The sequence below is a fragment of the Streptomyces microflavus genome (assembly GCF_014650075.1).
Classification (GTDB): Bacteria; Actinomycetota; Actinomycetes; order Streptomycetales; family Streptomycetaceae; genus Streptomyces; species Streptomyces microflavus.
Window position 1 is genome coordinate 1 of record NZ_BMUG01000017.1, and the last position, 56210, is coordinate 56210.

The 56210-nt window shown below is 71.8% G+C and carries 54 protein-coding genes (1 of these 54 running past the window's edge); 37 read left to right on the forward strand and 17 right to left on the reverse strand.

Features of this window, described 5'->3' with window-relative positions:
• From IE264_RS34650 to IE264_RS34710, 13 genes are all read left to right on the forward strand, one after another.
• A partial coding sequence (locus IE264_RS34650; protein ID WP_268247737.1) for a helix-hairpin-helix domain-containing protein occupies positions 1 to 595 on the forward strand: 595 nt, incomplete at its 5' end.
• Positions 592 to 1599: an RNase adapter RapZ gene (gene rapZ, locus IE264_RS34655; RefSeq protein ID WP_015607852.1), complete on the forward strand. Its 1008-nt coding sequence runs from the start codon at positions 592 to 594 to the stop codon at positions 1597 to 1599. The genes IE264_RS34650 and rapZ, both read left to right, overlap by 4 nt.
• On the forward strand, positions 1596 to 2630 hold the full coding sequence (locus IE264_RS34660; RefSeq protein WP_015607851.1) for a gluconeogenesis factor YvcK family protein: 1035 nt from the start codon (positions 1596 to 1598) through the stop codon (positions 2628 to 2630). The genes rapZ and IE264_RS34660 overlap by 4 nt, the downstream gene beginning before the upstream one ends.
• A complete protein-coding gene (gene whiA / locus IE264_RS34665; RefSeq protein WP_015607850.1) occupies positions 2621 to 3610 on the forward strand; it encodes a DNA-binding protein WhiA in 990 nt (329 codons plus the stop codon). Before IE264_RS34660 ends, whiA begins: the two co-directional genes overlap by 10 nt.
• A 262-nt stretch (positions 3611 to 3872) precedes the next feature.
• The gene (gene gap / locus IE264_RS34670) at positions 3873 to 4883 is read left to right on the forward strand and encodes a type I glyceraldehyde-3-phosphate dehydrogenase (RefSeq protein ID WP_015607849.1); all 1011 of its coding nucleotides are present in this window, start codon (positions 3873 to 3875) and stop codon (positions 4881 to 4883) included.
• Between the two features lie 113 nt (positions 4884 to 4996).
• Positions 4997 to 6208 (forward strand): phosphoglycerate kinase, encoded by a 1212-nt coding sequence (locus IE264_RS34675; protein WP_015607848.1) that lies wholly within the window; start codon positions 4997 to 4999, stop codon positions 6206 to 6208.
• A gap of 6 nt (positions 6209 to 6214) precedes the next feature.
• Positions 6215 to 6991, forward strand: a complete 777-nt coding sequence (gene tpiA, locus IE264_RS34680; protein WP_032756623.1) for a triose-phosphate isomerase — start codon at positions 6215 to 6217, stop codon at positions 6989 to 6991.
• A gap of 116 nt (positions 6992 to 7107) precedes the next feature.
• The gene (gene secG, locus IE264_RS34685) at positions 7108 to 7344 is read left to right on the forward strand and encodes a preprotein translocase subunit SecG (protein ID WP_015607846.1); all 237 of its coding nucleotides are present in this window, start codon (positions 7108 to 7110) and stop codon (positions 7342 to 7344) included.
• Between the two features lie 108 nt (positions 7345 to 7452).
• Positions 7453 to 7788 carry an RNA polymerase-binding protein RbpA gene (locus IE264_RS34690; protein ID WP_073880172.1) on the forward strand — a complete coding sequence of 112 codons (336 nt, stop codon included), beginning with the start codon at positions 7453 to 7455 and terminating at the stop codon, positions 7786 to 7788.
• A 180-nt stretch (positions 7789 to 7968) separates the two neighbouring features.
• Positions 7969 to 9621 carry a glucose-6-phosphate isomerase gene (gene pgi, locus IE264_RS34695; protein ID WP_032756625.1) on the forward strand — a complete coding sequence of 551 codons (1653 nt, stop codon included), beginning with the start codon at positions 7969 to 7971 and terminating at the stop codon, positions 9619 to 9621.
• A 4-nt stretch (positions 9622 to 9625) separates the two neighbouring features.
• Positions 9626 to 10135: a PH domain-containing protein gene (locus tag IE264_RS34700; RefSeq protein WP_032756627.1), complete on the forward strand. Its 510-nt coding sequence runs from the start codon at positions 9626 to 9628 to the stop codon at positions 10133 to 10135.
• Positions 10132 to 11661 carry a PH domain-containing protein gene (locus IE264_RS34705; RefSeq protein ID WP_032756628.1) on the forward strand — a complete coding sequence of 510 codons (1530 nt, stop codon included), beginning with the start codon at positions 10132 to 10134 and terminating at the stop codon, positions 11659 to 11661. The genes IE264_RS34700 and IE264_RS34705 overlap by 4 nt, the downstream gene beginning before the upstream one ends.
• 77 nt (positions 11662 to 11738) lie before the next feature.
• Positions 11739 to 12578, forward strand: a complete 840-nt coding sequence (locus IE264_RS34710; protein WP_032756630.1) for a poly-gamma-glutamate hydrolase family protein — start codon at positions 11739 to 11741, stop codon at positions 12576 to 12578.
• A 12-nt stretch (positions 12579 to 12590) separates the two neighbouring features.
• On the opposite strand, the gene IE264_RS34715 is transcribed toward IE264_RS34710, so the two are convergent.
• From IE264_RS34715 to tkt, 6 genes are all read right to left on the reverse strand, one after another.
• Positions 12591 to 12953, reverse strand: a complete 363-nt coding sequence (locus IE264_RS34715) for a VOC family protein (RefSeq protein WP_015607840.1) — start codon at positions 12951 to 12953, stop codon at positions 12591 to 12593.
• A 70-nt stretch (positions 12954 to 13023) separates the two neighbouring features.
• Entirely contained in the window at positions 13024 to 13806 is a 783-nt protein-coding gene (gene pgl / locus IE264_RS34720) for a 6-phosphogluconolactonase (protein WP_032756632.1), read from the reverse strand.
• A complete protein-coding gene (gene opcA, locus IE264_RS34725; RefSeq protein WP_032756633.1) occupies positions 13803 to 14831 on the reverse strand; it encodes a glucose-6-phosphate dehydrogenase assembly protein OpcA in 1029 nt (342 codons plus the stop codon). The genes pgl and opcA overlap by 4 nt, the downstream gene beginning before the upstream one ends.
• The gene (gene zwf, locus IE264_RS34730) at positions 14828 to 16360 is read right to left on the reverse strand and encodes a glucose-6-phosphate dehydrogenase (protein WP_015607837.1); all 1533 of its coding nucleotides are present in this window, start codon (positions 16358 to 16360) and stop codon (positions 14828 to 14830) included. The genes opcA and zwf overlap by 4 nt, the downstream gene beginning before the upstream one ends.
• Before the next feature lie 5 nt (positions 16361 to 16365).
• Positions 16366 to 17484 carry a transaldolase gene (tal, locus tag IE264_RS34735; protein ID WP_032756636.1) on the reverse strand — a complete coding sequence of 373 codons (1119 nt, stop codon included), beginning with the start codon at positions 17482 to 17484 and terminating at the stop codon, positions 16366 to 16368.
• Positions 17485 to 17517: 33 nt separating this feature from the next.
• On the reverse strand, positions 17518 to 19605 hold the full coding sequence (gene tkt, locus IE264_RS34740; protein WP_032756638.1) for a transketolase: 2088 nt from the start codon (positions 19603 to 19605) through the stop codon (positions 17518 to 17520).
• Positions 19606 to 19894: 289 nt separating this feature from the next.
• Between tkt and IE264_RS34745 the strand changes: the two genes are divergently transcribed.
• Positions 19895 to 20848, forward strand: a complete 954-nt coding sequence (locus tag IE264_RS34745; RefSeq protein ID WP_032756640.1) for a heme o synthase — start codon at positions 19895 to 19897, stop codon at positions 20846 to 20848.
• 96 nt (positions 20849 to 20944) lie between these two features.
• On the forward strand, positions 20945 to 21322 hold the full coding sequence (locus IE264_RS34750; protein ID WP_032756642.1) for a hypothetical protein: 378 nt from the start codon (positions 20945 to 20947) through the stop codon (positions 21320 to 21322).
• Between the two features lie 58 nt (positions 21323 to 21380).
• Here IE264_RS34750 and IE264_RS34755 read toward each other — a convergent pair whose 3' ends face one another.
• The 3 genes from IE264_RS34755 to IE264_RS34765 form a co-directional block, all read right to left on the reverse strand.
• Positions 21381 to 22367 (reverse strand): COX15/CtaA family protein, encoded by a 987-nt coding sequence (locus IE264_RS34755; RefSeq protein WP_032756644.1) that lies wholly within the window; start codon positions 22365 to 22367, stop codon positions 21381 to 21383.
• A 67-nt stretch (positions 22368 to 22434) separates the two neighbouring features.
• The gene (locus IE264_RS34760) at positions 22435 to 23202 is read right to left on the reverse strand and encodes an ABC transporter permease (protein ID WP_032756645.1); all 768 of its coding nucleotides are present in this window, start codon (positions 23200 to 23202) and stop codon (positions 22435 to 22437) included.
• Positions 23199 to 24125: an ABC transporter ATP-binding protein gene (locus IE264_RS34765; RefSeq protein ID WP_032756647.1), complete on the reverse strand. Its 927-nt coding sequence runs from the start codon at positions 24123 to 24125 to the stop codon at positions 23199 to 23201. Before IE264_RS34765 ends, IE264_RS34760 begins: the two co-directional genes overlap by 4 nt.
• 136 nt (positions 24126 to 24261) lie before the next feature.
• Between IE264_RS34765 and IE264_RS34770 the strand changes: the two genes are divergently transcribed.
• The 9 genes from IE264_RS34770 (at position 24262) to IE264_RS34810 (ending at position 31337) form a co-directional block, all read left to right on the forward strand.
• The gene (locus IE264_RS34770; RefSeq protein WP_015607829.1) at positions 24262 to 25005 is read left to right on the forward strand and encodes a helix-turn-helix transcriptional regulator; all 744 of its coding nucleotides are present in this window, start codon (positions 24262 to 24264) and stop codon (positions 25003 to 25005) included.
• The gene (sufB, locus tag IE264_RS34775) at positions 25002 to 26423 is read left to right on the forward strand and encodes a Fe-S cluster assembly protein SufB (RefSeq protein WP_015607828.1); all 1422 of its coding nucleotides are present in this window, start codon (positions 25002 to 25004) and stop codon (positions 26421 to 26423) included. Before IE264_RS34770 ends, sufB begins: the two co-directional genes overlap by 4 nt.
• Before the next feature lie 101 nt (positions 26424 to 26524).
• The gene (gene sufD / locus IE264_RS34780) at positions 26525 to 27706 is read left to right on the forward strand and encodes a Fe-S cluster assembly protein SufD (RefSeq protein WP_032756649.1); all 1182 of its coding nucleotides are present in this window, start codon (positions 26525 to 26527) and stop codon (positions 27704 to 27706) included.
• Positions 27706 to 28023 carry a bifunctional 3-phenylpropionate/cinnamic acid dioxygenase ferredoxin subunit gene (locus IE264_RS34785; RefSeq protein WP_015607826.1) on the forward strand — a complete coding sequence of 106 codons (318 nt, stop codon included), beginning with the start codon at positions 27706 to 27708 and terminating at the stop codon, positions 28021 to 28023. Before sufD ends, IE264_RS34785 begins: the two co-directional genes overlap by 1 nt.
• 7 nt (positions 28024 to 28030) lie before the next feature.
• Positions 28031 to 28795: a Fe-S cluster assembly ATPase SufC gene (gene sufC / locus IE264_RS34790; RefSeq protein WP_015607825.1), complete on the forward strand. Its 765-nt coding sequence runs from the start codon at positions 28031 to 28033 to the stop codon at positions 28793 to 28795.
• Positions 28792 to 30060: a cysteine desulfurase gene (locus IE264_RS34795; protein ID WP_032756651.1), complete on the forward strand. Its 1269-nt coding sequence runs from the start codon at positions 28792 to 28794 to the stop codon at positions 30058 to 30060. Before sufC ends, IE264_RS34795 begins: the two co-directional genes overlap by 4 nt.
• 10 nt (positions 30061 to 30070) lie before the next feature.
• Positions 30071 to 30526 carry a Fe-S cluster assembly sulfur transfer protein SufU gene (gene sufU, locus IE264_RS34800; RefSeq protein WP_031125575.1) on the forward strand — a complete coding sequence of 152 codons (456 nt, stop codon included), beginning with the start codon at positions 30071 to 30073 and terminating at the stop codon, positions 30524 to 30526.
• The gene (locus IE264_RS34805; protein WP_015607822.1) at positions 30523 to 30861 is read left to right on the forward strand and encodes a metal-sulfur cluster assembly factor; all 339 of its coding nucleotides are present in this window, start codon (positions 30523 to 30525) and stop codon (positions 30859 to 30861) included. The genes sufU and IE264_RS34805 overlap by 4 nt, the downstream gene beginning before the upstream one ends.
• A 110-nt stretch (positions 30862 to 30971) precedes the next feature.
• Entirely contained in the window at positions 30972 to 31337 is a 366-nt protein-coding gene (locus tag IE264_RS34810; RefSeq protein WP_015607821.1) for a VOC family protein, read from the forward strand.
• 9 nt (positions 31338 to 31346) lie between these two features.
• Here IE264_RS34810 and IE264_RS34815 read toward each other — a convergent pair whose 3' ends face one another.
• Entirely contained in the window at positions 31347 to 32330 is a 984-nt protein-coding gene (locus IE264_RS34815; RefSeq protein WP_032756749.1) for a DUF7847 domain-containing protein, read from the reverse strand.
• Positions 32331 to 32616: 286 nt separating this feature from the next.
• Here IE264_RS34815 and IE264_RS34820 point away from each other — a divergent pair, with 286 nt between their 5' ends.
• The gene (locus IE264_RS34820; protein WP_031125573.1) at positions 32617 to 32943 is read left to right on the forward strand and encodes a DMT family transporter; all 327 of its coding nucleotides are present in this window, start codon (positions 32617 to 32619) and stop codon (positions 32941 to 32943) included.
• The gene (locus IE264_RS34825; protein ID WP_015607818.1) at positions 32943 to 33506 is read left to right on the forward strand and encodes a TetR/AcrR family transcriptional regulator; all 564 of its coding nucleotides are present in this window, start codon (positions 32943 to 32945) and stop codon (positions 33504 to 33506) included. The genes IE264_RS34820 and IE264_RS34825 overlap by 1 nt, the downstream gene beginning before the upstream one ends.
• An 88-nt stretch (positions 33507 to 33594) precedes the next feature.
• Here the strand turns inward: IE264_RS34825 and IE264_RS34830 are convergent, their stop codons facing one another.
• Positions 33595 to 34470, reverse strand: a complete 876-nt coding sequence (locus tag IE264_RS34830) for a winged helix-turn-helix transcriptional regulator (RefSeq protein WP_015607817.1) — start codon at positions 34468 to 34470, stop codon at positions 33595 to 33597.
• 137 nt (positions 34471 to 34607) lie between these two features.
• On the opposite strand from IE264_RS34830, the gene IE264_RS34835 reads away from it, so the two are divergent.
• Positions 34608 to 35900: an MFS transporter gene (locus IE264_RS34835; RefSeq protein WP_015607816.1), complete on the forward strand. Its 1293-nt coding sequence runs from the start codon at positions 34608 to 34610 to the stop codon at positions 35898 to 35900.
• A gap of 10 nt (positions 35901 to 35910) precedes the next feature.
• Entirely contained in the window at positions 35911 to 36909 is a 999-nt protein-coding gene (dapD, locus tag IE264_RS34840; RefSeq protein WP_015607815.1) for a 2,3,4,5-tetrahydropyridine-2,6-dicarboxylate N-succinyltransferase, read from the forward strand.
• Between the two features lie 11 nt (positions 36910 to 36920).
• Here the strand turns inward: dapD and dapA are convergent, their stop codons facing one another.
• Positions 36921 to 37802, reverse strand: coding sequence for a 4-hydroxy-tetrahydrodipicolinate synthase (gene dapA / locus IE264_RS34845; RefSeq protein ID WP_032756652.1), 882 nt, complete (start codon positions 37800 to 37802; stop codon positions 36921 to 36923).
• Between the two features lie 158 nt (positions 37803 to 37960).
• Between dapA and IE264_RS34850 the strand changes: the two genes are divergently transcribed.
• The 3 genes from IE264_RS34850 (at position 37961) to IE264_RS34860 (ending at position 41095) form a co-directional block, all read left to right on the forward strand.
• Positions 37961 to 38638, forward strand: coding sequence for a DUF4232 domain-containing protein (locus IE264_RS34850; RefSeq protein WP_051821798.1), 678 nt, complete (start codon positions 37961 to 37963; stop codon positions 38636 to 38638).
• Between the two features lie 85 nt (positions 38639 to 38723).
• Positions 38724 to 39428 carry an antibiotic biosynthesis monooxygenase gene (locus tag IE264_RS34855; protein WP_032756653.1) on the forward strand — a complete coding sequence of 235 codons (705 nt, stop codon included), beginning with the start codon at positions 38724 to 38726 and terminating at the stop codon, positions 39426 to 39428.
• Positions 39429 to 39610: 182 nt separating this feature from the next.
• Positions 39611 to 41095, forward strand: a complete 1485-nt coding sequence (locus tag IE264_RS34860; RefSeq protein ID WP_032756654.1) for a hypothetical protein — start codon at positions 39611 to 39613, stop codon at positions 41093 to 41095.
• An 82-nt stretch (positions 41096 to 41177) separates the two neighbouring features.
• On the opposite strand, the gene IE264_RS34865 is transcribed toward IE264_RS34860, so the two are convergent.
• Positions 41178 to 43571, reverse strand: coding sequence for a protein kinase domain-containing protein (locus IE264_RS34865; protein WP_032756655.1), 2394 nt, complete (start codon positions 43569 to 43571; stop codon positions 41178 to 41180).
• Positions 43568 to 46012, reverse strand: coding sequence for a serine/threonine-protein kinase (locus IE264_RS34870; protein ID WP_032756656.1), 2445 nt, complete (start codon positions 46010 to 46012; stop codon positions 43568 to 43570). Before IE264_RS34870 ends, IE264_RS34865 begins: the two co-directional genes overlap by 4 nt.
• A 477-nt stretch (positions 46013 to 46489) precedes the next feature.
• Between IE264_RS34870 and IE264_RS34875 the strand changes: the two genes are divergently transcribed.
• Positions 46490 to 48079: a TROVE domain-containing protein gene (locus IE264_RS34875; RefSeq protein WP_032756658.1), complete on the forward strand. Its 1590-nt coding sequence runs from the start codon at positions 46490 to 46492 to the stop codon at positions 48077 to 48079.
• Between the two features lie 85 nt (positions 48080 to 48164).
• On the forward strand, positions 48165 to 48395 hold the full coding sequence (locus IE264_RS34880; RefSeq protein WP_015607807.1) for a hypothetical protein: 231 nt from the start codon (positions 48165 to 48167) through the stop codon (positions 48393 to 48395).
• 142 nt (positions 48396 to 48537) lie between these two features.
• Here IE264_RS34880 and IE264_RS34885 read toward each other — a convergent pair whose 3' ends face one another.
• Positions 48538 to 49737 carry a TerD family protein gene (locus tag IE264_RS34885; RefSeq protein WP_032756659.1) on the reverse strand — a complete coding sequence of 400 codons (1200 nt, stop codon included), beginning with the start codon at positions 49735 to 49737 and terminating at the stop codon, positions 48538 to 48540.
• A 118-nt stretch (positions 49738 to 49855) separates the two neighbouring features.
• The gene (locus IE264_RS34890) at positions 49856 to 50077 is read right to left on the reverse strand and encodes a hypothetical protein (protein WP_015607805.1); all 222 of its coding nucleotides are present in this window, start codon (positions 50075 to 50077) and stop codon (positions 49856 to 49858) included.
• A 269-nt stretch (positions 50078 to 50346) separates the two neighbouring features.
• On the opposite strand from IE264_RS34890, the gene IE264_RS34895 reads away from it, so the two are divergent.
• Positions 50347 to 51309: a 5-dehydro-4-deoxyglucarate dehydratase gene (locus IE264_RS34895; RefSeq protein WP_015607804.1), complete on the forward strand. Its 963-nt coding sequence runs from the start codon at positions 50347 to 50349 to the stop codon at positions 51307 to 51309.
• Positions 51306 to 52481, forward strand: a complete 1176-nt coding sequence (locus tag IE264_RS34900) for a hypothetical protein (RefSeq protein ID WP_032756660.1) — start codon at positions 51306 to 51308, stop codon at positions 52479 to 52481. The genes IE264_RS34895 and IE264_RS34900 overlap by 4 nt, the downstream gene beginning before the upstream one ends.
• Before the next feature lie 42 nt (positions 52482 to 52523).
• On the opposite strand, the gene IE264_RS34905 is transcribed toward IE264_RS34900, so the two are convergent.
• Positions 52524 to 53438 carry a LysR family transcriptional regulator gene (locus IE264_RS34905; RefSeq protein ID WP_032756661.1) on the reverse strand — a complete coding sequence of 305 codons (915 nt, stop codon included), beginning with the start codon at positions 53436 to 53438 and terminating at the stop codon, positions 52524 to 52526.
• A gap of 417 nt (positions 53439 to 53855) precedes the next feature.
• Between IE264_RS34905 and sfnG the strand changes: the two genes are divergently transcribed.
• Entirely contained in the window at positions 53856 to 54956 is a 1101-nt protein-coding gene (gene sfnG, locus IE264_RS34910; RefSeq protein WP_032756663.1) for a dimethylsulfone monooxygenase SfnG, read from the forward strand.
• A 40-nt stretch (positions 54957 to 54996) separates the two neighbouring features.
• Positions 54997 to 56210 carry the 5' portion of an acyl-CoA dehydrogenase family protein gene (locus IE264_RS34915; protein ID WP_032756664.1) on the forward strand. 4 nt of this gene lie beyond the right edge of the window, so the window shows 1214 of its 1218 coding nt (coding positions 1-1214); its start codon is at positions 54997 to 54999; its stop codon lies beyond the right edge, outside the window.

The following is a 56210-nucleotide window of genomic DNA, read 5'->3' on the forward strand; positions in this document are numbered from 1 at the left end:
CGGCCCCGTCCCGGCCCCCGTGCTGACCGCCGCCTCCCCGGCCGACGAGATCGAGCCCCGGGAGGACGACGGGCGCCCCAAGCGGTTCGCCTACCCGCCGCAGCTCGTCGTGGTCGACGGCGGACAGCCCCAGGTCGCCGCCGCCAAGCGCGCCCTGGACGAGCTGGGCATCGACGACATCGCCGTCTGCGGCCTGGCCAAGCGCCTGGAGGAGGTCTGGCTCCCCGATGACGACGACCCCGTCGTCCTGCCCCGCTCCAGCGAGGGCCTCTACCTCCTCCAGCGCGTCCGCGACGAAGCCCACCGCTTCGCCATCACCTACCAGCGCGCCAAGCGGGCCAAGCGCATCCGCTCCAGCCCCCTGGACGACGTGGCGGGACTCGGCGAGACCCGCAAGCAGGCCCTGATCAAGCATTTCGGCTCCGTGAAGAAGCTCCGGCAGGCGACAATCGAGGAGATCTGCGAGGTTCCCGGGATAGGGCGCAGGACGGCGGAATCGGTGGCGGCCGCCCTCGCCTCGACCGCTCCCACGGCGCCTGCCGTGAACACGGCCACAGGAGAGATCATGGAAGAGGACGACGGGGGCGCGTCATGACCGGGCCCGCCCGCCGGGCCGACCGTGCGGGCGACGACGCCGGCGCGGGCCCCGACGACCAGCAGCACGCACGAACAGACCGAGCAGACGGAGCAGACGTGAGTACGAACACCACGAACGAGACGGGCGAGGCAGTGGTGCCGGCCATCCCCGAGCTGGTGATCATCTCCGGCATGTCCGGCGCCGGGCGCAGCACCGCCGCCAAGTGTCTGGAGGACCTCGGCTGGTTCGTCGTCGACAACCTGCCGCCCGCGCTGATCCCCACCATGGTGGAGCTCGGCGCCCGCTCGCAGGGCAACGTGGCGCGGATCGCCGTCGTCGTCGACGTACGCGGCCGGCGCTTCTTCGACAACCTCCGCGAATCCCTCGCGGACCTGGAGGCCAAGCACGTCACCCGGCGGATCGTCTTCCTGGAGTCCTCCGACGACGCCCTGGTGCGCCGCTTCGAGTCCGTCCGCCGCCCCCACCCCCTCCAGGGCGACGGCCGCATCGTCGACGGCATCGCGGCCGAGCGCGACCTCCTGCGCGAGCTGCGCGGCGACGCCGACCTGGTCATCGACACCTCCAGCCTCAACGTGCACGAGCTGCGCGCCAAGATGGACGCCCAGTTCGCCGGCGACGACGAGCCGGAGCTGCGCGCCACGGTGATGTCCTTCGGCTACAAGTACGGCCTGCCCGTCGACGCGGACCTGGTCGTGGACTGCCGCTTCCTGCCCAACCCGCACTGGGTCCCCGAGCTGCGCCCCTTCACCGGCGTCAACGAGGAGGTCTCCGACTACGTCTTCAACCAGCCGGGCGCCAAGGAGTTCCTCAACCAGTACACCGAGCTGCTCCAGCTGATCGCCGCGGGCTACCGCCGCGAGGGCAAGCGGTACGTGACCATCGCGGTGGGCTGTACGGGCGGCAAGCACCGCTCCGTCGCCATGTCGGAGAAGCTCTCCGCCCGCCTCGCCGCCGAAGGCATCGAGACCGTCCTCGTGCACCGGGACATGGGGCGAGAGTGACCGGACGCAATCTGCGGCTGCGACGCCTCAGCCGCACCACATCCGCGCTCGCGGGCCGCAAACGCGGTGGACAGCCCAAGGTCGTCGCGCTCGGCGGCGGCATGGGCCTCTCGGCGTCCCTGACGGCGCTGCGCCGGATCACCGGCGACCTCACGGCCGTGGTCACCGTCGCCGACGACGGCGGCTCCAGCGGCCGGCTGCGCGAGGAGCTGGGCGTCCTGCCCCCCGGCGACCTGCGCAAGGCGCTCGCCGCGCTCTGCGGCGACGACGACTGGGGCCGCACCTGGTCCCGGGTCGTCCAGCACCGGTTCGAGTCCAAGGGCGACCTGCACGGGCACGCCGTCGGCAATCTGCTGATCGTCGCCCTCTGGGAGCAGCTCGGCGACCACGTCCAGGCCCTGGACCTGGTCGGCAAGCTGCTGGGCGCGCACGGCCGGGTGCTGCCCATGTCCGCCGTGCCGCTGGAGCTCCAGGCGCTGGTCAAGGGCCACGACCCCGAGCTGCCCGACGCGATCGTGACCGTGCGCGGCCAGGCCACCGTCGCGCTCACCCCGGGCGAGGTGCAGTCCGTGCACGTCGTCCCGCCCGACCCGCCGGCCGTCCCGGAAGCGGTCGAAGCGGTCCTGGACGCCGACTGGGTGGTGCTCGGCCCGGGCTCCTGGTTCTCCTCGGTCATCCCGCATCTGCTGGTGCCGGAACTGCTCGACGCACTGGTCACCACGAAGGCCCGCAAGGTCCTGTCGTTGAATCTCGCACCACAGCCCGGTGAAACAGAGGGGTTCTCACCGCAGCGTCATTTGGAGGTTTTGGGACGACACGCCCCTAAACTCGCCTTGGACGTGGTGCTGGCCGACGAGGCAGCCGTGCCCGACCGCGAATCCCTCGCCGATGCCGCACAACGGCTCGGTGCCGCGGTCGAGCTGGCGCCGGTGGCATCGCCCGACGGCGTTCCGGTCCATGATCAGGAGCTGTTGGCCACCGCGTACGACCGTATTTTTCGGATGCATGGAAGGATCGGCCCATGGCGATGACGCCAGCGGTGAAGGACGAAATCTCTCGGCTTCCCGTCACCCGGACCTGCTGCAGGAAGGCAGAGGTCTCGGCGATTCTTCGGTTCGCGGGCGGGCTGCACCTGGTGAGCGGCCGGATTGTGATCGAGGCGGAGCTGGACACCGCGATGGCGGCGCGCCGGCTCAAGCGCGACATCCTCGAAATCTTCGGGCACAGCTCGGAGCTGATCGTGATGGCCCCCGGCGGACTGCGGCGCGGCTCGCGCTATGTCGTACGGGTGGTGGCGGGCGGCGACCAGCTGGCCCGCCAGACCGGCCTGGTGGACGGCCGCGGCCGCCCCATCCGCGGTCTGCCCCCGCAGGTGGTCTCGGGGGCCACCTGCGACGCCGAGGCGGCCTGGCGCGGGGCGTTCCTCGCGCACGGCTCGCTCACCGAGCCCGGCCGCTCCTCCTCGCTGGAGGTCACCTGCCCCGGCCCCGAGGCGGCCCTGGCCCTGGTCGGGGCGGCCCGCCGGCTCTCCATCGCCGCCAAGGCCCGCGAGGTCCGCGGCGTGGACCGGGTCGTCGTCCGCGACGGCGACGCCATCGGCGCCCTGCTCACCCGGCTCGGCGCCCATGAGTCGGTGCTGGCCTGGGAGGAGCGCCGGATGCGGCGCGAGGTCCGCGCCACGGCCAACCGGCTCGCCAACTTCGACGACGCGAACCTGCGCCGCTCGGCCCGCGCGGCGGTCGCCGCCGGGGCCCGGGTAGGGCGCGCGCTGGAGATCCTCGCCGAGGAGGTCCCCGAGCACCTCGCGGCGGCCGGACGGCTGCGCATGGAGCACAAGCAGGCCTCGCTGGAGGAGCTCGGAGCGCTCGCCGACCCGCCGCTGACCAAGGACGCGGTCGCCGGCCGGATCCGCCGCCTGCTGGCCATGGCCGACAAGCGCGCCCAGGATCTCGGTATCCCCGGGACGGAGGCGACGCTCAGCGAGGAGCTGGCGGACGGCCTGGTCGGCTGAGCCTCCGAGGGGATGTCCGGCCGACTCGTCGGCGGGCGGGGGACGTTGGTCCCCGGCCATCGGGACCAAGGTCCTGAAGCACGGACGGAGGCCCGTGACCCTACTGGGGAGTACGGGCCTCCCGGCGTGTCCCGGTGGCGCGTACGGCCCCTCTCGATGTCACCCCGGAGCCCTTGGAGAGGTAGGGTCGGAGGCGGTCGGGGACATCCCTATACAACTCGCCGGCGTCGAAAACCGGCGTACCTAACGAGGAGATCGGTTCGTGACGATCCGCGTAGGCATCAACGGCTTTGGCCGCATCGGTCGCAACTACTTCCGCGCGCTGCTGGAGCAGGGTGCGGACATCGAGATCGTGGCTGTCAACGACCTGGGTGACACTGCGACCACGGCCCACCTGCTGAAGTACGACACCATTCTGGGTCGTCTCAAGGCAGAGGTCAGCCACACCGCCGACACCATCACCGTCGACGGTCACACCATCAAGGTGCTCTCCGAGCGCAACCCGGCCGACATCCCCTGGGGTGAGCTGGGCGTCGACATCGTCATCGAGTCGACCGGCATCTTCACCAAGAAGGCCGACGCGGAGAAGCACATCGCCGGTGGCGCCAAGAAGGTCCTCATCTCGGCTCCGGCCAAGGACGAGGACATCACCATCGTGATGGGCGTCAACCAGGACAAGTACGACGCGGCCAACCACCACGTCATCTCCAACGCCTCCTGCACCACCAACTGTGTGGCGCCGATGGCCAAGGTTCTCGACGAGAACTTCGGCATCGTCAAGGGCCTGATGACGACGGTCCACGCGTACACCAACGACCAGCGCATCCTGGACTTCCCGCACTCGGACCTGCGCCGCGCCCGCGCCGCCGCCGAGAACATCATCCCGACCACGACCGGTGCCGCCAAGGCCACCGCTCTGGTCCTCCCGCAGCTCAAGGGCAAGCTCGACGGCATCGCGATGCGCGTCCCGGTCCCGACCGGCTCCGCCACCGACCTCGTCGTCACCCTGGACCGCGAGGTCACCAAGGACGAGGTCAACGCCGCGTTCAAGAAGGCCTCCGACGACGGCGACCTCAAGGGCTTCCTGACGTACACCGAGGACCCGATCGTCTCCTCGGACATCGTCGGCGACCCGTCGTCCTGCACCTTCGACTCCTCCCTGACCATGGTCCAGGAGGGGAACACGGTGAAGATCCTCGGCTGGTACGACAACGAGTGGGGCTACTCCAACCGCCTCGTCGACCTCACGGTCTTCGTCGGCGAGCAGCTCTGACCCTCGGGTCGGCGGCATCACGATGTGACTGAGGGGCTCGGCCGGCGCAATGAAGCGCCGGTCGAGCCTCTTAGCATGTTCATCCGTCCCTGCAAGGAGTAACGGAAGACCAGATGAAGACGATCGACGAACTTCTCACCGAAGGGGTCGCCGGCAGGCGGGTATTCGTCCGCGCCGACCTCAACGTGCCGCTGGACGGCACCACCATCACCGACGACGGCCGCATCCGCGCCGTCCTCCCGACGGTCGCCAAGCTCGCCGAAGCCGGTGCGCGCGTCGTCGTCGCCTCGCACCTGGGCCGTCCCAAGGGCGCCCCGGACCCGGTGTTCTCGCTGGCGCCCGCCGCCGCGCGCCTCGGTGAACTCCTCGGTGCCGACGTCGCCTTCGCGACCGACACCGTCGGCGACTCCGCCCGCTCAGTCGTCGCGGGCCTCACCGACGGCCAGGTCGCCGTCCTGGAGAACCTCCGCTTCAACGCCGGAGAGACCTCCAAGGACGACGCCGAGCGCGGCGCCTTCGCCGACCGGCTCGCCGAGCTCGCGGACGTGTACGTGGGCGACGGCTTCGGTGCCGTACACCGCAAGCACGCCTCGGTCTTCGACCTCCCGGCCCGGCTGCCGCACTACGCGGGCTACCTCATCGCCACCGAGGTCGGCGTCCTGAAGAAGCTGACCACCGACGTCAAGCGGCCGTACGCGGTCGTCCTCGGCGGCGCCAAGGTCTCCGACAAGCTAGGCGTCATCGACCACCTGCTGGAGCGGGCCGACCGCATCCTGATCGGCGGCGGCATGGCGTACACCTTCCTCAAGGCCCAGGGCCACGAGGTCGGCAGCTCGCTGCTCCAGGAGGACCAGATCCCGGTCGTCCAGGAGTACCTGCGGCGCGCGGAGGAGAAGGGCGTGGAGTTCGTCCTCCCGGTCGACGTCGTCGTCGCCCCTGCCTTCCCCGACCTGAAGACCAAGGCCCCGGCCCACCCCAGCACCGTCGCCGCCGACGCCATTCCGGCCGGTCAGATGGGTCTGGACAACGGTCCGGAGACCAACAAGCTCTACGCGTCGAAGCTCGCCGACGCGGCCACCGTCTTCTGGAACGGCCCGATGGGTGTCTTCGAACACCCCGACTTCGCCGACGGCACCCGCGCGGTCGCCCAGGCGCTCCTCGACTCCTCGGCGTTCACCGTCGTCGGCGGCGGCGACTCCGCCGCGGCCGTGCGCATCCTGGGCTTCGACGAGAATGCTTTCGGACATATTTCGACCGGTGGCGGCGCCAGCCTCGAATACCTCGAGGGCAAGACGCTTCCCGGCCTCGCCGCACTGGAGGACTGACCCTTAATGAGCACCCGTACCCCGCTGATGGCGGGCAACTGGAAGATGAACCTCAACCACCTCGAGGCCATCGCCCACGTCCAGAAGCTCTCCTTCGCCCTGGCCGACAAGGACTACGACGCCGTCGAGGTCGCCGTCCTGCCGCCCTTCACCGACCTGCGCTCCGTGCAGACCCTGGTGGACGGCGACAAGCTGAAGATCAAGTACGGCGCCCAGGACATCTCGGCGCACGAATCCGGTGCGTACACCGGTGAGATCTCCGGCGCCATGCTCGCCAAGCTGCGCTGCACGTACGTGGCCGTCGGCCACAGCGAGCGCCGCCAGTACCACGGCGAGAGCGACGAGATCTGCAACGCCAAGGTGAAGGCCGCCTACCGGCACGGCCTGACCCCGATCCTCTGCGTCGGCGAGGGCCTGGACATCCGCAAGGCCGGTGACCAGGTCTCCTACACGCTCGCGCAGCTCGACGGCGGCCTGAAGGACATCCCGGCCGAGCAGGCCGAGTCCATCGTCATCGCCTACGAGCCGGTCTGGGCCATCGGGACCGGCGAGGTCGCCACCCCCGAGGACGCCCAGGAGGTCTGCGGTGCGATCCGCGGCCGGCTGGCCGAGCTGTACTCGCAGGAGCTGGCCGACGCCGTCCGCATCCAGTACGGCGGCTCGGTGAAGTCCGGCAACGTCGCGGCCATCATGGCGCAGCCCGACGTGGACGGCGCCCTCATCGGCGGCGCCGCGCTGGACGCCGACGAGTTCGTCAAGATCGTCCGCTTCCGCGACCAGTGAGTATGCGGTAGCGCCGATCCGTCGTACCCTTGCGGGGGCCGAGGGGGTTGCCACCCCTGAGGCCCCCGCTGTACGTACAGGCAGTAGTCAAGAATTCCGGAAAGTAGGGACCAGCCGTGGTTTTGGCGTTCCAGATCGCTCTGATCGTCTTCAGCCTGCTGCTGATGCTGCTGGTGCTCATGCACAAGGGCAAGGGTGGCGGCCTCTCCGACATGTTCGGCGGCGGAATGCAGTCGTCCGTCGGTGGCTCCTCCGTTGCCGAACGTAACCTCGACCGCATCACCGTCGTGGTCGGCCTGGTCTGGTTCGCGTGCGTCGTCGTCCTCGGTCTGCTCGTCAAGCTGGGCGACTGACCCGCGTCCGCGATTCCCGGTGAGGGTGTAACTCCTTTCACTGGACGCGCGTTGGGCCTTACGTAGACTGGGGCATCCTCGAGCACCATCACGCAGGGAGTTACGACCGTGGCAAGTGGCAACGCGATCCGGGGAAGCCGGGTCGGAGCGGGGCCGATGGGTGAGGCCGAGCGGGGCGAGTCCGCGCCGCGCCTCCGCATCTCCTTCTGGTGCTCCAACGGGCACGAGACGCAGCCGAGCTTCGCCCATGACGCGCAGGTTCCGGACACCTGGGACTGCCCGCGCTGCGGCTTCCCGGCCGGCCAGGACCGGGACAGCCCGCCGGACCCGCCCCGCACCGAGCCGTACAAGACGCACCTCGCGTACGTACGCGAGCGGCGCAGCGACGAGGATGGCGAGGCCATCCTCGCCGAGGCGCTCGCCAAGCTCCGCGGCGAGATCTGACGTTCCCCGCCAGCTCCACGGATCCACCCAGTCGTTCACCGGCCGGACACCCCCAGGGTGTCCGGCCGGACTGCTTTACCTCCTCCTGGCTCGCGTCCGCGCCACCCCGCTCCTCGATCAATTAGGTTGGAGGGGCGGCGGGGAAGCCGAGTGACAAGAAGAAGTGGGCTGATATCCGGGATGAACGCAGCAAGCCGAACCAAGCTCAACCAGACCCCCGAGTGGACGGCTCTCGCCAAGCACCGTGAGGAGTTCGGCGCCACCCAACTGCGCGAGCTGTTCGCGCAGCAGCCGGACCGGGGCACCGCCCTCACCCTCCGGGTCGGCGACCTCCACCTCGACTACTCCAAGCACCTGGTCACCGACGAGACGCTGCGCCTGCTGCGCGAGCTCGCCGCCGCGACCGGGGTCGCGGAGCTGCGGGACGCGATGTTCCGCGGCGAGAAGATCAACACCACCGAGGACCGGGCCGTCCTGCACACCGCGCTGCGCGCCCCGCGCTCAGCGGTGATCGAGGTCGACGGTGAGAACGTCGTACCCGCCGTGCACGCCGTCCTGGACAAGATGGCCGCCTTCGCCGAGAAGGTCCGGGCGGGGGAGTGGACCGGTCACACCGGCCGCCCCATCAAGAACATCGTCAACATCGGCATCGGCGGCTCCGACCTCGGCCCCGCCATGGCGTACGAGGTGCTGCGCTCCTTCACGGACCGCTCGCTCACCGTCCGCTTCGTCTCCAACGTCGACGGCGCCGACCTCCACGAGGCGGTCCGCGACCTGGACCCGGCCGAGACGCTGTTCATCATCGCCTCGAAGACGTTCACCACGATCGAGACGATCACCAACGCCACCTCCGCCCGGGACTGGCTCCTCACGGAGCTGCGGGCCGGCCAGGACGCCGTCGCCAAGCACTTCGTCGCGCTGTCGACCAACGCGGAGAAGGTCGAAGAGTTCGGCATCGACACGGCCAACATGTTCGGGTTCTGGGACTGGGTCGGCGGCCGCTACTCCTTCGACTCCGCGATCGGCCTCTCGCTGATGATCGCCATCGGCCCGGACCGGTTCCGCGAGATGCTGGACGGCTTCCACCTCGTCGACGAGCACTTCCGCACCGCCCCCGCCGAGGAGAACGCCCCGCTCCTCCTCGGCCTGCTCGGCGTCTGGTACGGCAACTTCTTCGACGCCCAGTCGCACGCGGTGCTGCCCTACAGCCACTACCTGTCCAAGTTCACCGCGTACCTCCAGCAGCTCGACATGGAGTCCAACGGCAAGTCCGTCGACCGCGAGGGCGACCGCGTGGAGTGGCAGACCGGCCCGGTCGTCTGGGGCACCCCCGGCACCAACGGGCAGCACGCGTACTACCAGTTGATCCACCAGGGCACCAAGGTGATCCCGGCGGACTTCATCGGGTTCGCCGCCCCGGTCCACGACCTGCTGCCCGGTCTGATCGCCCAGCACGACCTGCTGATGGCCAACTTCTTCGCCCAGACCCAGGCGCTCGCCTTCGGCAAGACGCCCGACGAGGTCCGCGCGGAGGGCGTGCCGGAGGAGCTCGTCCCGCACAAGACGTTCCGCGGCAACCACCCGACGACCACGATCCTCGCCGACCGGCTGACCCCCTCGGTCCTCGGCCAGCTCATCGCGCTCTACGAGCACAAGGTCTTCGTCCAGGGCGCCATCTGGAACATCGACTCCTTCGACCAGTGGGGCGTCGAACTCGGCAAGGTCCTCGCCAAGAAGATCGAGCCCGTCCTGACCGAGGGCACCGGGGCCGAGGAGCTCGACAGCTCCACCGCCGCCCTGGTCGCCGCCTACCGCACACTGCGGGGGCGCTGAGCCCATGCCGGCGGGGGAGGGGACGGCGGGGATACGGCTGAGGCCGCCGCGCAACACGCTGAACGAGCGGGCCGTGAGCTGGTGGCGGGTGCAGTGGCTGCTGATGACCGCGGCACCCGTCGTCCCCCTGGCCGTACTGGGCGTGCTGATCGAGCCCGCCCGCCTCTGGCTGCTGCTGCCCGCCGCGGTTCTCGCCGCGGCGGGTGTGGCGGCCGCCGTCCTCCTCCCGCTGTGGTGGTTCCGCACCCACCGCTGGGAGGTCACCGAGGACGCGGTGTACGTGCGCACCGGGTTCTTCTGGCAGGAGTGGCGGATCGCGCCGATGTCCCGGATCCAGACCGTGGACACCGTGCGCGGCCCGCTGGAACAGCTCCACCGGCTCGCCACCGTCACGGTCACCACCGCCTCCTCCAAGGGCGCGGTACGGATCGAGGGCCTGGACCACGAGGTCGCCGCCGAACTGGCCGAGCGGCTGACCCGCATCACCCGCAACACCCCCGGCGACGCCACATGAGCACCCCGCGCGCCCCGTTCGCCCCCGAGGACGACTGGCGCCGGCTCGACCCCCGTACGGTCTGGGTCACCGCCCTCGTCGTGGCGGGCGTCGTCGCGGGTGCCGCCGTGCCCGCCACCCTCGGGCTCGCCCGCTGGCTCGGGCTCCCGGGCGCGGTGCTCTGGGTGCTCGCCGCGGCCGCCGGAGTCGTCGGGGCCGCGGCGGGCGCCGACCGGGTCCGCTGGCACCGCACCCGCTACCGCGCCGGCGAGGAGCGCGTCGACCTCCACACCGGCCTCCTCCTCGTCAAACGCCGCTCCCTGGCCCGTGAGCGCATCCGCACCGTCGACCTCACCGCCAACCTGCTGCTGCGCCTCCTCGGCCTGGTCACCGTCAGGATCGGCACCGGCGAGCACGGCAGCGACTCCACCCTGGAGCTGGACCCGGTCGCCCGCGCCGAGGGCGAACGCCTCCGCCGCCTCCTGCTGGAACGCACGGCCACCACCCCGCCGGGCGGCCACCCCGACGGCGAACTCGCCGCCCTCGACCCGCGCTGGATCCGCTACGCACCGGTCTCCTTCGTCGCCCCCATGCTCGGCGGTGCGGCGGTCGGAGCCGTGATGCAGATCAGCGAGTGGGTGGGAGCCCAGGGCGAGGTCATCGCCTGGGTCGGCGACCGCTTCCAGGAGACCCCGCTCCTCTGGGTGATCGTCACCCTGGTCGGGGCCGCGCTGGTGGCGGGCATCGTCGGGGCCCTCGGCCTCTGGGTCGAGATGTGGTGGAACTACCGTCTGGAGCGCGAGCCCGGCGGCACCATCAGGGTCCGGCGCGGGCTGTTCACCTCCCGGTCGATCTCCGTCGAGGAGGCCCGGCTGCGCGGTGTCGACCTCGTCGAACCCCTCGGCGTACGGCTGGTCGGCGCCGCCCGGCTGGACGCCATCACCACCGGGCTCGCCCAGGACGACGAGTCGAAGAACGCCGACCACAACACGGTCCTCCCGGCGGTGCCGCGCCCGCTGGCCGACTCCGTCGCCGCCGCGATACTCCGCGAGGAGGTCACCCCGACCGGTGCCGTGCTGACCCGCCACCCGCGCGCCGCCCGCGGCCGCCGGCTGCGCTGGTCGCTCGCCGCCGCCCTCGCCCCGGTCCTGCTCCTCACCGTCCTCGGGGCGCTGCTCACCCCCGTACTGCTCTGGATCGCGCTCGGCTGCGCGGTGGTGTTCCTGCCGCTCGCGGTGGCGCTGGCGCTGGACGCGTACCGGAACCTCGGCCACGCGCTCTCCGGCCGCTACCTGGTGACCCGCTCCGGCACGCTCCGCCGCTCCACCGCCGCCCTGGAGCGGGCCGGGGTGATCGGCTGGACCGTCAAGCAGTCGTACTTCCAGCGCCGGGCAGGGCTGATCAGTGTCACGGCCACCACGGCCGCCGGAGGGGGCGCGTACACCGCCTACGACACCGATGCGGCCGAGGGCCTCACCTTCGCCGCCGAGGCCGTCCCCGGGCTGCTGGAGCCCTTCCTGGAGCGGGATGTGCGCCCCGGCCCCTGACGGACGGTCCCGGCCCGTGACCGACGGCACAGCCCCCCGTCCGGGCGCCCGGAGCGTTGTCGGGGAGGATATCGATCATGACCTTCACCCACCGCCGTACGGTCCTCGCCGCTCTGGCCACCGCCGCCGTCAGCGGCCCGCTGCTCGGCTCGCTCACCGCGACCCCCGCCCACGCCACCGACGACCTGGACATCTACACCTCCAACACCGACCTCTACAAGAAGCTCGCCGGGCAGGAGGGCGTCGAGTTCGCCCGCCGCTACAAGAGACACGAGTACGTCGACCACTCGACGCCGCAGAGATACCCGTACAACCGGACCACCGTCATGGCCCTGCACGGCGGCGGCATCGAGACCGGCACCTCCGAACTCTGCCTGTCCATAGCCGGATACCACCCGGCCACGCTCGCCCCGCTCCAGGACGGCCACGGAGTGCACGACTACTGGATGTTCGAGGGGCTGCGCACCTCCGGCAACCGGGACCTCCACGTCACCGCCAAGAACTGCGACGACCACGTCGCGCTCTCCATGGCGGCGAGCAGCCTCAACGTCCTGAGCCTGCACGGCTGTACGTCGGCGCAGGCGGGCACCGTCCCGCAGGCCGTGGTGGTCGGCGGGCTGAACACCCGGTTCAAGACCCTGCTCAAGGCCGAGTTCGACGCGGTGGGCATCGCCTGGCGGGACGGGAACGAGCTGCCCGACCTGGCCGGCGTCAACCCCACCAACCCCGTCAACCGCACCATGCTGTCCAAGGGCGGTCAGCTGGAGCTCACCACGGAGCTGCGCGCCGCCATGTTCACGAACAACACCCGGGCGGGCCGGGCCGGCTCCACGACCGCGGTCTTCGACCGGTTCACCGGCGCCTGCCGGGCCGCGATCACCAAGCTGCAGCAGGGGACGGACCAGGTCATCCTCTGATGCCGGGGCGCCTCAGCCGTCGTGCGTCGTGTCGATGACGCAGAATCGGTTGCCCTCGGTGTCGGCGAGGACCACGAAGTCCGCGTCCGGCGGGTAGAGCTCCCACGCGACCCGCTCGGCGCCCAGAGCGACCAGCCGCTCCACCTCGGCCTCCTGCGTGTCGGAGTAGAGGTCGAGGTGGACCCGGGGGACCTCCTGCACGGGGGAGGTGGAGCGCCCCAGGGACACCCCCACGCCCGGCCCTTCGACCGGGACCAGCACCACCCAGTCGTCCGTCCCCGGCTCGCGCTCGGTGTACGTGAGCGCGGCCTTCCAGAAGGCGGCGGCCCTCGCCACGTCCGACGCGCCCATCACCACGGTTCCGATATGCACCATGGGGTGAGCCTTTCACGCACCAGGCCCGGCCCGCTGGGGAAAGGCGGGCCGGGCCTGGTCGTCCGTACGGTCAGGCGGACGCCGGCGGATACAGCGCGCGCGGCAGCTGCGAGGCCGCCGCCGCGTCCAGCAGCCACAGCGTCCGGCTGCGGCCGTACGCGCCCGCCGCCGGGGCCTGGATCTCCCCGGCGCCCGACAGGGCGATGGCCGCGGCCTCCGCCTTGTCCTCGCCCGCCGCCAGCAGCCACACCTCACGCGCCGCGCGGATCGCGGGCAGCGTGAGCGAGACCCGGACCGGCGGCGGCTTGGGGGCCCCGTGCACACCGACGACGGTGCGCTCGGTCTCCCGTACCGCGGGCAGCTCCGGGAAGAGCGAGGCGACATGGGTGTCCGGGCCGACGCCCAGCATCAGCACGTCGAACGCCGGCACCCGGCCGTGGTCCTCCGGCCCCGCGGCCGCGGCGAGTTCGGCCGCGTACCCCGCCGCCGCCTCGTCCACGTCCTTGCCGTACGGGCCGTCGGTCGCGGGCATCGCGTGCACCCGGGCCGGGTCGAGGGGCACCGCGTCCAGCAGCGCCTCACGGGCCTGGGTGACGTTCCGCTCGGGGTCGCCCTCGGGCAGGAACCGCTCGTCGCCCCACCACAGGTCCAGCCGTGCCCAGTCGACCGCGTCCCGGGCGGGCGCGGCGGCGAGCGCGGCCAGCAGGCCGTTGCCGTTGCGCCCGCCGGTCAGCACCACCGAGGCGTGGCCCCGGGCGGCCTGGGCGTCCACGATCTTCGTGATCAGCCGGGCCGCCGCGGCCTGCGCCATCAGCTCCTTGTCGCGGTGCACGACCAGCTGAGGAGGCGTCACTTGGCGGCCGCCTTCTTGGCCGGGGCCTTCTTCGCGGCGGGAGCCTTCTGCTCGGCCTCCGCAGGCTTCTCCTCGACCGGGGCGGCCTTGACCTCGCCGCCCGCGTGGAGCTTGTCCACCCCGAACTTCACCGTGGACTCGTAGGTGTTGTCCGGGTCCAGCCGACGCAGCTCCTCCGCCAGCAGCTCGGCGGTGTCCCGGCGCTTGAGCGCCACCGCGCGGTCCGGCTGGTTCTGCATGGAGAGCGTGGCCAGCGAACCGTCGGCCCGGTCCAGGACGATGACGCCGTTCTTCGTCTCCATCCGGACCGCGGTGAGACCGGGCCCTTCGGAGTACGTGCGCTCCACCGGGACACCGAGCCGGTCCGCGAGCCACATGGCGAGCAGTTCGCAGCTCGGGTTGTCGCTCTCGCCCTCGACGGTCGCGCCGATGACCTCGGCCGGCTGCTGGTCCAGCGCGGCGGCCAGCATCGAGCGCCACGGGGTGATCCGGGTCCAGGCCAGGTCGGTGCTGCCGGGGCTGTACGTAGCCGCCCGCACCGCCAGCTCCTCGATCGGGTGCTCGGCGGAGTAGGTGTCGGTGATCCGGCGCTGGGCGAGCGCGCCCAGGGGGTCCTTCGCCGGGTCGGTGGGCGCGCCCTCGGGCCACCACACCACGACCGGGGCGTCCGGCAGCAGCAGCGGAAGGACCACCGACTGGGCGTGGTTGGCCAGCTCGCCGTGGAGGCGCAGCACGACGGTCTCGCCGGTGCCCGCGTCGGAACCGACCCGGACCTCGGCGTCGAGCCGTGCGTCGCGGCGTGCCCGCGGCGAGCGGCTGGCCCGCTTGATCACCGCGATGATCCGCGAGGGGTGCTCGCGCGAGGCGTCACCGGCCGACTTGAGCGCGTCGTACGCGTTCTCCTCGTCGGTGACGATGACCAGCGTGAGCACCATGCCGATGGCGGGGGTGCCGATGGCCCGGCGGGCCGAGACCAGCGCCTGGTTGATCTTGCTGGACGTGGTTTCCGTGAGATCGATCTTCATGGCCGCCTCCAGCTCCGTCCGTCACGTGCGAGCATCTCGTCGGCCTCGGCCGGACCCCAGGTGCCGGCCGCGTACTGCGCGGGCTTGCCGTGCTTGTCCCAGTACTCCTCGATCGGGTCGAGGATGTTCCAGGAGAGCTCGACCTCCTGGTGGCGCGGGAAGAGGTTGGCGTCGCCGAGCAGGACGTCCAGGAGGAGCCGCTCGTACGCCTCCGGGCTGGACTCCGTGAACGACTCGCCGTACGCGAAGTCCATCGTGACGTCCCGGACCTCCATCGAGGTGCCGGGCACCTTGGAGCCGAAGCGCACGGTGACGCCCTCGTCCGGCTGGACCCGGATGACCAGGGCGTTGCCGCCCAGCTCCTCCGTGGCACCGGACTCGAAGGGCAGGTAGGGCGCGCGCTTGAAGACGACCGCGATCTCCGTGACCCGGCGGCCGAGCCGCTTCCCGGTCCGGAGGTAGAACGGCACGCCCGCCCAGCGGCGGTTGTTGATCGTCAGCTTGATCGCGGCGAAGGTGTCGGTCGTCGACTTGGGGTCGATGCCGTCCTCCTCCAGATAGCCGAGGACCTCTTCGCCGCCCTGCCAGGCGTGCGCGTACTGGCCGCGCACGGTGTGCTTGCCGAGGTCGTCGGGCAGCTCGACGGCGGTGAGCACCTTGAGCTTCTCGGCGACCAGGGCCTTCGGGTGGAAGGAGCCGGGCTCCTCCATCGCGGTGAGCGCCAGCAGCTGGAGCAGGTGGTTCTGGATGACGTCACGGGCGGCGCCGATGCCGTCGTAGTAGCCGGCCCGGCCGCCGATGCCGATGTCCTCGGCCATCGTGATCTGTACGTGGTCGACGTAGGACCGGTTCCAGATCGGCTCGAACATCGTGTTGGCGAACCGCAGCGCCAGGATGTTCTGGACCGTCTCCTTGCCCAGGTAGTGGTCGATCCGGAAGACCTCGTTGGGCGGGAAGACGGCGTGCACGAGCTGGTTGAGCTCCTGCGCGCTGGTCAGGTCGTGGCCGAACGGCTTCTCGATGACGGCCCGCCGCCAGGAGCCCTCCTTCTGGTCGGCCAGGCCGTGCTTCTTGAGCTGCTGGACGACCTTGGGGAAGAACTTCGGCGGCACGGAGAGGTAGAAGGCGAAGTTGCCGCCCGTCCCCTGTGCCTTGTCGAGCTCCTGGATGGTCGCCTTCAGCGTCTCGAACGCCTCGTCGTCGTCGAAGTCGCCCTGGACGAAGCGCATCCCCTGGATGAGCTGCTGCCAGACCTCCTCGCGGAACGGCGTACGGGCGTGCTCCTTGACGGCGTCATGGACGACCTGGGCGAAGTCCTCGTCCTCCCAGTCGCGGCGCGCGAAGCCGATGAGCGAGAAGCCCGGTGGCAGCAGGCCGCGGTTGGCCAGGTCGTAGACGGCAGGCATCAGCTTTTTACGGGACAAATCGCCCGTGACGCCAAAGATGACCAGGCCCGACGGCCCCGCGATACGCGGGAGCCGTCGGTCCTGTGCGTCACGGAGCGGGTTGGCTCCGGGAACAGCAGACAAAGTGGTCAGCCCTCCGAGGGGGCGAGGCGCGAAAGCTCCGCCTCGGTCGACTTGAGCAGGTCGTTCCAGGACGCCTCGAACTTCTCGACGCCCTCGTCCTCCAGCACCTGTACGACGTCGTCGTACGAGATGCCGAGCTTCTTGATGGCATCCAGGTCCGCCCGCGCCCGGTCGTAGCCGCCGGCGACGGTGTTGCCGGTGATCTCGCCGTGGTCGGCCACGGCCTCCAGGGTCGCCTCCGGCATGGTGTTCACCGTGTTGGGCGCGACCAGGTCGTCGACGTACAGGGTGTCCTTGAGGGACGGGTCCTTGACGCCGGTCGAGGCCCACAGCGGGCGCTGCTTGTTGGCCTGCGCCTTGTCCAGGGGGGCCCAGCGGTCGGAGGAGAAGACCTCCTCGTACGCCTCGTAGGCCAGCCGGGCGTTGGCCAGGGCGGACTTGCCCTTGGCGGCCTTCGCCTCGTCGGAGCCGATGGCGTCCAGACGCTTGTCGATCTCGGTGTCCACCCGGGACACGAAGAAGGACGCGACCGAGTGGATCTTGGAGAGGTCCAGGCCCGCGGCCTTCGCCTTCTCCAGGCCCGCCAGGTAGGCGTCCATGACCGCGCGGTAGCGCTCCAGCGAGAAGATCAGCGTCACGTTGACGCTGATGCCCCGGCCGATGGTCTCGGTGATCGCCGGGAGACCGGCCTCGGTCGCCGGGATCTTGATGAGCGTGTTCGGCCGGTCCACCAGCCAGGCCAGCTGCTTGGCCTCGGCGACGGTGGCCGTGGTGTTGTGCGCCAGGCGCGGGTCGACCTCGATGGAGACCCGGCCGTCCTGGCCGCCGGTCGCGTCGAAGACCGGACGCAGGATGTCGGCGGCGTCGCGGACGTCCGCCGTCGTGATCATGCGGAGCGCCTCCTCGACGGTGACCCTGCGGGCGGCGAGGTCGGTGAGCTGCTGCTCGTAACCGTCGCCCGAGGAGATCGCCTTCTGGAAGATCGACGGGTTGGTGGTGACGCCGACGACATGGCTCTGGTCGATCAGCTCGGCCAGGTTGCCCGAGGTGATCCGCTTGCGCGACAGGTCGTCGAGCCAGATCGCCACGCCCTCGTCGGAGAGGCGCTTGAGTGCGTCTGTCATGGGTTGCATCTCCTACTAGTCGTATATAAGGCGTCAGCGCGCGGCGGCGGCGAGGGATTCCCGCGCGGCGGCGGCCACGTTCTCGGCGGTGAAGCCGAACTCGCGGAAGAGGACCTTCGCGTCGGCCGAGGCACCGAAGTGCTCCAGCGAGACGATCCGGCCGGCGTCCCCGACGTACCGGTACCAGGTCAGGCCGATGCCCGCCTCCACGGCGACCCGCGCCTTGACCGACGGCGGGAGCACGCTCTCCTTGTAACCCTGATCCTGCTCCTCGAACCACTCGACCGACGGCATCGAGACGACCCGGGTCGGCACACCGGCCGCCTGGAGCTGCTCGCGCGCCTCGACGGCGACATGGACCTCGGAGCCGGTCGCGATGAGCAGCACCTGCGGCTCGCCACCCTCGGCCTCGAACAGGACGTAACCGCCCTTGGCCGCGTCCTCGTTCGCCTCGTACGTCGGCACGCCCTGCCGGGTCAGTGCCAGACCGTGCGGGGCGCCCTTGCCGAACACCTTGGTGTAGCGGCGCAGGATCTCGCGCCAGGCGATGGAGGTCTCGTTGGCGTCGGCCGGGCGCACGATGTTCAGGCCCGGGATGGCGCGCAGCGCGGCCAGGTGCTCGACCGGCTGGTGGGTCGGGCCGTCCTCGCCGAGGCCGATCGAGTCGTGCGTCCACACGTACGTCACCGGCAGGTGCATCAGCGCGGAGAGCCGCACGGCGTTACGCATGTAGTCGGAGAACACCAGGAAGGTGCCGCCGTAGATGCGGGTGTTGCCGTGCAGCGCGATGCCGTTCATCGCGGCGGCCATCGCGTGCTCACGGATCCCGAAGTGGATCGTGCGGCCGTACGGGTCGGCCTCCGGCAGCGGGTTGCCCACCGGCAGGAACGAGGAGTTCTTGTCGATGGTCGTGTTGTTCGAGCCCGCGAGGTCGGCGGAGCCGCCCCACAGCTCGGGAACGACCTCGCCCAGCGCCTGGAGCACCTTGCCGGACGCGGCGCGGGTGGCCAGGCCCTTGCCGGCCTCGAAGACCGGGAGCTTCTCCTCCCAGCCCGCGGGCAGCTCGCCCGCGGCGATCCGGTCGAAGTCGGCGGCGCGCTCCGGGTTGGCGGTGCGCCACGCGGCGAACGCCTTGTCCCACTCGGCCCGCGCCTCGCGGCCGCGGTCCAGGGCCTCACGGGTGTGGCCGATGACCGCGTCGGAGACCTCGAAGGTCTGCTCCGGGTCGAAGCCGAGGACCCGCTTGGTCGCCGCGATCTCGTCGTCGCCGAGCGCCGAGCCGTGCGCGGCCTCGGTGTTCTGGGCGTTCGGGGCGGGCCAGGCGATGATCGAGCGGGCCGCGATGAACGAGGGGCGCTCCGTCTCGGCCTTGGCCGCCTGCAGCGCCGCGTACAGCCCCGCCGGGTCCAGGTCGCCGTTGGGCAGCTGCTCGACGCGCTGGACGTGCCAGCCGTACGCCTCGTACCGCTTCAGGGTGTCCTCGGAGACCGCGGTCTCCGTGTCGCCCTCGATGGAGATGTGGTTGTCGTCCCAGAGCAGGACCAGGTTGCCCAGCTTCTGGTGCCCGGCCAGCGAGGACGCCTCGGCCGAGATGCCCTCCTGGAGGCAGCCGTCACCGGCGATGACCCAGACCGTGTGGTCGAACGGGGAGGTGCCGGGGGCCGCCTCGGGGTCGAAGAGGCCGCGCTCGTAGCGGGCGGCCATCGCCATGCCCACCGCGTTGGCGACACCCTGGCCCAGCGGGCCGGTCGTCGTCTCGACACCGGTGGTGTGGCCGTACTCCGGGTGGCCCGGCGTCTTCGAGCCCCAGGTCCGGAACGCCTTCAGGTCGTCCAGCTCCAGGCCGTAACCGGCGAGGTAGAGCTGGATGTACAGGGTCAGGCTGGAGTGGCCCGCCGAGAGGACGAACCGGTCGCGGCCGGTCCACTCGGCGTCCGCCGGGTCGTGCCGCATGACTTTCTGGAACAGGGTGTACGCGGCGGGAGCCAGGCTCATGGCCGTGCCCGGGTGGCCGTTTCCGACTTTCTGTACGGCGTCCGCGGCGAGGACGCGGGCGGTGTCCACGGCCCGCTGGTCCAAATCGGTCCACTGGAGGTCTGTGGTGGTCGGCTTGATGCTCACCCTGAGTCAGGGCTCCTCTCCACTGTTCGTAAGCCGGTGACTGTTACCGCACCGGGCGCTGTCGAGCCTACCCCCGCCGCGGGGGACGTTTTCCGAGCACTTTCCAGGGTGCGGGCGAGGTGCGGACTTCGCCTCCCGGCGGACCGCCCCCGTACATCGCACAGTCACCCCCAACACGACCCCACCCCCGCGAAGGACGGTGTATCCCCAACGTCTAGAGTGGTCGAGTTCGCGCAAGTCTTCACAAGGGCCTCCAGGTCCGGAGCTTGCTGGGATTTCTCTGTCAGGGGTGTGCGTGACGGCCGTCGAGTCCCGACCCGCAGGGGTCGCCTTGACTCCCAGCCCAAGGGGCCATCGCCCGTACGGGGCCCGTGTCAAGGCATTCGTGGCGCTTACCAAGCCACGGATCATCGAGCTGTTGCTCATCACCACCGTTCCGGTGATGTTCCTCGCCGCCCAGGGCGTACCCGACCTGTGGCTCGTTCTCACGACCACCGTCGGCGGATATCTCTCCGCGGGCGGCGCCAACGCGCTGAACATGTACATCGACCGTGACATCGACGCGCTGATGGACCGCACGTCGCAGCGTCCGCTGGTCACCGGCATGGTCAGCCCCCGCGAGTGCCTCGCCTTCGGCATCGCCCTCGCGGTGATCTCCACGCTCTGGTTCGGACTGCTCGTCAACTGGCTGTCGGCCGGACTCGCTCTCGGCGCGCTGCTCTTCTACGTCGTCGTCTACACGATGCTCCTGAAGCGCCGCACCTCCCAGAACATCATCTGGGGCGGCATCGCCGGCTGCCTGCCGGTGCTCATCGGCTGGTCCTCGGTGACGAACTCCCTCTCCTGGGCCGCCGTCATCCTCTTCGCCGTCATCTTCTTCTGGACGCCGCCGCATTACTGGCCGCTCTCCATGAAGGTGAAGGACGACTACGCCCGGGTCGGCATCCCGATGCTTCCGGTCGTCGCCTCCAACCAGGTGGTCGCCAAGCAGATCGTCATCTACAGCTGGGTGATGGTCGGGGTCTCGCTGCTGCTCACCCCGCTGGGCTACACCGGCTGGTTCTACCTGTCGGTGGCGCTGCTGGCGGGCGGCTTCTGGCTCTGGGAGGCCCACGGGCTGCAGAACCGGGCCAGGGCCGGGGTGACCGGCGCCAAGCTCAAGGAGATGCGGCTGTTCCACTGGTCCATCACCTACGTCTCGCTGCTCTTCCTGGCCGTCGCGGTGGATCCCTTCCTCCGCTAGGCGCCCTCAGTAAGTACGGCGACGGGCGGGTCACGTGGCACAAGCCACGCGACCCGCCCGTCGCCGTACGAACTACTCGTCGGTAGCATCCTGTTCATGGCAGAGACGGCATCAGACGCAGCAGACACCGGGCAGACCTCGCGGACGGACGCCAGGAAGGCGGCCCGCGCGGAGCGCAGGGCGGCGAAGCTGGCCCGTGAGATCGGGTCCTTCGCCAAGGAGCACGGCGGCGCCGAGGGGCAGCTCGCCTACATCGGCCAGGCGGGCGCCCGTATCGTCCTGGTCGGCGAGGACGGCGCCTGGGGGGACCTGGTGGCCCCGACGTACGCGGTGGCCGAGAGCGCGGCGCAGAAGTCCGGGATCACGATGCACGAGGAGTTCGACGGGGACTTCGCCCTCAAGGTCCGCACAGGTCCGTACGAGTGGTCGCGGATGGCCGGGATCCAGGTCGGCGGCCCGTCCAACGACAGCTGAGCGGGTACGACGAAGGGGCGGCGGGCACAGGCCCGCCGCCCCTTCGTCGTACGGCCGTTCAGAGGGCCTGCGCGGACTCCCGCTGCTCGGCGGAGGCGGACGGGCCCGGCAGCGTGGCGGGCTCGTCGTCGCCGCGCTCGCGCATGCTCATCACCAGGCGGATCACGGCGATCCACATGATGGCCGAGCCGAACATGTGGATGCCGACGAGGACCTCGGGGACGTCGCTGAAGTACTGGACGTACCCGATCGCACCCTGGGCGAGCAGCACGACCAGCAGGTCGCGGGCGCGCGCCCGGGTGTCGGCGGGGGCGTCGACCACCCGCAGGGCCAGCCACATCGCGATGGCCAGCGCGCAGACCACCCAGGCGGCGATGGCGTGGATGTGTGCGGCGGCCGACCAGTCCCACGGCATCCGCGGTACGTCGCTGCTGTCGCCCGCGTGCTTGCCGGAACCGGTCACCGAGGTGCCGAGCACGATGAGGACCACGGTGGTCGCCAGGATCGCCCAGGAGAGGCGGCGCACCGGCAGGGGGGCGCGGGGGCGGGCCGGGCCGTCGCCCTCGCCGATCCGGACCCAGGTGATCACGGTGACCGCGAGGAGCGCGTTGGCGAGCAGGAAGTGCCCGGCCACGGTCCACGGGTTGAGCCCCGCCCAGACGGTGATGCCGCCGAGGACGGCGTTGCCGAGCACGATCCAGAACTGCGACCAGGCCAGCCGGGTCACCTTGCGGCGGCGCGGCTTCATCGAACTGACGGCGATGATCGCCCAGCCGACGGCGGCCGACAGCACATAGGTCAGCAGCCGGTTGCCGAACTCGATCGCGCCGTGCATGCCCTGCGCGGGCGTCGCGAAGAGGCTGTCGTCGGTGCACTTGGGCCAGGTGTCGCAGCCGAGGCCCGAACCGGTCAGCCGGACGGCACCTCCGGTCACGATGATGAAGACGCTCATCATGATGGCGGAGAGCGCGGCACGCTTCACCACCTTGGTGGACGGCGTCCAGCGCTTGGCGATGGCAGAGATGGGGGTTTCCACGCGGACCATCGTAGGACGAGGCTTGTGCATGTTTTCACGAGGGGTGGGTTCGGGCGGGCTTGCCCTGAGTGGTCCCTTACTCCCAGCGGAAGAACTTCGCCGCCGCGCCCAGCCCCAGCACCGCCCAGACCGCCAGGATCCCGGCCTCAGCCCACGGCATCGACGCGCCGTGCTGGAGGACGTCCCGCAGCCCCTCGGAGAGCGCCGAGATGGGCAGCAGCCCCAGCACCGACTGCACCGCGTCCGGGAACTTGTCCATCGGCACGATGACCCCGCCGCCGACCAGGAGCAGCAGGAAGACGAGGTTGGCGGCGGCGAGGGTCGCCTCCGCCTTCAGCGTCCCGGCCATCAGCAGCCCGAGCCCCGAGAAAGCGGCGGTGCCCAGGACGAGCAGCAGCAGCACGGAGAGCGGGTTGCCCTGTGGCGACCAGCCGAGCGTGAAGGCGATCGCCGTCAGCAGCAGCACCTGGAGCACCTCGGTGACCAGCACCGACAGCGTCTTCGCCGTCATCAGGGCCCAGCGCGGCAGCGGGGAGGCCCCGAGCCGCTTGAGGACCCCGTAGCGGAGCTCGAAGCCGGTGGCGATGGCCTGGCCGGTGAACGCCGTGGACATCACGGCGAGGGCGAGGATGCCCGGGGCCAGGAAGTCGACCGCTGCGCCCGAGCCGGTGTCGACGATGTCGACCGCGCTGAACAGCACGAGCAGCAGCGTCGGGATGATCACCGTCAGCAGCAGCTGCTCGCCGTTGCGCAGCAGCATCCGGGTCTCCAGCGCGGTCTGCGCGGCGATCATCCGGGGGAGCGGGGCGGCGCCGGGGCGCGGGGTGTACGTACCGGCGCTCATGCGCGCAGCTCCTTGCCGGTCAGTTCGAGGAAGACGTCCTCCAGCGTGTGCCGCTCCACCGAGATGCCTTCGGGCATCACACCGTGCTGGGCGCACCAGGAGGTGACGGTGGCCAGCAGCTGCGGGTCGATGGTCCCGGTGATGCGGTACGTCCCCGGGAGCGGCTCGGCGGCCTCGGAGCCGTCGGGCAGCGCCTTGACCAGGGAGCCGAGGTCGAGCCCCGTACGTCCGGTGAAGCGCAGGGTGTTCTCGGCGCCGCCCCGGCAGAGCTGCTCCGGGGAGCCCTGGGCGATGACCCGGCCCGCGTCGATGATCGCGACGTCGTCGGCGAGTGCCTCGGCCTCGTCCATGAAGTGGGTGGTCAGCACCACGGAGACCCCGTCTCCGCGCAGCTCGCGCACCAGGTCCCAGGTGGAGCGGCGGGCCTGCGGGTCCAGCCCGGCGGTCGGCTCGTCCAGGAAGACCAGCTCGGGCCGGCCGACGACCGCGAGGGCCAGGGCGAGGCGCTGCTGCTGGCCGCCGGAGAGCCGGCGGTAGGTGGTGCGGCCGCAGGAGCCGAGGCCGAGGCGTTCGATCAGGGCGTCCACGTCCAGCGGGTGGGCGTGGAGCTTCGCCATGTGGCGGAGCATCTCGTCGGCCCGGGCGCCGGAGTAGACGCCACCCGACTGGAGCATCACCCCGATGCGGGGGCGCAGCCGCTCCGCTTCGGCGACCGGGTCGAGTCCGAGGACCCGTACGGTGCCGGCGTCGGGGCGGCGGTAGCCCTCGCAGGTCTCGATCGTGGTGGTCTTCCCGGCGCCGTTCGGGCCGAGCACGGCCGTCACCGCGCCCGCCGCGACGTCCAGATCGAGGCCGTCCACCGCGGTCCTGGTGCCGTACCGCTTCACCAGTCCCTTGACCTGTACGACGGGCTCTTTCTCCATGGCGCGTAAGTCTAGGCAGGGGTTCCGGCGACACCTCTCCCGGGGCCAGATTAGGTAACCCTAAGTGACGAACCACACCGTAGATCGTTCCGGACCGTGGTTGTCATGGCCGAATGAATTACGCAACAATGGTGTTGTGAAATACGACGGTGGGACTCCTCAGGAGGAACTCGCGACCGGTGAGCGCTCCACGCGCAACCGGGTCGCGCGCTCCATCCTGGACCACGGTCCGTCCACAGCCGCCGATCTGGCCAAGCGCGTCGGTCTCACCCAGGCCGCCGTCCGCCGCCATCTGGACGCCCTCGTCTCCGACGATGTCGTCGAAGCCCGTGAACAGCGGGTCTACGGGGCGCGGACCCGCGGCAGGCCCGCCAAGGTGTTCGCCCTGACCGACTGCGGCCGGGACGCCTTCGACCAGTCCTACGACAAGCTGGCCGCGGACGCCCTGCGCTTCATCGCCGAGTCCGGCGGGGACGAGGCGGTCATCGCCTTCGCCCGCGCCCGGATGGCGTCGATGGGCGAGGCGTACCGCGCCGCGGTCGAGGCCGCGGAACCCGAACGGCGTACGGAGGCCCTCGCGAGGGCCCTGAGCGCCGACGGGTACGCTGCTACGGCGCGAAGCGCGCCGGGCCCGCAGCAGGGCGAGCAGCTGTGCCAGCACCACTGCCCGGTGGCGCATGTCGCCGAGCAGTTCCCACAGCTGTGCGAGGCGGAGACGGAATTCTTCTCCAGCCTCCTCGGGACCCATGTGCAGCGTCTGGCCACCCTCGCCCACGGCGACGGCGTGTGCACGACATACGTGCCGCGCAGCGGTCAGGCAGCACCCCCACAGACCACTCATTCTGTATCTGCAAGCACGGCCGGGAGGAACCCCGCATGACGCTCCCCACGGAGACTGCCCACCCTGAGCTCGAGGGTCTGGGTACGTACGAATTCGGCTGGGCCGACTCCGACGCGGCAGGCGCGGCGGCGAAGCGCGGCCTCTCCGAGGCTGTCGTACGCGACATCTCGGAGAAGAAGAACGAGCCCGAGTGGATGCTGAAGCTGCGGCTCAAGGGCCTCAAGCTCTTCGGCAAGAAGCCCATGCCGAACTGGGGCTCCGACCTGTCGGGCATCGACTTCGACAACATCAAGTACTTCGTGCGCTCGACGGAGAAGCAGGCGGAGTCCTGGGAGGACCTGCCCGAGGAGATCAAGAACACGTACGACCGGCTCGGCATCCCGGAGGCGGAGAAGCAGCGCCTCGTCGCCGGTGTCGCCGCGCAGTACGAGTCCGAGGTCGTCTACCACCAGATCAACGAGGAGCTGGAGGCGCAGGGTGTCATCTTCATGGACACCGACACCGCGCTGAAGGAGCACCCGGAGCTCTTCAAGGAGTACTTCGGCACCGTCATCCCCGTCGGTGACAACAAGTTCGCCTCGCTGAACTCGGCCGTGTGGTCCGGTGGCTCGTTCATCTACGTGCCCAAGGGCGTCCACGTCGAGATCCCGCTCCAGGCCTACTTCCGTATCAACACGGAGAACATGGGCCAGTTCGAGCGGACGCTGATCATCGTCGACGAGGACGCCTACGTCCACTACGTCGAGGGCTGCACCGCCCCGATCTACTCCTCGGACTCGCTGCACAGCGCCGTGGTCGAGATCATCGTGAAGAAGGGCGGCCGCTGCCGCTACACGACGATCCAGAACTGGTCGAACAACGTCTACAACCTGGTCACCAAGCGGGCCGTGGCCTACGAGGGCGCGACCATGGAGTGGGTCGACGGCAACATCGGCTCCAAGGTGACCATGAAGTACCCGGCCGTCTACCTGATGGGCGAGCACGCCAAGGGCGAGACCCTCTCCATCGCCTTCGCGGGCGAGGGCCAGCACCAGGACGCCGGCGCCAAGATGGTCCACATGGCGCCGAACACCTCCTCCAACATCGTCTCCAAGTCGGTGGCGCGAGGCGGCGGCCGTACCTCCTACCGCGGTCTGATCGAGATCGGTGAGGGCGCGCCGGGCTCGAAGTCCAACGTGCTCTGCGACGCTCTGCTCGTCGACACGATCTCGCGCTCGGACACCTACCCCTACGTCGACGTCCGCGAGGACGACGTGTCGATGGGCCACGAGGCGACCGTCTCCAAGGTCTCCGAGGACCAGCTCTTCTACCTCATGAGCCGCGGACTCACCGAGTTCGAGGCCATGGCGATGATCGTGCGCGGCTTCGTCGAGCCGATCGCGAAGGAGCTGCCCATGGAGTACGCCCTGGAGCTCAACCGGCTGATCGAGCTGCAGATGGAGGGTTCGGTCGGCTAGGTCCTCGATCCGAGGACGACACGGGGCGGTCGCACGCGGCCGCCCCGGCCCCTACCGAACCACCCCCCTTCTTGACTGAGAAAGCGAGCACTACGACAGCCATGGCTGAGGCTCAGAACACTCCGGTGGGCTCCACCACCGCCGGCTCCATCGCGGTGGCCGCGGAGTCGACCGTCGCCACGCGCATGAGCGCGCCCCCCTCCTTCGACGTCGCGGACTTCCCCGTCCCGCACGGTCGCGAGGAGGAGTGGCGCTTCACCCCGCTGGAGCGGCTGCGCGGGCTGCACGACGGCACCGCGGTCGCGAACGGTGGCGGCGTGAAGGTCGCGATCGAGGCGCCCGAGGGCGTCACCGTCGAGACCGTCGGCCGCGACGACGCGCGGCTCGGCAAGGCCGGTACGCCGGTGGACCGGGTCGCCGCCCAGGCGTACTCCTCCTTCGAGCAGGCCTCGGTCGTCACGGTCGCCAAGGAGGCCGTGCTCACCGAGCCGGTCCGGATCACCGTGCACGGTGAGGGCGGTACCGCCTACGGCCACCAGCTCATCGAGCTGAAGCCCTTCGCCGAGGCCGTCGTAGTCATCGACCACACCGGTGACGCGGTGCTCGCCGCCAACGTCGACTACGTCCTCGGTGACGGTGCCAAGCTGACCGTCGTCTCCGTCCAGGACTGGGACGACACGGCCGTCCACGTCGGCCAGCACAACGCGCTGATCGGCCGGGACGCCTCCTTCAAGTCGATCGTCGTCACCTTCGGCGGCGACCTCGTCCGTCTGCACCCGCGGGTCGCCTACGCAGCCCCGGGCGGCGAGGCGGAGCTCTTCGGTCTGTACTTCACCGACAAGGGCCAGCACCAGGAGCACCGCCTCCTGGTCGACCACAACACCCCGCACTGCAAGTCCAACGCGGTGTACAAGGGCGCACTCCAGGGCGAGGGCGCGCACGCCGTCTGGATCGGGGACGTTCTCATCCAGGCCGCCGCCGAGGGCACCGACACCTACGAGATGAACCGGAACCTCGTCCTCACCGACGGCGCCCGGGTCGACTCCGTGCCCAACCTGGAGATCGAGACCGGCGAGATCGTCGGCGCCGGCCACGCCTCGGCGACCGGCCGCTTCGACGACGAGCAGCTCTTCTACCTCCAGTCCCGCGGCATCCCGGCCGAGGAGGCCCGCCGCCTGGTCGTGCGTGGCTTCTTCGCCGAGCTGGTGCAGCAGATCGGCCTGCCGGACGTGGAAGCGCGTCTGCTCGACAAGATCGAGACCGAGCTGAAGGCGTCCGTCTGATGACCTTCGTCAAGGCGTGCGCGCTCAGTGAGCTGGAGGACGACACCCCGAAACGGGTCGAGCTCGACGGCACACCGGTCTCCGTCGTCCGCACCGAGGGCGAGGTGTTCGCGATCAACGACATCTGCTCGCACGCGAACGTGTCGCTCTCGGAGGGCGAGGTGGAGGACTGTTCGATCGAGTGCTGGCTGCACGGCTCGTCGTTCGACCTCCGCACCGGCAAGCCGTCCGGCCTTCCCGCGACGCGCCCCGTCCCCGTATACCCCGTAAAGATCGAAGGGGACGATGTGCTCGTCTCCGTCACCCAGGAGTCCTGAGTCACCCATGGCAACGCTTGAAATCCGCGACCTGCACGTCTCCGTCGAGGCCGACAACGCCACGAAGGAGATCCTCAAGGGCGTCGACCTGACCGTGAAGCAGGGCGAGACCCACGCCATCATGGGCCCCAACGGGTCCGGCAAGTCCACCCTCGCGTACTCGCTCGCGGGTCACCCCAAGTACACGATCACGAGCGGCACGGTCACCCTCGACGGCGAGGACGTCCTGGAGATGTCCGTCGACGAGCGCGCCCGCGCCGGCCTGTTCCTGGCCATGCAGTACCCGGTCGAGATCCCCGGTGTCTCGGTCTCCAACTTCCTGCGCACCTCCGCCACCGCCGTCCGCGGCGAGGCCCCCAAGCTGCGTACGTGGGTCAAGGAGGTCCGGGAGACGATGGCCGAGCTCCAGATGGACCCCGCCTTCGCCGAGCGCAACGTCAACGAGGGCTTCTCCGGCGGTGAGAAGAAGCGCCACGAGATCCTGCAGCTGGAGCTCCTCAAGCCGAAGATCGCCGTCCTGGACGAGACCGACTCCGGCCTGGACGTCGACGCGCTCAAGACCGTCTCCGAGGGCGTCAACCGGGTCCGCGCGACCGGCGAGGTCGGCACGCTGCTGATCACGCACTACACCCGCATCCTGAAGTACATCAAGCCCGACTTCGTGCACGTGTTCGCCAACGGCCGGATCGCGGCCTCCGGCGGTGCCGAGCTGGCCGACCAGCTGGAGAACGAGGGCTACGAGGCATACACGAAGGGTGGCGCTTCCGCGTGACTGACGCCCGACAGGGGCTCACCGGCCTCCTCGACACCGAGGCGATCCGCAAGGACTTCCCGATCCTGGACCGCACGGTCCGCGACGGCAAGAAGATCGTTTACCTGGACTCCGCGGCGACCTCGCAGAAGCCGCGCCAGGTCCTCGACGCGCTCAACACGTACTACGAGCGCCACAACGCGAACGTGCACCGAGGCGTCTACACGATCGCCGAGGAGGCCACCGCGCTGTACGAAGGCGCCCGTGACAAGGTCGCGGCCTTCATCAACGCACCGAGCCGCGACGAGGTGATCTTCACGAAGAACGCCTCGGAGTCGCTCAACCTCGTGGCCAACATGCTCGGCTGGGCGGACGAGCCCTACCGGGTGGACCGCGACACCGAGATCGTCACCACGGAGATGGAGCACCACTCCAACATCGTGCCGTGGCAGCTGCTCTCGCAGCGCACCGGCGCGAAGCTGAAGTGGTTCGGCATCACCGACGACGGCCGGCTCGACCTGTCGAACATCGACGAGATCATCACCGAGAAGACGAAGATCGTCTCCTTCACGCTGGTCTCGAACATCCTGGGTACCGTCAACCCGGTCGAGCAGATCATCCGCCGCGCCCAGCAGGTCGGCGCGCTGGTCTGCATCGACGCCTCGCAGGCCGCCCCGCACATGGTGCTGGACGTGCAGGCGCTCCAGGCCGACTTCGTGGCCTTCACCGGCCACAAGATGGTCGGCCCGACCGGCATCGGCGTGCTCTGGGGACGGCAGGAGCTCCTGGAGGACCTGCCTCCGTTCCTCGGCGGCGGCGAGATGATCGAGACCGTGTCGATGCACTCCTCGACATACGCCCCGGCGCCGCACAAGTTCGAGGCCGGTACGCCCCCGATCGCCCAGGCCGTCGGCCTCGGCGCGGCCGTGGACTACCTCTCGGCGATCGGCATGGAGAACATCCACCGCCACGAGCAGGCGATCACCGAGTACGCGGTGAAGCGCCTCCTGGACGTCCCGGGCCTGCGGATCATCGGCCCGGCGACGGCCGAGGACCGCGGGGCGACGATCTCCTTCACGCTCGGCGACATCCACCCGCACGACGTGGGCCAGGTCCTCGACGAGATGGGTATCTGCGTCCGGGTCGGCCACCACTGCGCGCGGCCGGTCTGCCTGCGGTACGGAATTCCCGCGACGACGCGAGCGTCGTTCTATCTGTACTCCACGCCCGCCGAGGTCGACGCCTTGGTGGACGGCCTGGAGCACGTCCGGAACTTCTTCGGCTGAGGGCTGACTCGTGAAGCTTGATTCCATGTACCAGGAAGTGATCCTGGACCACTACAAGCACCCCCACGGGCGTGGCCTGCGGGACGGCGACGCCGAGGTGCACCACGTCAATCCGACCTGCGGCGACGAGATCACGCTCCGGGTGAAGTACGACGGCGAGACCATCGCCGACGTGAGCTACGAGGGCCAGGGCTGCTCCATCAGCCAGGCCAGCGCCTCCGTGCTGAACGAGCTGCTCGTCGGCAAGGAGCTGCCCGAGGCGCAGAAGATCCAGGCCGCGTTCCTGGAGCTGATGCAGTCCAAGGGGCAGCTGGAGCCGGACGAGGCGATGGAGGAGGTGCTGGAGGACGCCGTCGCGTTCGCCGGCGTCTCCAAGTACCCCGCCCGGGTCAAGTGCGCGCTGCTGAGCTGGATGGCGTGGAAGGACGCGACGGCCAAGGCGCTGTCCGAAGGGAAGACCGCATGAGCGAGAACGAGACCGCGACCATGAAGCCGGCCTCCGAGGAGGAGGTCCGCGAGGCGCTGTACGACGTCGTCGACCCCGAGCTGGGCATCGACGTCGTCAACCTGGGCCTGATCTACGGCATCCACGTGGACGACGCCAACATCGCCACCCTCGACATGACCCTGACGTCCGCGGCCTGCCCGCTGACCGATGTCATCGAGGACCAGGCGAAGTCCGCCACGGACGGCATCGTCAACGAGCTCCGGATCAACTGGGTCTGGATGCCACCGTGGGGCCCGGACAAGATCACGGACGACGGGCGCGAGCAGCTCCGCGCGCTCGGCTTCAACGTCTGATCCCGCGCTCCCCCGTACGACACCGACGGCCGTGCCCGCCAGTTCTGCCGGCGGGCACGGCCGTTCGCTCGCGGGTGCGGTCGTCGTACCCGCCGGGCAGACTGTCCGGCATGGCCGTTCGCATGTACCACCTCGCCGTAGACGCCCACGACCTGCCGCTCCTCGCCCGGTTCTGGAGCGCGGTGCTGGACTGGCAGGTGCTCTTCGAGGACGAGGACGAGATCGTCATCGGCGCCCATGAGACCGCGCTGCCGGGCATGTGCTTCCTCCCCGTACCGGAGCGGAAGACCGTCAAGAACCGGCTGCACATCGATCTGACCCCCGACGACCAGGACGCCGAGGTCGAGCGCATCATCGCGCTCGGCGCCCGGCGGCTGGACGTCGGGCAGGGGCCGGACGCCACCTGGGTGGTGCTGGCAGATCCCGAGGGCAACGAGTTCTGCGTGCTGCGCCCCAAGCGGACGCTGACCGACTGAGCCCGTGCCCTACACCGGGGCGGTCGGCGGTGGCCCGTACTGCTCCGGCAGGGTCTGTGCCGCCGCCTCCGCCAGGACCGGGGCCAGGTTCTCGTTGCGCATCCGGAGGTCCACGTACAGCAGTCCGGTCACCAGGGGCGGGAAGATCGACGAGAAGAGCTGGCTCACCAGCCCGCTGATCATGGACAGCACCATCAGGCCGCCGAACACGGCGAGGATCTCCGCACCGCTCGGGTCGGCCTCCAGGCCGGAGGGGTCCGCCATGCCGGGGAGCATGCCCAGGGCCTGGAACGGCATCTGGATCATGTAGCCGACCATCGACGCCAGCCCGACCGCGAGCAGGCCGATCCCGAAGACCCGCCACCAGCTGCCGCGCACCAGCTGGGCCGAGCGGCGGAGTGCCGCGAACGGGCCCTGGTTCTCGAAGACCACGACCGTCGGGGCGAGGGAGAGTTTCACCCAGATCCAGACCGCCAACGGGCCGAGGAGCAGGGTGCCCAGCAGACCGGTCCACAGCAGCGGCAGGGCGCTGTCCGCGTCGCCCAGCGTGACGAAGTAGACCGTCGTCGCGGCCACGGCGGCCATGAGGAGCATCAAGGGGACGACAGCGGTGAGCCCCAGCAGGAACACCGTGCCGATCATGGCCCAGACCCGCGACCAGGCCCGGCGCCAGACGGAGCCGAAGCGGGCCGGGCGGCCGAGGACGGCCTCCTGGAGGACTGCCGGAACCGCCGCCTGGACGACCGCCGACGCGAGCAGGAACAGGGTGACGCCGAGGACCATCAGCACACCGAACGCGATGCCCAGCGGCACCAGTTCCGCAGCGTCCGGGGAGTCGGACGCCGTCAGTTCGTCCCACTGGGGCGCGACGACGGCGAGGGCGACGGCGCCCGCCCCGAGCATCACGAGAGTCGCCGCCCCGAACAGCGTCAGTGCCACTCCGATCAGCGGCTTCCAGTACCGTCCGAGCGTTGTGAAGGCGCCGGTGAGCATGTCGGAGACCCTCAGCGGCGCCAGGGGTATCACCCCCGGTCTGGGCGGCGCCGCCCATCCGCCGTTCCAGCCACCCGGTCCCTGCGCTCCCCCGTGGAAGGGCCCCCCACCGTGGGGCGCGCCCCCGTACGGGGCACCGCCCCACCCTGCGTCCTGCGCCACTGCGTCTCCGCTCACATCGTCGGCCCGTGCTGCCGGGCCGTGTCATCGGTCGGGACACCGTAACGCCCCTGATGCGGGCCGATTATGTGTACAGCTGTACGCAACGATGCGTACTCTCGTACACATGGGATACGCATACGGACTGCTCGCCGCGGCGATCGCGGCGGAGGTGGCCGGGACGACGGCCATGAAGTACAGCGACGGCTTCACCCGGCTCTGGCCCTCGATCGGCACGGCGGTGGGGTACCTCATCGCCTTCACCCTGCTCGCACAGACCCTCAAGACGCTCTCCGTGGGCACCGCGTACGCGATCTGGGCCGGTGTCGGCACCGCCGCCGTGGCCCTCATCGGCATCCTGTTCCTGGGGGAGTCCAGCAGCCCGGTCAAGCTCGCGGGCGTGGCCCTGATCGTCGTCGGGGTCGTCGTGCTCAATCTGGGCGGGGCGCACTGATGGCCCGCCGGTACGACCCCGAGCGGCGGACGCGGATCATCGACGCGGCGCTGCGCGTGATAGCCGCCGACGGGATAGCCGGGCTCAGCCACCGCACCGTGGCCGCCGAGGCCGATGTGCCGCTCGGCTCGACCACGTACCACTTCGGCTCGCTGGACGAACTGCTGACGGCCGCCCTGCGCCGGTCCAACGAGAACTTCGCCCAGGCGCTGCGCGACAGCGAGGTCTGTGCCGTGGAGCCTTCCGGGGAGGAGGCCGGCGCCGGACTCGCCGATGAGCTGACCCGGGTGCTGGGGGAGTGGTTCGCGGGCGAGCGGGGCGCGATCGAGCTGGAGTACGAGCTGTATCTCGCCGCCCTGCGCCGCCCGGCCCTGCGACCGGTCGCCGCCGAGTGGACCGAGTCGGCGGTCGAGGTGCTGTCCGCGCGCACCGACCCGGCCACCGCACGGGCCCTCGTCGCGCTGATGGACGGCGTCTGCCTCCAGGTGCTGCTGACCGGCTCCGCCTTCGATGCGGCCTACACCCGCGAGATGCTGACCCGGGTCGTGGACGGCTGCGCCTGAGCGGCCCGGGTCACCCGAGGCCTTGAGCGGCCCGTGTTCCCCGAGGCCTTGAGCGCCCGGGTCGTCCGAGGTCCTGAGCGGCCCCCGGTCACCCGAGGCGGCGGACCGTCTCCAGGGCCGTGCGCACGCTCGCCTCGATGTCCGTGACCGGGTACTGCACCTGCCGGACCGTCCGCTCCCGGTCGACCACCAGGGTCAGCCGCTTGAGCCGGCTGACCCCCGCCGCCCGGAACGTCGGCAGCCGCAGGGCAGCCGTCAGGGTCAGATCGGCGTCCGAGAGCAGCGGGAAGCGCAGCCCCTCCTTCTCCGCGAAGGCGCGCTGTTCGTCCGGGCGCTGCACGGACACCCCGTGCACGGTGGCGCCGGCGGCCGTGAACTCGGCCAACTGGTCGCGGTACGTGCACGATTCGAGGGTGCAGCCACTGGCCCCGGGGATCCCGGCCCAGCCCGGCGGGTAGGCGTCCGCGCGGGCGTAGGCGCTGGGGAAGCAGTACAGAACGGTGTACGGGGTGTCCGCCACCGGGTCGTGCGGCTCCCCGTCCGCGCCGGTCAGCACCAGCTCCGGCACCCGTGTCCCCAGCAGGGCCCCCACCCGGGCCGCCTCCTGCGAGGCCTCCGTCGTCGTCGCCATCGTCTCCCCTTCTCCCAGCACCCATGTGTCACCCCAGTCCTGGAGCGCGACGAGGACGGGCAGCAGCGCCCGGCCGCGCGGCGTGAGGCGGTACTCGTACCGGACCGGGCGGTCCTGGTACGGCTCCCGGGACAGCACCCCCGCCTCCACCAGCAGCCGCAGCCGCTCGGTGAGCACCTTCCGCGAGACGCCCAGCTCCTGCTGGAGCGCGTCGAACCGGTGCACGCCGCGTGCGGTGTCCCGCACGATCAGCAGGGTCCACCAGTCACCGACGACATCGAGCGCCTGGGCGATCGAGCAGTCGGCGTCGGCCAGGCTGGTGCGCTGGGCCATGGTTCCCGCCCTCCTCCGTCGTGGTTGCCGCGCCGCCCCCCGGAATGCGGTTGACCTTGATGGAACCATGCTGCCATAGTCCGTTCCCTCAGGGAACTCACTGGGAATCACCAGGGCGGCGGGGGACGGTAACAACCATGGGCATGGTGCGCGGGGTGCCGCGAACGGTTCGGCTGCTGGCGCTCGGCGTGTTCCTCAACGCCGTCGTCAGCATCACCTTCGTCTTCCTCTTCGTCTATCTCGTCGGGCCGCGCGGCCTCTCCGCCGCCCAGGCCGGGGTGATCAGCGGGATCGGCGGCATCGGCCTGGTCGCCGGGAACTTCACCGGCGGCTGGTTCGGCGACCGCCTGGGCCACCGCCGCGCGCTCCTGGCCGGCGCCTGCGTCAGCGGGGCGGCCCTCGTGGTCCTGCCCGCCCTGCCGGTCGCCGCGCTCTACGGGGTGCTTCCGCTCGCCCAGTACGCCGCCGGGGTCGCCCGAGCCGCCAACGCCGCCCTCGTCGCGGTCTCCGTCCCCGAAGGGGGCAGCCGCCGCCAGAGCTTCGCCCTCACCCGGTTCGCGGCCAACGGGGGCTTCGCCATCGGCCCGCCGCTCGGCGCCCTGGTCGCCACCCGGTTCTCGTACGACTGGCTCTTCGTCGCCGACGGGCTCGGCACCCTGCTCTTCGCCCTCTACGCCGCGCGCATCCTCCCCGCCCGGGGCAGCGCCCACTCCGCTCCCGCCCACGACCCGGACGCGCCGGGCCTCTGGCACGAACTGCGGGCCAGGCCCGCGGTGCTGGTGCTGCTCGCCGCGATCGTCCTCGTCGACCTGGTCTACCGCCAGCAGTACTCGACCCTGCCGGTCTTCCTCGCCGACCACGGGCACGGCCCCCAGTTCTACGGCTGGCTGCTCGCCGTCAACGGGGGCGTCATCCTCCTCCTCGAACTGCCCGCCGCCCACGCCCTGCGCGATCGTGCCCCGCTCTCCATCGTCGGCGTCGGACTCCTCCTCGTCGGGCTCGGCTACGCCGTGCTGATCCCCGGCGCGGGCGTCCTCTTCGCCGTCACCATGATGGTCTCGCTGACCCTCGGCGAGGTCCTCTACAAGACCCCCGCCACCGCCTACGTCGCCGACCAGGCGCCCGGCCATGCGCAGGGCCGCTTCCAGAGCCTGTACGCCGGTGCCTCGATCAGCGGCCAGGTGCTCGCGCCGCCACTGGGGGCCTTCCTGTACGCGGCGGCTCCCGGGCTCCTCTGGCCGGTGTGCGCCCTGCTCGCGGCCGGTGCGGGGGCGGCGGTGCTGGCGGCGCGGCGGCTGCCCGGACCGGGGGAGCGGTTGCGGGGGCCGGAGGGGCTGGGGGAGCAGCCGCAGGGGCGGGACCGGGCGCGGCCGGTGGGGGAGGAGCCGGAGGCTGAGACCGGTTCGCCCGAGCGGGCCCCGGCCGGTTAGGTTTCTGTCCATGACCGACACGACTTCCCAGGCCACTTCCCGTACCACCGGCGCCGTCGCCGCCGGCCTCGCCACCGTCGCCGGTGACGGCACCGTCCTCGACACCTGGTTCCCCGCCCCTGAGCTCAAGCCCGAGCCCGGCCCGGCCGGTACGCAGCGGCTCACCCCGGACGAGGCCGTCAACCGCCTCGGCGAGGGTGCGGCCAAGGCCATCGGCGTGGACGCCCGGCGCGGCGTCGAGGTCGTCGCCGTCTCCACGGTCATCTCCTCGCTGGAGGACAAGCCGCTCGACGCGCACGACGCGTACCTGCGCCTGCACCTGCTCTCGCACCGGCTCGTCCAGCCGCACGGCCAGAACCTCGACGGTCTCTTCGGCCTGCTGGCCAACGTCGCCTGGACCTCGCTCGGCCCGGTCGCCGTCGACGACCTGGAGCGGGTCCGCCTCAACGCCCGCGCCGAGGGCCTGCACCTCCAGGTCACCTCGGTCGACAAGTTCCCGCGCATGACGGACTACGTGGCCCCCAAGGGCGTACGGATCGCCGACGCCGACCGGGTCCGCCTCGGCGCGCACCTCGCCGCCGGGACCACCGTCATGCACGAGGGCTTCGTCAACTTCAACGCGGGCACGCTCGGCACCTCCATGGTCGAGGGCCGCATCTCCGCGGGCGTCGTCGTCGGCGACGGCTCCGACATCGGCGGCGGCGCCTCCACCATGGGCACCCTCTCCGGCGGCGGCAACGTCCGCATCGTCATCGGCGAGCGCTGCCTGGTCGGCGCGGAGGCCGGTGTCGGCATCGCGCTCGGCGACGAGTGCGTCGTGGAGGCCGGGCTGTACGTCACGGCCGGCACCCGGGTCACGCTGCCGGACGGCCAGGTCGTCAAGGCCCGCGAGCTCTCCGGCGCCTCCAACATCCTCTTCCGCCGCAACTCGGTCACCGGCACGGTCGAGGCCCGCCCGAACAACGCGGTGTGGGGCGGCCTGAACGAGGTCCTGCACGCCCACAACTGATCTTTCATGGATCAGGCCGCGAGGAGCTCCTCGTACGCCGCACGCAGCCCGTCGGTCGCCTCGCGCCCGGCGGGCTGCAGCGGTTCCCGGACCGGGCCCGCGTCCAGCAGGGCCTTCACGGTGACGGTGCCGGGCAGCCCGCCCGCCATCATCAGCTCGGTGAGCCGGACCGTCAGCCCGTTCAGCCGGGCCGCCTCGTCCGTCCGCCCCGCGTCGAACGCGTCCAGCGGCGCCCGCACCTGGCGCGGGGCCACGTTGGCGACGGTGCTGACATAGCCCGCGCCGCCCAGCGCGTACAGCGGGAGGTTCAGCTCCTCGCACCCCGAGTAGTACGCCAGCCCGGTGCGGGCGATCACCTTCGTCGACCCGAGCAGGTCGTACGCGCAGTCCTTCACCGCGACGATCCGCGGGTGGTCCGCGAGCCGCAGCAGCGTCTCCGGCTCGATCCGGACGCCGGTGCGGCCGGGGATGTCGTACAGCATCAGCGGTACGCCGGTGGCCTCGGCGATCCGCAGGAAGTAGCTCTCCACGGCGGCCTGCGGCGGGCGGCTGTAGTACGGCGGGACCACCAACAGCCCGTCGGCGCCCGCCTCTTCGGCCTCCCGGGCGAGGCGCACCGCGTGCGCGGTGTCCGCGCTGCCGACGCCGGAGAGCAGCGGCACCCCGTCACCGACCTCCGTGCGGACGGCCCGCAGCAGGTCCGACTTCTCCGCGTCCGAGGTGGTGGGCGACTCCCCGGTGGTGCCGCTGAGGACCAGCCCGTCGCAGCCCTCGGTCACCAGGTGCGCGGCATGCGCGCGGGCGGCGTCGAGGTCCAGCGCCCCGGTGGCGGTGAACGGCGTGATCATGGCGCAGAGCGTGCGGCCGAAGGGCCGGGGTGCGGTGGCGGTCATGCCCGAAGTGTCGGCCCCGGCAACCGTGAAGGTCCACTTAGATCTGCTTGCCCGGACCGCGAAGAGATGCTGAACAGTGTCACCGGGGCGCCTGGCTCCTGACATGATCGAACGCACGGACGACGTGCGGCCGGGGGCCGCGGCGAGGGGTGGGCGACATGGGCGAGCGGGTGCGGATACGGGCCCGGCTGCGGAGACCGGCCCCGGCGGCGGTCCTGCTGACGGCGGTGGCGGCCACGGCGCTGACGGGCTGCTCGGGATTCCTCGTCCCCGCCGGTGAGGGGGTGCGGAGCCCGACCCCTTCCGCCTCCGCCCCCGGCGTCCACGCCGAGACGCTGCCCCCGCCCTCCGTCGCCCCGGCGCCGACCGTCGACGTACCGGCTCAGGGCCCGGACCCGTCTCCCACGGCCACCGGGGAGTGCCCCGCCTCCGGTGCCGTGGTGACCATGGGGGAGGTGCAGGCCGTGATGATGAGCCGCGCGGTCGTGCTGACCCTGACCAACTGCGGTACCAAGCCCTACCGGGTCGTCGGCTACCCCTCGGTGCAGGCGCTCGGCGAGGACGGTGAACGCCTCCCGGTGAAGGTCAACCCGGCCGGCTCGATGTTCGGCCGCGACCAGGGCCCGAAGGAGGTCCTCCTGGACCCCGGCCTCACCGTGCGGTCGATGCTCGCCTGGGTCTCCACCAAGGAGGGCGGCGAGCTCGTCATGGCCGACGCCCTGGAGCTGGCCGCCGCCCCCGACGCCGGGGCCCGCGTCTACCCGCTGGAGGGCCACGACATCCGGTACATGGACGAGCTGAACGTGACGGCCTGGCGGGCCGAACTGCCCGAGTGAACCACCCTTGACCTCAAGCGGACTTGAGGTGTGACGGTGGTGGCGACGACGCACCGACCGGTGCGCGTGAGAGGGGAACGCCACCATGACCGTGCACTTCACCGACCGCCCCGACCCGGCCCGCGCCGACGCCGGGATCGCCCTGGCCGCCACCTGGGACACCGGTACGCCGGAGCGCCGGCGGCAGACGCTCGACGCCATCCGCAAGGCGTGGGAGAGCCGGGAGTGGCCGCACCCCGGGCTGCTCTCGTACAGCGTCCACGCGGGCGAGGACGGCACGACCCTGCTGCACTACTCCCTGTGGACCGGCGAACAGGCCCACCAGGACTTCGTCCGGCAGGGCCCCGACGCCCGCGAGGCCGGCATCGACGCCGCCGTGCCCGGCATCGAACGCCTCGCCCCGCACACGTACGAGCTGTACCGCTCCGGGTTCCGGGCCGAGGGCGACACCCGCGAGCCCGGGTGCGTCGTGATCGTCGAAGCGGAGTTCGCCGGCCCGGACCCGGCCCGGCAACGGGACTGGGTGGACACCGTGTTCGAGGCGCTCGGCGAGGACCCCCACACCCCCGCCGGTGGCATCGCCGCGCACTTCCACGTCAGCACCGACGGCACCCGGGTCCTCAACTACGCCGAATGGGAGAGCGCCGAACACCACATCGCCGCACTCACCGCACCCGGTGAGGGGGTCGGCTCCCCGTCACCGCTGTGGGAACGCGTCCAGAAGTACCCGGGCATGACCGGCGGCGGAGTGAACCGCTACACGCCCGCTCTCAGCATGAATGCGGGGTGAGGGGTGGGGGCGGCATGCGGTGATTCCCCTCCGCCTCGGCGGAGTTGTCCCCGTACCCCGGGTGAACGGCAGCGGTCGGTCGCCCGAACCAGCCGGCCTGCGGCGAATTGCGTCTAGGCTTGGGCGGCTGAACCGCGTACGCACTCCGTACGCCCCCGAGCACGCACCGAGGAGAACCCCCGATGTCCGCTGAGCGTCCCACCCTGCCGCCGGTGCGGCTGCACTCCGAGGCCGAACTGGCGCGGGACGCGCTCGCCGCACCGCTCTTCGTCCGCGCCGTCCGGCTCGCCCGCTGGGCGGGGCCCGACGCACGGGTCGGCGCGGGCGGCGAGCTCGTCGAGGCGCAGCTGCCCGGCGCCGCCGAGCACCTCGGCCTCTCCGCCGACGACGACGGTGCCGCGTACGCCAGCGAGGCCTGGCGGCTCGCCGTGGACACCGGGCTCCTCGATGTCACGGACCCCGAGGAGGGGGAGCTCCCGGACGGCGGGGAGAGCGAGGGTGAGGGCACCGTCACCGCGGGCGAGAACCTGGAGCTGCTCACCACCGGCTCCCCGCAGGACGTCCTGGGGATCTGGCTGGAGGGCCTCGACGCCGTGCACGCCGACGCCACCGCGCCCGTCCTGGACGATTTCGCGGATCTCGTCGGCGAGGACGGCTCGATCGACTTCGACGCCCTGGACTGGGACCCGGAGGCCGAGGCGGAGTTCCTCGACGGCGTCCTCGGCAACCTCTATCTGCTCACCCTCGCCGACGGCGCGGGCGAGGGGCCGGTGCCGCTGCCCGCCCTCGCCGCGTCGATGATCGTCCCCGACGACATGGGCGAGCCCACCGACGACATCCTGGAGCAGGTCTCGGAGGCGATGATGCGCCTCGACGACCAGTTCCGGCTCCTCGAACCCATCGGGATCGTCGAGTACCAGCCGGTGGACGAGGCGCTGATGGTCGAGGAGGGGGACGCGGCTGACGCCTCCGCCGCCGGGGCCGACGAGGAGGACGTCACCCGGTACGGCATGGTCAGGCTCACCCCCCTCGGCCTGTACGGCATCCGCGCCCGGATGCTGGAGGCCGGGGTGGACGCCCCCGCCGTCGGCGACCTCGCCGACAAGGGCGCCGACGCCCTCCTCGACGGCATCGCGTACTACCCGGAGGCCGCCGCCCGCGCCGAGATCCAGCTCTGGCTCGCCGGGCGCGGCACCCAGGGTGCGGTCCCGGCCGCGGCCGAGCTGCTGGCGGCGGCACGCGGCACGGACGAGGGCGCACCGCTGCGCCGCCTCCACTGCCAGCAGGCCCTCGCCCTCGCCGGCGAGGAGGCCGAACCCGCCGTACGCGCGGTCCTCGGCGACCCGGAACTCGGCGGCCTGGCCCGGGTCTGGCTCGCGGAGCGCGGCGCGGCCGACGTCCCGGCCCCGCCGGAGGCGATGATCTTCTGGCTGGCCATCGACACGATCGCCGCCCAACTGGACGCCGACGGCGAGCTCGACGAGCTCCAGGGCCTGGTCGAAGGACTCTCCGCGCAGCACAGCGGTTTCTTCGACGAGGCCTGGCGGGTCGACCACCCGGCCACCGCCGACGTACTGGAGGCCATGGGCCGCCTGCACGGCGACAAGAAGGCCGCGAAGGAGGCCCGAAAGGCCGCGTTCAAGGCCCGGTCGCGCGCGGGGGGCTGAGGCGGGCGCGTAGCTCTTGCGCTGAGCTCTACTCTTACGAAGCAGATGTCGTCGGCTCCCCGAGCCTCTGCCGTTGCGCCCGTCAGGAGGACGGGGCCGTAACAGCGGTGTGGTTGTACGCCCGTACCGTCGCCGCGCCGAGGCGGGCGTACCAGCCGGACCGGTCGGCCGCCAGGTCGCGGATGTCCGCCGCACCCCAACTGCGCTGCGCCGCACCCCCGTTCAGGTCCAGGGCCCGGCAGAGCTCGCCCGTCGCCGCGTACACCGTCCCGGCGACCGCGACCGGCGGCACCTGGGCGACCCCGTCCAGCCGGGCCGTCCAGCGTTCCTCGCCGCTGCGGAGGCCGACGCACTGGAGCTGTCCGGCCCGTGCCCAGTGCAGCAGCGCCCCGCCCGCCGTCACCGGGGTCCGGCCGCCGCCCGTGACGGCGGGCCAGCTGGTGTCCAGGCCGACCGTCCGCACCGACCAGAGCGGCGCGCCGGTGGCGGGGGCGTACGCGTGGACCCGGCCTCCGGTGGCCAGCAGCACCGTGGAGCCCACGGCGGCCAGCGCGCTGGAACCGGCGCTCGCCCCGCCTTCCAGGGTCGCGGTGGCGAGCCGTCCGCCGTCCCGGGCGTGGACGAAGTGCAGCGTGCCCCCGGTGGAGAGCAGCGCGAAGCAGCCCGCCTCCGGGACCGCGGCGAGTGCCGCCACCGGCCCCTCGAACCCCTCGTACCTCCAGCGGATCCGGCCGCTGACCGCGTCGGCGCACCGGATGTACGAGCCGTCCTCGTCGGCCAGCAGCACCGTCCGGCCCAGCACGGCGGCCGGCCGGGTGCCCGGCACGTCCTCGGTCCAGCGTTCCTCACCCGTGACCAGGTCGACGGCTTGCAGGGACGGCAGGCGCGTGTCCTCGTCGTAGCCGGAGATCAGCACCCCGTCGGCCACGGAGAACCAGAGCGGGACGCCCAGCCGCTCCTGGGTGCCGTGCGGTTCGCCCGTCGCCAGGTCCACGGCGTCCAGCCCCAGATCGGCCGCCGCCAGCACGGAACCCGACACACCCCACTGCGTGGGCGCGGTCTCGGCGGCGCCGGTCACCCAGCGCCGCCCGGCGTCGGGGAGGCCGCGCGCGGTGACGTACCCGCGACCGCCGCCGATGTCCGACATGTCGAGCGTGCCGACGCCGTGCACCAGCAGGGAGCTCCCGGCCAGCCGCAGCGCGTCCACGGTGGCACCGGAGTCGGCGGGCGCGAGGGTCCAGCGCACGGCCCCCTGCCGGACGCTGCCGCGCCGCACGGCCAGCGGGTCCGCCGTCTCCTCCCTGCCCTTGCCGTCGTCCTCGCCGCCACCGCGCATGAGCGCGTACGTGAGCAGGGACGCGAACCCGCCGCCCCCGGCCAGCAGGAAGCCGCGCCGGGTGAGCTCCCGGCGCGCCGCCACGGACTTCGCGGAGGTGGGTGGGGGAGGGGACGGGAGCGGAGTGGACGGGAGTGGATGCGTACGGGGCTGGGGCGCGGGCCCGCGTACGGTCGCCGCCGTGGGGTCCGTGGGGTCCGTGGGGTCTGTGGGGTCTGTGGGGTCCGGGGCGGCCGGTGCGCCGGGCGCCGCCGTCTCGCCCAGCACCAGGGAGCGCAGCGGTTCCGCGCGCCACCACAGCGGCGCGCCCGGGTCCGCCGCCGTGTCCAGGACCTCGGCCACCGTGGGCCGCCGCCCCGGGTCCTTCTCCAGGCAGGCCGCAGCCAGTTCACGGACCTCCTCCGGTACGCCGGTGAGGTCCGGGTCCTCGTGGACGGCCCGGTAGAGCAGCACCGCGCCCGTCGCCGAGCCGAAGGGGCTCCGGCCGGTCGCCGCGAAGACCAGCACCGCGCCGAGCGCGAACACATCGGCGGCCCCGGTGACCGCGCCCCGGGTCCGCGGTGCGCCGGTGACGATGGCCCCGGTGATCTGCTCCGGAGCGATGAACCCGGGCGTGCCGATGACATCGCCCGCCCCGGTCAGCCCGTGGTCGCCGATCGCGCGGGCGATCCCGAAGTCGATGACCCGGGGGCCGTCGGCGGTGATCAGCACATTGGACGGCTTGAGGTCGCGGTGGACGAGCCCCGCGCCGTGGATGTCCGTCAGCGCCTCGGCGAGCGCCGCGCCCAGGGACCGTACGGCGGGCGGCTCCAGTGGTCCGGTGGCTGCCACCGCGTGGCGCAGGGTCACGCCCGGCAGATAGGCGGTGGCCAGCCAGGGCCGGGCCGACTCCGGGTCCGCGTCGAGCACCGCCGCCGTGTGCGCCCCGGTCACCGCACGGGCGGCGGCGGCCTCGCGGCGGAAGCGTTCACGGAAGTGCGGTTCGGCGGCCAGGTGTTCGTGGACCGTCTTGACCGCGACGGTCAGCCCGCCGGGCGTCCGGCCCAGATAGACCGTGCCCATGCCGCCCGCCCCGAGTCGCCCCAACAGGCGTACGGAGCCGAGCCGTTCCGGATCGCCCGGAAGCAGCGGGCCGGTCATGCGGAGTCCGGTCCGGTGAAGGTCTGCACGGTTCCGTCGGCGTACACATGGAGGAGGCCACCGCCCGCGGCGGCGCTCGGCGACCCGGTCGACTCGACGGGCATGGACCACAGCCGGTGGCCCCGGGCCGCGTCCAGGGCGTGCACACCCCAGCGGGTACCCTCCCCGGCCTTCTCGCCGCTGCCCGGCTGCGGCCCGGACGCGTACAGGGTGCCGTCGGCCACCAGCGGCGGCCCGTCCTCCGCACCGCCGGGGAGCCGCCCGACGTCCGTGCTGCTCCAGCGGGTCCGGCCGCTCTTCGCGTCTAGCGCGTCGACCCCGCCCGGTCCCGCCGTGTGGACCAGGCCCCTGGACGCGGTGGGCGTCACCGTGGGGGCGCCGTCGAGCCTCCGGCCCCAGGCGGTACGCCGGGTCGCCAGGTCGACGGAGACGATCCGGCCGCCGCTCGCGTAGTACCTGGTGCCGGTGGAGCCGGGGTGGGCCTGCGGGTGGGGGGCGCCGCCGGGGATCGCGGGCTCCGGTTCCGGTGCCGCGCCGGAGGTCCGCAGCACGAACAACGGCTCCTCGACGGGTTCGCCGGAGCGCGAGGGCGGGCGGAGCGCGACGGCCAGCCGCCCGCCGGCCGCGTGGACACCGGTCACCGCGGCCCGCGTCCCCTCGTGGAACCAGAGGGCCTTTCCCGTACGGGAGTCGAAGCCGTACGCACGCCACGGGCGGTCGCCCAGGGCCCGCTTCGCCCATAGGGAGGCGTCGGAGGCGTACGGGACCAGGACGGCCAGCGCCCCGTCGACCGCGAGGAACGCCGACTGGCCGTCGGGGGCGGTGGACCTCGTGGCACCGATCGGCCGGGTGGGTACGGCCTTCCACCGCCGGTTGCCCGTACGGGCGTCGAGCGCGATGAACTCCGGTGCGAAGAGGAGCCCGGAGCGCAGGACGAGCACCTGGTCGCCATGGGGTTCGACCCCGGTGATCTGCCGCGCCGGGTAGCGCCAGCGCACCGCGCCCGTCGCCGCGTCGAGCGCGGTCACCGCGGCCGCGTCGCTGACGAGGAGCGCGCCGCCGTGGCGCAGCACCCCGGAGGTGTGGCCGGGGTCGCCCGTGGCCCGGGTCCACAGCAGGCGCCCCCGGGCCCAGCGGGTCCGGGGCGGAGCGGCCGGGGAGCCGGTCGGGTCGTCCTTCTCCGTGAGACCGAGCAGCGTCACGCCGCCGACCCCGGTCCCGGCCACGAGCACGGCCCCGCCGAGCGCCAGCAGCCGCCGCCTGGTCGGCCCCCGGGCGGGGACGTCGGCGTACGGGACGGTGTCCTGCGGGGCGGGACCCAGCGGGGAGGGGCCCTGCGGGGCGGCGGTGGGCCGGGCCCGGCGTGAGGCGGCATCGGTGAGGGCTGCTGTCGACCCGGACGCGGCGGGGACGGTGTCCTCGGGCCCGGTCGGCACGGTGTCCCCTGGTCTGGAGGGGCGTGCGGACCGGGCGGGCGGGGCGGCGATCGCGCTCCCCGCCCCACCCTCGCGCCCGCCTTCGACGGCTGGTGGTTCGCCCGCCCCACCCGGGCCCCCCGCCAGCGTCGCCACCGCCTCCTCGCGCCTGCGGATCAGACCGGCCACCGGGTCCCGCTCCCACCACGCCCCGTCCGCCTCGGTCTCCGCCCCCGCCTCGGCAGACCGCTCCGAGCACCAGCGCAGCACCTCGGCCACCGTCGGGCGGGCCGCCGGATCGCCCGTCAGGCAGGCGGCGAGGAAGGCGCGCCACTCCTCCGTCGGCACCCCGTCCAGGTCCGCCTCGCCCCGTACCGTCCGGTACAGCACCTGGTGCGCGGGCCCCGAGCCGTAGGGGGACCGGCCCGTCGCCAGTCGGGCCAGCAGCGCCGCCAGGGCGAACACATCGGCGGCCGGGGCGGGTTCGGCGTCGGCCGTCAGCAGTTCCGGGGCGATGAACCCGGGCGAACCGATCACCTCCCCGGTCGCCGTCAGGGCCTCGTCGGCCGCCCGGCGGGCGATGCCGAAGTCCAGGACCTTCGGGCCGCCCCGGGTGAGCACCACGTTCGACGGCTTCAGGTCGCGGTGGACCAGCCCGGCCCGGTGGATGCCGGCCAGCGCCTCCGCGAGCGCCGCCCCCAGCGCGGCGAGCGGTCCCGCGCCCAGCGGCCCGAGCGCGTCGGCGGTCTCCGCGAGGGTGGGCCCGGCACAGAACTCGGTCGCCAGCCACGGCCGTACGGCATCGGGGTCCGCGTCCAGCACCGCGGCGGTGAACGGACCGGCGACGGCCCGCGCGGCGAGCGTCTCGCGCCGGAACCGCTCCCGGAACCCCGGGTCGGCGGCGAGGTGTTCATGGACGGTCTTGACCGCCACCAGCCGGCCCGACGCCGTCCGGGCCAGCTGGACCCGGCCCATGCCGCCTTCGCCGAGCAGCGCGACGAGCCGGTACTCGGCGACCTGCTCCATACCGACTCCCCCTTCCCCCGGTCCGGGCCGGTGACGATCACCCGGATCATTCTGTGCGACGACCGCACGCCCCGGTTCGGTTGCGCACCGAAATCCCTTCGCGCCCCCGGAGGTTGTTCCCTAAGGTCATGGACATGCACCTCCCGGTGCGAAGGCGGCGGCTCCTTCCTTTCCCGAAATATGCCGCAGCCACTGTTGATCTCGGGAGGCGCGAGCGCCGGGGTGCCCGGTGCGCAGACGACGGATACTTCTGGATCTGGCGGTTGCGGGTTCGAATCCCGTCCGGCTTCGGCCGGTAGCTCAAGTGGACAGAGCACCGGACTGTTCTCCGTCGTCGACCCCGGGCCGTTCGCCGGCCCCGATCTCGGGCACCCCGTTCCGCCGCCGCGCCTTCCCCCAGAGCATCAAGACCCAAGCATCAGGAACCAGAGCATCAGGAACCAGAGCATCAGGAACCAGGAATTCGGGGGAATTCTCATGGCACGCTTCAACCACCGCATCACCAGGCTCCGCTCCGCCCTTACGGGGCCCACCTCGCCCGTCACCACGACCGGTGCGCTCGCGGCCAACCACCGGGGCGGCACCGGGCACGTACGCGACGCCCGCTCCGAGCTCTTCCTCCTCGCCGTCGCCAACTTCGTCGCGCAGGAGACCTTCTACGAGGGCGGCGAGGAGCGCGACACCCGGTTCGCGGCCCTCGTGCGCCGCCTCGCCGTCGAGGACCCCGCCTGGACCGCCGGGCTCCTGCACTGGCTGCGCCGCGACGGGCAGCTGCGGACCGCCTCGCTGGTCGGTGGCGCGGAGTACGTGAAGGCCCGGCTGGACGCGGGCTGCACCGAGGGCCCCGCCAACCGGCAGGTGATCGACTCCGTACTGCTGCGCGCCGACGAGCCGGGCGAGCTGCTCGGCTACTGGACCTCCCGCTACGGCCGGGCCCTGCCCAAGCCCCTCAAGCGGGGCATCGCCGATGCCGTACGCCGTCTCTACACCGGCCGGTCCCTGCTGAAGTACGACACCGCCTCCAAGGGCTTCCGCTTCGGTGACGTCCTCAACCTGGTGCACGCCGCGCCCGACCCGGCCAAGCCCTGGCAGGGCGAGCTGTTCCGGTACGCGCTGGACCGCAGGCACCGGCCCGACACCGCCGTGCCGCCCGTCGGCGACCGCACCCTGACCGCCCACCGGGCCCTCATGGAGCTGCCGGTCACCGAGCGTCGCGCGGTCGTCACCGGGCCCGGCGGCGCCGAGCGGCTGGCGGAGGCCGGGATGACCTGGGAGTCGCTGGCGGGCTGGCTGCAGGGGCCGATGGACGCGGCGGCCTGGGAAGCGGTCATCCCCTCCATGGGCACGATGGCGCTCGTCCGCAACCTCCGGAACTTCGACGAGGCCGGGGTGAGCGACGAGGTCGCGGCCACGGCGGCGGCCCGGATCTGCGACCCGGAGGCCGTCGCCGCGTCCCGCCAGTTCCCCTTCCGCTACCTCGCTGCCCACCGGCACGCGCCCTCGCTGCGCTGGGCGTACCCGCTGGAGCAGGCGCTCGGCCACTCGCTGGGCCAGGTCCCGGCGCTGCCCGGGCGCACCCTGGTCCTGGTCGACCGCTCGGGGTCCATGTGGTCGCCGCTCTCCGAGCGCTCCCGGCTGAACCGGGCCGATGGAGCCGCCGTCTTCGGCGCCGCCCTCGCGCTGCGCGCCGCCGACGCGGACCTGGTGGAGTTCGGCACGACCAGCGCCCCGGTGACGTACCGCACGGGTGAGTCGGTGCTCAGGGTCCTGGAGCGCTTCGGCAACCTGGGCGGCACCAACACCGCACGGGCGGTGGAGCGCCACTACCGGGGCCACGACCGGGTGCTCATCGTCACCGACGAGCAGGCCTCGTACACCTACCGTGGCGATGCCACCTGGGGCGTTCCGGACACGGTGCCGGTCTACACCTGGAACCTGGCCGGATACCGGCTCGGCCACGCCCCGTCCGGCGACGGAAACCGCCACACGTTCGGGGGGCTTTCCGACGCCGCGTTCCGTATGGTTCCGCTGCTGGAGGCGGGAGTAAGCGCTGACTGGCCCTGGTGAGCGCGGGTCACGAATCCGGCACTTCTGGGGCTCGGGCGGCAAACGGGCATGGCGTAGGGCCTTCACAGGGCGCATACTCGACTTAATGAAACAGTCAGCCGGCTCCCGGCGATACCTGCCTTCCAGTCCCTTCAACCGCCCGGCCCAGGAGGCCCCACCGGTCGAATGCTTCGATGTGGGCGACAGGGTGTCGCACGACCAGTTCGGGCTCGGCAGAATCCTTGCTGTCGAGGGCGACAACGACGCAGTCCTCATCGACTTCTCGGGGCGACAGGGGAGGATCCTGAGCCCGTACTCCAAGCTGACCAAGCTCTGAGACACCGGACGAGCACGAGCAGCGTCCGTCTTCTCCGGATCCGGGGCACCTGAATCACATCAGGTGCCCCGGAAGCCGTTGTGGCCCGGCTCACCGGCCCCCAAGGGCTACCGGGCCCCGAAGGGCTACCGGGCCCCGGGGGTCAGAGGGACTTGGCGGCGGGCTTCACCATGCCGCGTACGGTGCGTGACTTCACGAACTCACCCATGGCCGTCATCTCCCACTCGCCGGTGAACTGCTTGATCAGCTTGGCCATCATGACGCCGGTCTGCGGCTCGGCGCCGGTCAGGTCGAACCGGACCAGCTCCTCGCCGGTGGCCGCGTCGATCAGGCGGCAGTAGGCCTTGGCGACCTCGTTGAACTTCTGGCCGGTGAACGAGTTCACCGTGAAGACCAGGCCCGTCGCCTCGGCCGGGATACGGCCCAGGTCCACGACGATCACCTCGTCGTCGCCCGCGCCCTCGCCCGTGAGGTTGTCGCCGGAGTGCTTGATCGCCCCGTTCAGGATGGTGAGCTTGCCGAAGTAGCAGCTGTCCAGGTGGTTGCGGTTGGGGCCGTAGGCGATGACCGAGGCGTCCAGGTCGATGTCCTTGCCGCGGAACGCGGGCTCCCAGCCGAGGCCCATCTTGACCTTCGACAGGAGCGGGGCGCCGCCCTTGACCAGGGAGACCGTCTGGTTCTTCTGGAGGTTCACCCGGCCCTTGTCGAGGTTGATCTTCCCGGCGGCCGCGGGCGGGGCGGCGGGCGGCGCCGGGGGAGCGGCGGGGGCCGGCGGGGCGATCCGCGGGTCGACCGGGGCGGCCACCGGGGCGGCTGCCGCCGGGGCCGGCGTGGCGGCGGGGGCGGCGGGCTCCTCGACCGAGACGCCGAAGTCCGTGGCGATGCCGGCCAGCCCGTTCGCGTAACCCTGGCCGACCGCGCGGGCCTTCCAGGCGCCGTTGCGCCGGTAGATCTCGATGACCACGAGCGCCGTCTCGCCGCCCAGCTGGGGCGGGGTGAAGGTGGCCAGCGCGGTGCCGTCGTCGGCGTTGCGCACGGTGGCGGTGGGCTCGACGCCCTGGAAGGTCTGGCCTGCGGCGTCGGGGCTCGCGGTGACGACGATCTTCTCGATGCCCGGCGGGACCGCGGTGGTGTCCACCACGATGGCGTCGGGCGCGGAGCCCCCGCCGGCGCGGTAGGTCACACCGGGGCCCGAGGGCTGGTTGTAGAAGATGAAGTCGTCGTCGGAGCGCACCTTGCCGTCGGCGGTGAGCAGCAGGCCCGAGACGTCGAGCCGCACCGGAGCGGCGACGTCCACCGCCACGCGGACGGCGGAGAGAGGGATGTTCGAGCCGGGGGTCATTGCGGTCATGCACGGGGTAACGAACGATCCCCCTTTGCCGTTCCCTTACCTTTGCGGCCGCCCGGCAGGCCGTCCTCCGCGCCCCCCGCGCGCCCATCCGAGACCACCCGCGCGACGCTCAGCGGCGGTTGCGCGGGTGGTCGCGGGCCGTGCGTTCGTTGCCGTGCTTGTACGCGCCGGTCCAGCGCGCCATCACCAGCTGGGCATCGCCCGACGCCACCTCGGCCAGGAACTTCTCCGCCCGGCCGCCGCGCAGGGTCCCCGCCGGGCGGCCGTGGTGGGTGATGGTGACGCTCTGGCCGCCGTGCTGTTCGTACTGGAATCCGGAAGGTCTCGGCATGTCCGTATCCTGCCCGCCCGGCAGCCCCCGCGTCGCCGGGATTTCCGCCGCCCGTCTCCTCGGGGGCGTACGCCGGCCTGCGGCGCGGGCCCCGTGCGGAATCCTGGCTGTAGTTCATATGCGTGGACGAGGTGGGTGGGTGAAGCGAGCCGTCCCCAGAGGCTGCGTCCGTCTTGACCCGCCCTCCAGGGCTGCCTTAGCGTTGCGGTGTTCAGAAATATATACACGGATCAGAGTTGTGCACGCTTGAATCTGCTCAGGGAGCGCCCGTGACCTCAGCCCCCCTCGCCGCCCGGCTCAGCGAAGTTCCCGGGCCGCTCTTCTTCCCCGTGACGGCCTACGGACCCGACGGCACCGTCGACCTCGACGTCTTCCGGGCCCATGTGCGCGCCGGGATCGACTCGGGCGCGGCCGCGGTTTTCGCCTGCTGCGGCACGGGCGAGTTCCACGCGCTGACCCGGGAGGAGTTCCGCCTCGTGGTCGCCGCGGCCGTCGAGGAGACGGCCGGGCAGGTCCCCGTCGTCGCGGGCGCCGGATACGGCACGGCCCTCGCCGTCCAGTACGCACGGACCGCCGAGGAGGCCGGTGCGGACGGGCTCCTCGCCATGCCCCCGTACCTCGTCGTCGCCGACCAGGAAGGGCTGCTGAACCACTACGCGGCGCTCGCGGCGGCCACCGGCCTGGAGACGATCGTCTACCAGCGCGACAACGCGGTCTTCACCCCCGAGACGGTCGTCGCCCTCGCCCGGACGCCCGGGATCATCGGGCTCAAGGACGGCTACGGCGACCTCGACCTGATGCAGCGCATCGTCAGCGCGGTCCGCACCCAGCTGCCCGGTGACGCCTTCCTCTACTTCAACGGGCTGCCCACCGCCGAACTCACCGGCCTCGCCTACCGGGGCATCGGCGTCACCCTCTACTCCTCCGCCGTCTTCGCCTTCGCCCCGGACATCGCTCTGGCCTTCCACCGGGCCCTGGCCTCCGGCGACGACGCCCTGGTGAACGGGCTGCTCGACCACTTCTACCGGCCGCTGGTCGAACTGCGGGCCAAGGGGCGCGGCTACGCCGTCTCCCTGGTCAAGGCGGGCGTCCGGCTCCAGGGTCTGGACGTCGGCGAGGTGCGCACCCCGCTCACGGAACCGCCCGCCGCCCACGTCAAGGACCTCATCGAGATCATCGCGAGCGGCCGCGCCCTGTTGGCGGAGAGCGCCTCCGAAAGAGGGCAGGAGTGAAGGCGAGCGCGTTCCTCTACCCGTGGGACGTGGTCGGGGACCCGGCCGCCGCCTCCCGTATCGCGGAACTCGGCGTCCGGCAGGTCACCCTGGCCTCCGCCTACCACTCCACCCGGGCCCTGACCCCCCGCCACCCCGCCCACCGCATCGTCACCGCCGAACACGCCGCCGTCCTCTACCCGCCGGACCCGGACCGCTGGGCGGGGCGCGCCCTCACCCCGTACCGGCAGAGCTGGGTGGCGGGCGACGACCCGTACGGGGAGGCGGCCGAGGCGCTGACCGCCGCCGGTCTTGAGGTGCACAGCTGGGTCGTCCTCGCGCACAGCTCCCGCCTCGGCGCCGAGCACCCGGACACCTCGGTCCGCAACGCGTACGGGGACCGTTACCCCTGGGCCCCCTGCATCGCCCGTCCCGCCGTGCGCGCGTACCTCGTGGACCTGGCCGCGGAGGCCGCCGCCCGGCCCGGCGCGCGCGGCACCGAGCTGGAGTCCTGCGGCTGGTACGGCTTCGCCCACCTCCACGCCCACGACAAGGTCACCGGCGTCGGGCTCGGCGACGCGGCGCAGTACGCCCTGTCGCTCTGCTTCTGCACGGAGTGCCGCGAGGGGTACGGGGAGGCGGACGCCGACCCGGACGAACTGGCCGCCGCCGTCCGCCGCGCCCTGGAACCGGCCTGGTCCGGCAGCGGCTCCACGGAGTCCGGCTGGGACGGCGTCCACCGGCTCCTCGGCCCCGAACTCGCGGACGCCACCCTGCGCTGGCGCGGCCGGGTCGCCCGTACATTCCAGGAGTCGGCCGTCGCCGCCGTCCGGGCCGCCGCCCCGCCGGGCTTCCAGGTGCTGCTGCACGCCGACCCCGCCCCGTCCCGCACCGGCGCCAACGTCGGCGTGGACCCGGGCCACATCCTCGATGTGGCGGACGGGGTGGTGCTGCCCTGCACCGGGCCCGACACCGTACGGGAAGCGGTGCTCGGGCCGTTCAAGGGCCGTACCGGCGTCCTCGCGGCCAACTTCGGTGTGGTCACCGGGATGGGCGGCAGCCCCCGCACCCTGGAGCGGGACGCGGCCCACGCCGCCTCGCTCGGCGCGGACCAACTGCGCCTGTACCACGCGGGGCTGGCCTCCGGACCGGACCTGGAGGCCGTCGCCGGCGCGCTGTCACGGATCGGGTGAGGCGGGCGCACCGGGGGCGGCGCGGGGCCGGCGGGCGGGGCCTCAGGAGCGCGGGACCATACGGTGCGCCTCCGCGCGCTCCACGAAGATCCGGTGCAGGTCGCGGGCGGCCCGGGTGACCGAGCCCGAGCGGCTGCGCTGCACCACCAGCAGCACCGTCGTGGAGTCGCCCGCCAGCGGACGGCAGGTGATCGCGCCGGTCCGCTCCAGCGGGTCCCCGACCACGCTGTAGTCCGGGAGCACGGTGACCCCCAGCCCCTCCGCCACCATCAGCTTGCCCATCTCCGCGCCGTCGGCGGAGTACGAGAAGGAGGGCACCCGGCCCTTCAGCAGCCGGTGGGTGAAGCGGTGCATCAGATAGCCGGAGCGCATCACGATCAGCGGCTCGCGCAGCAGGTCGTCCACCCCGACCGACTCCAGGGACGCCAGCGGGCTGTCGGGGCGCAGGCAGACGACCGGCCGGCCCCGGAGCAGCTCCGTGGTGTGCAGGTCGGGGGCCAGGTCGTCGCCCTCCAGATAGTTCACCAGGCCCAGGTCGACACCGCCCTCCAGCAGGGACCGGTGGATCACCGACTGCTGGGCCGCGATCACCTCCACCTCGGTCGCCGGGTGCAGCGCGTGGAACTCCCGGATCGCCGGTACGAGGAGGGGGACCGTCGCCGCGAACACCGTGCCGAGCCGGACCGTACGGCTGGTCCGGTGCTGCTCGTCGGCGGCCCGGCGCAGCCGGTCGACCGCGTCCAGCACCCCGATGATGTGCGGCAGCAGCTCGCGCCCCGCATCACTGATCGTCGCCCCCGACCGCTTCCGGTCCAGCACGGTCACCCCGAGCTCGCGCTCCAGGTTCCGCACGGTCTCGCTCAGCGCGGGCTGCGACAGGTGCAGTTCCTCCGCCGCCCGGCGCAGGGACCCCAGCCGGGTGACCGCCTCGATGTACTCCAGCTGCTCGATCCGCACGGCGGCCTCTCCCTCGACTTCCCCGCCCGGGCTTCTGTGGAAGGGAAACCCTATCGCTCCCTCGCCGATGCCTTCTCGACCTGGAGCGTTCCGGCACCCTACTCTGGGACCCGAAGGCGTCCCCGGATCACCGGGTGCCCGCCGCGGAACGCGAAAGGAGAGGGATGTGCGCTGCCTGACCCGTCGCCGCCACATCGACCTCGGCCGCGTTTCCAGCGCCTTCTGTTGTCGCGAAGTCTGAGGAGCTCCTTCCCCCTTCGCGCCCCGCGTACGCCGTGCACCTTTGCGTACGCCGTCGCGCTCGTGCGGTGACCACCGCACCCGGAACGCTCTCCTCCTCCCGCGCCCCTCGCCCCTGATCGGGTTTCTCGATCACCCGGGGCCACCTCGCCGTGCCCAGCCCTCCGGGAGAACCGCATGTCCACTCCGCCCTCCGCCGACCCGGTCCGCTTCGCGTACTGGGTACCCAACGTCAGCGGCGGCCTCGTCACCAGCACCATCGAGCAGCGCACCGACTGGGGGTACGACTACAACCGCGAACTCGCCGTCCTCGCCGAGAACAACGGCTTCGACTACGCGCTCAGCCAGGTCCGCTACATGGCCAGCTACGGCGCCGAGTACCAGCACGAGTCCACCTCCTTCAGCCTCGCCCTGCTGCTCGCCACCCAGCGGCTGAAGGTCATCGCCGCCGTCCACCCCGGTCTCTGGCACCCCGGCGTCCTCGCCAAACTGGGCGCCACCGCCGACCACCTGAGCAACGGGCGCTTCGCCGTCAACGTGGTCAGCGGCTGGTTCAAGGACGAGTTCACCGCACTCGGCGAACCCTGGCTGGAACACGACGAGCGCTACCGCCGCTCCGAGGAGTTCATCCGGGCCCTGCGCGCCGTCTGGACCGAGGACCACGCCGAACTCGCCGGGGACTTCTACCGCATCCGCGACTTCACCCTGAAGCCCAAGCCGATCACCTCACCGCACCGCCCGCACCCGGAGATCTTCCAGGGCGGCAACTCCACCGCGGCCCGGCAGATGGCCGGCCGCGTCTCCGACTGGTACTTCTCCAACGGCAAGGACTTCGACGGCGTCACCGAGCAGATCGACGACGTCCGCACCGCCGCCGGGAGCGCCGGACGCACCCCGCCCCGCTTCGGCCTCAACGGCTTCCTCATCGCCCGCGACACCGAGGCCGAGGCCCGCGACACCCTGCGCGAGATCGTCGCCAAGGCCGACACGGAGGCCGTCCACGGCTTCGGCTCGGCCGTCAAACAGGCCGGGAGCTCCACCGCCGACGGCAAGGGCATGTGGCAGGACTCCTCCTTCGAGGACCTCGTCCAGTACAACGACGGCTTCCGTACGGGACTCATCGGCACCCCGGAACAGATCGCGGAGCGCATCGTCGCCTACAAGCGGCTCGGCGTCGACCTGCTGCTCCTCGGCTTCCTGCACTACCACGAGGAGGTCGAGTACTTCGGCAAGAACGTGCTGCCGCTCGTCCGCGAACTGGAGGCCGACGCCCTCTAGTCCCGTCCGCCACCGTCCGACAGCTTGCGAAAGGTTCAGCATGAGCACCGCAGCACCCACGCAGTGGAAGACGCTCCCCGCCCCCGGCACCCCGGCGGCCTGGATCGAGCGCGCGGCCGAGGTCGCCGCGCTCCTCGCCACCGACGCCGCCGCCCGTGACAAGGCGGGCGCCACCCCGTACACCGAGATCCAGCTGCTCAAGGACTCCGGACTCGTCACCCTGCTCGGCCCGCCCGCCCACGGCGGCGGGGGCCAGGACTGGACGACCGCCTACCGGGTGATCCGTGAGGTCGCCAAGGCCGACGGCTCCATCGGACAGCTCCTCGGCTACCACTACCTCTGGAACTGGGCCGCCCGTCTCGTCGGCACCCGCGAACAGTGGGAGCACGTCGAGGCCGAGGCGGTCCGGCAGACCTGGTTCTTCGGCGGCGCGGTCAACCCGCGCGACACCGACGTGGTGGTCACCGAGCACGGCGACGACCTCCTCTTCACCGGCGCCAAGACCTTCTCCACCGGCAGCAAGGTCTCCGACGTCACCGTCCTCGAAGGCGTCCTGGAAGGCACCGACCAGCACATCTTCGCCATCGTGCCCTCCGACAGCGAAGGCCTCGTCTTCCACGACGACTGGGACAACATCGGCCAGCGCCTCACCGAGAGCGGCGGTGTCACGATCGACGGCGTCCGCACCCCGTGGGCCTCGGCCGCCGGTTACGTGGACAAGGAGTTCCGGCCCCGCGTCTACAACACCCTCAACGTGCCGACGATCCAGCTGGTGTTCATCTCCTTCTACCTGGGCATCGCCGCCGGGGCCCTGGAGACCGCCGCCACCTACACCCGCACCAAGACCCGTTCCTGGCTGCACGGCGGCTACGACCGGGCCGTCGACGAGCCGTACGTCATCGACACCTACGGCGACCTGACCGCCAAGCTCTGGGCCGTCGAAGCCCTGGCCGACGCGGTCGCCGCCGAAGGGCAGAAGCTGCACGACGCCCCGGACGAGGTCACCGAGCGGTCCCGCGGCGAGTTCGAGGTCCGGGTCGCGGCAGCGAAGGCCCGCGCCACCGAGGTGGCCCTGGAGGTCACCAGCCGGATCTTCGAGGTCACCGGCGCCCGCGCCACCGCCTCCGCCGAGGGGCTCGACCGCTTCTGGCGCAACATCCGCACCCACACCCTGCACGACCCGGTCGCCTACAAGCGCCGCGAGGTCGGGCGCCACGTCCTGACCGGCGAACTCCCCGAACCCACCTGGTACTC

What these genes read in the sequence shown, in the direction of transcription:
- IE264_RS34785 (WP_015607826.1), top strand. Translation starts at nt 27,706, where the DNA reads ATGACCTTCGTCAAGGCGTGCGCGCTCAGTGAGCTGGAGGACGACACC.
- IE264_RS34885 (WP_032756659.1), bottom strand. Translation starts at nt 49,737, where the DNA reads ATGACCCCCGGCTCGAACATCCCTCTCTCCGCCGTCCGCGTGGCGGTG.
- IE264_RS34765 (WP_032756647.1), bottom strand. Translation starts at nt 24,125, where the DNA reads ATGGAGAAAGAGCCCGTCGTACAGGTCAAGGGACTGGTGAAGCGGTAC.
- IE264_RS34825 (WP_015607818.1), top strand. Translation starts at nt 32,943, where the DNA reads ATGGCCCGCCGGTACGACCCCGAGCGGCGGACGCGGATCATCGACGCG.
- IE264_RS34760 (WP_032756645.1), bottom strand. Translation starts at nt 23,202, where the DNA reads ATGAGCGCCGGTACGTACACCCCGCGCCCCGGCGCCGCCCCGCTCCCC.
- IE264_RS34830 (WP_015607817.1), bottom strand. Translation starts at nt 34,470, where the DNA reads ATGGCCCAGCGCACCAGCCTGGCCGACGCCGACTGCTCGATCGCCCAG.
- IE264_RS34820 (WP_031125573.1), top strand. Translation starts at nt 32,617, where the DNA reads ATGGGATACGCATACGGACTGCTCGCCGCGGCGATCGCGGCGGAGGTG.
- rapZ (WP_015607852.1), top strand. Translation starts at nt 592, where the DNA reads ATGACCGGGCCCGCCCGCCGGGCCGACCGTGCGGGCGACGACGCCGGC.
- tpiA (WP_032756623.1), top strand. Translation starts at nt 6,215, where the DNA reads ATGAGCACCCGTACCCCGCTGATGGCGGGCAACTGGAAGATGAACCTC.
- IE264_RS34675 (WP_015607848.1), top strand. Translation starts at nt 4,997, where the DNA reads ATGAAGACGATCGACGAACTTCTCACCGAAGGGGTCGCCGGCAGGCGG.
- IE264_RS34880 (WP_015607807.1), top strand. Translation starts at nt 48,165, where the DNA reads ATGAAACAGTCAGCCGGCTCCCGGCGATACCTGCCTTCCAGTCCCTTC.
- pgi (WP_032756625.1), top strand. Translation starts at nt 7,969, where the DNA reads ATGAACGCAGCAAGCCGAACCAAGCTCAACCAGACCCCCGAGTGGACG.
- IE264_RS34805 (WP_015607822.1), top strand. Translation starts at nt 30,523, where the DNA reads ATGAGCGAGAACGAGACCGCGACCATGAAGCCGGCCTCCGAGGAGGAG.
- IE264_RS34715 (WP_015607840.1), bottom strand. Translation starts at nt 12,953, where the DNA reads ATGGTGCATATCGGAACCGTGGTGATGGGCGCGTCGGACGTGGCGAGG.
- IE264_RS34835 (WP_015607816.1), top strand. Translation starts at nt 34,608, where the DNA reads ATGGGCATGGTGCGCGGGGTGCCGCGAACGGTTCGGCTGCTGGCGCTC.
- sufC (WP_015607825.1), top strand. Translation starts at nt 28,031, where the DNA reads ATGGCAACGCTTGAAATCCGCGACCTGCACGTCTCCGTCGAGGCCGAC.
- IE264_RS34710 (WP_032756630.1), top strand. Translation starts at nt 11,739, where the DNA reads ATGACCTTCACCCACCGCCGTACGGTCCTCGCCGCTCTGGCCACCGCC.
- whiA (WP_015607850.1), top strand. Translation starts at nt 2,621, where the DNA reads ATGGCGATGACGCCAGCGGTGAAGGACGAAATCTCTCGGCTTCCCGTC.
- sfnG (WP_032756663.1), top strand. Translation starts at nt 53,856, where the DNA reads ATGTCCACTCCGCCCTCCGCCGACCCGGTCCGCTTCGCGTACTGGGTA.
- dapA (WP_032756652.1), bottom strand. Translation starts at nt 37,802, where the DNA reads ATGACCGCCACCGCACCCCGGCCCTTCGGCCGCACGCTCTGCGCCATG.
- IE264_RS34875 (WP_032756658.1), top strand. Translation starts at nt 46,490, where the DNA reads ATGGCACGCTTCAACCACCGCATCACCAGGCTCCGCTCCGCCCTTACG.
- IE264_RS34860 (WP_032756654.1), top strand. Translation starts at nt 39,611, where the DNA reads ATGTCCGCTGAGCGTCCCACCCTGCCGCCGGTGCGGCTGCACTCCGAG.
- tal (WP_032756636.1), bottom strand. Translation starts at nt 17,484, where the DNA reads ATGACAGACGCACTCAAGCGCCTCTCCGACGAGGGCGTGGCGATCTGG.
- opcA (WP_032756633.1), bottom strand. Translation starts at nt 14,831, where the DNA reads ATGAAGATCGATCTCACGGAAACCACGTCCAGCAAGATCAACCAGGCG.
- IE264_RS34855 (WP_032756653.1), top strand. Translation starts at nt 38,724, where the DNA reads ATGACCGTGCACTTCACCGACCGCCCCGACCCGGCCCGCGCCGACGCC.
- dapD (WP_015607815.1), top strand. Translation starts at nt 35,911, where the DNA reads ATGACCGACACGACTTCCCAGGCCACTTCCCGTACCACCGGCGCCGTC.
- IE264_RS34750 (WP_032756642.1), top strand. Translation starts at nt 20,945, where the DNA reads ATGGCAGAGACGGCATCAGACGCAGCAGACACCGGGCAGACCTCGCGG.
- IE264_RS34755 (WP_032756644.1), bottom strand. Translation starts at nt 22,367, where the DNA reads ATGGTCCGCGTGGAAACCCCCATCTCTGCCATCGCCAAGCGCTGGACG.
- IE264_RS34890 (WP_015607805.1), bottom strand. Translation starts at nt 50,077, where the DNA reads ATGCCGAGACCTTCCGGATTCCAGTACGAACAGCACGGCGGCCAGAGC.
- IE264_RS34815 (WP_032756749.1), bottom strand. Translation starts at nt 32,330, where the DNA reads ATGCTCACCGGCGCCTTCACAACGCTCGGACGGTACTGGAAGCCGCTG.
- IE264_RS34810 (WP_015607821.1), top strand. Translation starts at nt 30,972, where the DNA reads ATGGCCGTTCGCATGTACCACCTCGCCGTAGACGCCCACGACCTGCCG.
- IE264_RS34870 (WP_032756656.1), bottom strand. Translation starts at nt 46,012, where the DNA reads ATGGAGCAGGTCGCCGAGTACCGGCTCGTCGCGCTGCTCGGCGAAGGC.
- sufB (WP_015607828.1), top strand. Translation starts at nt 25,002, where the DNA reads ATGACGCTCCCCACGGAGACTGCCCACCCTGAGCTCGAGGGTCTGGGT.
- IE264_RS34865 (WP_032756655.1), bottom strand. Translation starts at nt 43,571, where the DNA reads ATGACCGGCCCGCTGCTTCCGGGCGATCCGGAACGGCTCGGCTCCGTA.
- IE264_RS34850 (WP_051821798.1), top strand. Translation starts at nt 37,961, where the DNA reads ATGGGCGAGCGGGTGCGGATACGGGCCCGGCTGCGGAGACCGGCCCCG.
- IE264_RS34700 (WP_032756627.1), top strand. Translation starts at nt 9,626, where the DNA reads ATGCCGGCGGGGGAGGGGACGGCGGGGATACGGCTGAGGCCGCCGCGC.
- sufD (WP_032756649.1), top strand. Translation starts at nt 26,525, where the DNA reads ATGGCTGAGGCTCAGAACACTCCGGTGGGCTCCACCACCGCCGGCTCC.
- IE264_RS34705 (WP_032756628.1), top strand. Translation starts at nt 10,132, where the DNA reads ATGAGCACCCCGCGCGCCCCGTTCGCCCCCGAGGACGACTGGCGCCGG.